This window comes from Pantoea sp. MQR6 (assembly GCF_022761075.1).
In the GTDB taxonomy this organism is placed as follows: domain Bacteria; phylum Pseudomonadota; class Gammaproteobacteria; order Enterobacterales; family Enterobacteriaceae; genus Pantoea; species Pantoea phytostimulans.
In genome coordinates this window covers 57,672-113,080 of record NZ_JAKYXB010000003.1, presented here as the reverse complement: position 1 = coordinate 113,080, position 55,409 = coordinate 57,672, and the positions used below count along the sequence as shown (strand labels likewise).

Genomic DNA, 55,409 nt, shown 5'->3' with positions numbered 1-55,409 from the left:
AGACCAGCACCGCTGTTTTGAACTGTGCGATCTCTTGTGGATTTGGAGCTGTACCCTGCAGGCGACGCGATAAAATGGCATCCAGCGTGGCTTCATCTGCCTCGGCGTAACAAACTACATCTAAAGCATGATCGGAGACTTTGCAGCCATGTGCGGCAAAGTAATCAAGGCGCTTGCTCAACGCACGCAGCAAGTCATCAAAACGCTGCACGTTAACGTCAGCAATGCGCTCCAGCTTCTGAACCCACGGTAAAAATGTCTCGGCTTCAATATTGAACGCTTTATCGGGTCGCCAGCTCGGCAGCACTTTGACATCAAAACTGGCGTCATCGGCGAGTGCGCGATGATGGGACAGATCGTCGAGTGGATCGTCGGTAGTGCCAACCATTTTTACATTCATCTGCTTCATGATGCCGCGTGTTGTGAATTCATCCTGCGCCAGCAAATCATTACAGCGATGCCAAATAGTGTCGGCGGTTTTCTCAGAAAGTAGCGTGCCGGTAATACCGAAGGGGCGACGTAATTCGAGGTGAGTCCAGTGATAGAGTGGATTACCAATGGTGTGCGGCACGGTACGCGCCCAAGCATTGAATTTTTCATGATCGCTGGCTTCACCAGTACAAAATGACTCTGGCACACCGTTGGCTCGCATCGCTCGCCATTTGTAGTGGTCCCCTTTCAGCCAGATATCGTACAGATTAGCGAAGCGATAGTTTTCAGCAATCTGCTGCGGTGGCAAGTGGCAGTGATAATCGAAAATTGGCTGATCTTTCGCATAATCGTGATAAAGCCGACGAGCGAATTCGGTATCCAGCAAAAAATCCTCGGTCATAAAACGCGACATGCTTACTTCCTCTTAGGCTGAACCTTTCATGGCTCAAAGTTATCATACCAATTTTAGCCAACAGCAGAATTCTTTGCGATCACGCTCACATAAACGACAGTAAAAAGCCGAGCTTATGGACGCTTCTGTCGCCGGCAGCAGGCTAAATGGCTGTCTTGACGTGGGTTTAAAGTATCCCACAGGCCTGAAAGGGTTTTTGTGATGGCTCTCAACTTTTAAAGTTGTATAACAAGTTAGGCTCTCGCTCCGTCATTCGTTGTTCAGCGAATGCACTTAAAAGGCAAGGTAAACAAAGGTCGCTAATACGACCTGCGGGCGTGAGCAGAGCTGTATCACGAGTTGTCCCGCTCCAGATAACAACAGCGGCAAGACCGCATACATAACTGGAAGAGGTAGAGAATGCGTAAGATCAAAGGGCTACGCTGGTACATGATCGGCCTCGTTACATTGGGCACGGTACTGGGCTATCTGACAAGAAACACCATCGCAGTGGCAGCACCGACGCTGCAAACTGAATTACATATCACCACTCAACAATACTCCTACATCATCGCCGCTTATTCGGCTTGTTATACCCTGATGCAACCTGTCGCTGGCTATGTATTGGATTTACTCGGCACAAAAATTGGCTACGCGGTATTTGCCGTCATGTGGGCAATTTTCTGCGCCGCCACCGCCATGGCGGGCAGCTGGGGCGGATTAGCTCTGGCACGTGGCGCGGTAGGCGCGGCGGAGGCCGCCATGATTCCTGCGGGACTTAAAGCCAGCAGCGAATGGTTTCCTGCTAAGGAGCGCTCGGTCGCGGTAGGCTATTTCAACGTGGGTTCTTCGATTGGCGCCATGCTGGCACCGCCGTTGGTCGTGTGGGCGATCATGGCGCACAGCTGGCAAATGGCGTTTATTATCACCGGCGTTTTAAGCATGGTTTGGGCGCTCTGCTGGCTGGTATTTTATAAACATCCCAAACAACAAACCAAACTCAGCGCAGAAGAGCGTGATTACATTCTTTCAGGCCAAGAGGCGCAGCATCAAACCGGCAATAATCGCAAAATGTCTGCGATGCAGATTGTGCGTAACCGCCAGTTCTGGGGCATCGCGCTGCCGCGTTTTCTTGCTGAACCGGCATGGGGAACCTTTAATGCCTGGATCCCGCTGTTTATGTTCAAAGCCTACGGTTTCAATTTGAAAGAGATTGCACTCTTTGCCTGGATGCCGATGTTGTTCGCTGATTTTGGCTGCATTCTTGGTGGATATTTGCCACCGCTGTTTCAGCGCTGGTTTGGTGTAAATCTGATCGTGTCACGTAAATTAGTGGTTACGATGGGCGCGGTCCTGATGATTGGCCCAGGAACCATTGGTTTATTCACCAGTCCTTATGCAGCCATTGCGCTGCTGTGTGTCGGCGGTTTTGCACACCAGGCTCTTTCAGGCGCGTTAATCACGCTCTCTTCAGACGTATTTGGCCGTAATGAAGTCGCCACGGCTAACGGATTAACCGGTATGGCAGCCTGGACTGCCAGCACGATGTTTGCCTTGGTGGTGGGTGCGCTGGCAGATACGCTGGGCTTTAGCCCGCTGTTTGCCGCGCTGGCAGTCTTTGATTTGTTGGGTGCAATTGTGATCTGGACGGTGTTGAAAAATAAACCGGTCTCAGAACTTGAGCAGAAAGTGCGCGCACCCGCCGTTGCAACCGCTCGCAGTTAATCCCTCGGGTGGGCTGAGCGGGTTAACGCCAGCCCAACCCACCCATTTCCTCGCCCGACGCTAAGTGGTATAACAACTTACCCATTTGTCATTCTGGACTTTGTCATGGACATCATCGAATCCCGCCGTCTTTATCAACAGCTGGCCAGCGAATTAAAAAGCCGCATTGAAAGCGGGAGTTACTCCATCGGTGATAAATTGCCTGCCGAACGCCTGATAGCAGAAGAGATGGAAGTCAGCCGCACCGTGGTGCGTGAAGCCATTATCATGCTAGAAGTTGAAGGCTATGTTGAGGTACGCAAAGGTTCAGGTATTCACGTTATCGCCAGTCAACAGCAGAATCGGGTAGCGACATCCAGCCAGCTGGAATTTGCCTCTTTTGGCCCTTTTGAACTGTTGCAGGCCCGCCAGCTCATCGAAAGTAATGTTGCGGAATTTGCGGCCACACAGGTGACGCGCCAGGACATTATCGAATTGATGGCGATTCAGGAAAAAGCCCGTCAGGAAGACCATTTCCGCGACTCAGAATGGGACATGCAGTTCCATGTTCGCATTGCGCAATCCACGCAAAACAGCGCGCTCGCCGCGATTGTCGAAAAAATGTGGCTGCATCGCCTGCATAATCCTTATTGGCTCAAACTCCATGAACACATCGATCAGCGCAGCATCATCAGCTGGTGCGACGATCACGATCATATTCTGAAAGCACTAATGCGCAAAGATCCCGCCGCCAGCAAACTGGCGATGTGGCAACATTTGGAAAATACTAAACAAATGTTGTTTAACGCCACCGCTGATGATTTCGAATTTAACGTCGACCGCTACATGTTTGGTGAAAATCCGGTGATCCTGCCAGATGGCTCCAATAACCCGCGTTAAAGCCGCTGAAATCCTGCTCAAATCGGTCAGTTAATCTGCAATAATGTCAGGTCGTGTAAAGCTACTTTTTACATACTGTCTCACAGGGTAAAACTCCGGGTCGTCGGGCAGTTTCTCCTGTCTCGTGTGCATGATTTTTGTTACAGTTATCGCCCTTTTCTTACCCTTTGCGACAGGGCTTTATAAAGTCGCTGATTTAACAATCAATTTCGGAAGGATCCGGAAAATCCTGCTCAGGCTGCGCTCCTAAAATCGATAACTCAACGCCGGTCTGCGCTTAAGTCCCTTGGGGACATGTTTAACAATGACGTTCAGGAATGATTGATGGATATCTTGCAAGCGTTGCTGCATGCCTTGTGGCAACAGGATTACGAAACCCTTTCCGATCCCACGCTGGTCTGGGCAATTTACGGCGTTTTGTTCATGATTTTGTTTTTGGAAAACGGTTTATTGCCTGCCGCTTTTCTGCCCGGTGACAGTCTGCTGATTTTAGTCGGTGTCTTGATCGCCAAAGGGACAATGAGTTTTCCGCTGACCATTCTGGTTTTGACCACCGGCGCGAGCCTTGGCTGTTGGGTAAGTTACATTCAGGGCCGCTGGCTCGGTAATACGCCCACCGTACAAAAATGGTTGTCGCACCTTCCCGCGCAATATCATCAACGTGCGTACAGTTTGTTTCATCGGCACGGCTTATCGGCGCTGCTTATCGGTCGCTTTATCGCTTTCGTTCGGACTTTGTTACCCACCATCGCGGGTCTTTCTGGCCTGAGCAATACGCGCTTTCAATTTTTCAATTGGGTGAGCGCATTTTTGTGGGTGGTGATTCTTACTGTGCTGGGCTTCGCTTTAGGTAAAACGCCAATCTTCCGCCGTTATGAAGATGAACTGATGTTCTTCCTGATGATGCTGCCGCTGGTGCTGCTGGTGATTGGTTTAGTCGGATCTTTAGTCGTTTTATGGCGTAAACGTCAGGCCAATCAAAACGGGAAAGCCGAGTAATGAACATGCTGAAAGGTTTTCCTAAACGCTGGCTGCCTTGGCTAGTCGGCGGTGCTTTCGCGCTGATCGCGTTAAGTTTGGTTCCCACGCTAATGCGCCATGAAACGGTAGTACAGATTCGCGTATCCCACGCTGGCGCACCTTTGCCTGATGGTTTTTATCTGTACCAGCAGCTGACTGCGCAAGGTATTCGCATCAAAAGCATTACGCCTTCGGGTGATGCGCTGGTGATTCATTTCGACAGTGAAGAGCAAAGTCTGGCAGCGCAAAAAGTATTACGTCGCCTGCTGCCGCAAGGTTTCATCGTCGCGCAACACGATCAGGCCGAGCGCCTGTCGCTGGCCTGATCACGCCCTCTTTCTTCCCTTCAAGAATCCAGACTGCACTGCAAGATCGCATTGTGGTCTGGAATTTTCTGTATCTCCCGGTGTTCTTTGAACTTTTTCCCGCTGATGTCTATGCTTAACCGATGGCTAGTGTAAAGACAGCCTGGGTCTCCTCTTGTCCGGTAGGTCGCAGGTTAAGTCACAATGGAAGGTAATCAGCCTGATGAAACATAAATTACTGCTGGGATTCGCACTCTTTTCTCTTTCAGGATCGTTGATGGCTGCGGAGTCGCTGTGTCAGCAAAAAGAGCAGGATATCAAGCTTGAAATCGATGTGGCGCAGAAGCACAACAATCAGCGCCGCGTTAATGGTCTGGAGCGCGCGTTAACGGAAGTTCGCGCAAACTGTACCGACAAAAAACTTGAAGCTGCGCATCTTGAAAGAATCAATACGCAGAAACAGAAAGTCGCCGAACGTGAACGTGAACTCAAGGAAGAGCGCCAGGACGGCGACGACAAGGATAAGATTGTTAAACGTGAAGAAAAATTGGAAGAAGCACGCCATGAACTGAAAAAGTTGCAGGCGGAGCCTTATTAACCGTATTCAATCTACTGATGTTAAAGGAGTATTTCATGTCAAAAGATACAACGTCTGAATATTTGCGTGCCGAACTGAAAAATTTAGCTGACACCCTGGAAGAAGTGCTGAGCAGCAGCACAGAAAAATCGAAAGGTGAACTGGATAAGCTACGCAGTAAAGCGCGCGTCGCTTTAGACAGTTCACGTGAGCGTCTTGGTGAATCAGGCGAGCGTCTGGCAGCCACTACGCGCGAAGCAGCACAGAAAGCCGAAGGCTATGTGCGTGAAAATCCCTGGCATGGTGTGGGTATCGGTGCAGCCATTGGCGTCGCGCTGGGCATCCTCATCTCTCGACGTTAATTATGGCTGAATCACAGCAGAACCACGGCCCGGGCAAAGGGGTCATCAACATTGGCCAGCGCATCGTTACTACGCTGGTTAGCATGGTTGAGACGCGCGTTCGTCTTGCAGTGGTAGAACTTGAAGCAGAGAAAGCAAACCTGATTCAGTTATTAATCATGGTTGGCTTAACGATGCTGTTCACCGCTTTTGGTTTGATGAGCCTGATGGTTCTGATTATCTGGGCGGTTGATGCACAATATCGCTTGATAGCGATTGGTATCACTACTGCGGTGCTGTTTGCACTGGCGCTAATCATCGGAATCTGGACCTTGCGCAAATCACGTCAATCTACGCTGTTGCACCATACGCGCAAAGAGCTGGAAACTGACCGGGTATTGCTTGAGGAGGATCGCTGATGAGTCGTCGCGAGCGTGAGAAACGCATCCATGAACTGCTTAATCAGGTGCAGCAACAGCGTTTGGACCTGAGCGCAGGGCGCCGTGACTGGCTTTACGGTACGGCGCATTATGATCGTGGTTGGCAAACTTTCCTCGGCCTGCGACGTTATTTGGCAGTGGGCAGCAGCGCTTTGGCAATCTGGTCTGTGCGCAGTCCGAATAAAATTTTGCGTTGGGCCAAACGGGGCTTCGGTTTATGGAGCACCTGGCGCATGCTTAAAACGGCTCTTCCACAGCGTTAACCTATGTTAAAGCTGGCCCTTTTTAGGGCTGGCTTCACTTCATCAGAATTTCTGAAAAACATCGACAGTATATCTCGCTTACAACCTTTTCTCTGCGCGACTATCATCTCCCTCCATCAGCCCAATGAACTGCAAACGTGCTTTCAGCGGGAATAATCGATGCAGGCACGTATGCCCTGCCACTTTTTAGCGTTGGAGTAGATGATGAAAAAATTCGAAGATACAGGTTTATTGCTGGCTCGCATCCTGATGACCATTCTGTTCATTACCGCAGGTTGGGGCAAAATCGTGGGTTACAGCGGTACACAACAATATATGGAAGCGATGGGCGTCCCGGGCTTTATGCTGCCGCTGGTGATTTTGCTTGAATTTGGTGGTGGCCTGGCGATTCTGTTTGGTTTCCTGACTCGCTTTACTGCGCTGTTCACTGCTGGCTTCACCATTCTGACTGCATTTATGTTCCACAGTAATTTTGCAGAAGGTGTTAACCAGTTGATGTTCATGAAAAACCTGTCAATTGCCGGTGGTTTCTTGGTATTAGGTTTAGTCGGTCCAGGCGCTTACAGCATTGACCGTCTCCTTAACAAAAAGCCGCAGCCTGCATTAGCGCGCTAATATTACCAACGGCGAAATGCCACATATACTTAGCAGGGCGGGGACTTTTCCTCGCCCTGTTTGCATGGGAGGCGATATGGGCCAATTAATTGAAGGTGTCTGGCATGACACCTGGTACGACACCAAGTCAACCGGCGGACGATTCAAACGTTCAGAATCCGCGTGGCGTAACTGGGTTACAGCAGACGGCAGCGCCGGCCCCAGCGGTAAAGCGGGCTTTGCAGCCGAGCGCAACCGTTATCACTTATATGTTTCACTGGCCTGCCCATGGGCGCATCGCACTTTGTTAATGCGTAGCTTAAAAGGGCTGGAAAATATGATTGATGTGTCGGTGGTTCATCCGCTGATGCTAGAAAATGGCTGGACCTTTGATGATGGGTTCCCGGACACAACCGGTGACAGCCTTTATCAGAACGAATTTCTTTATCAGCTCTATCTGCATGCCGATCCACACTACACCGGGCGTGTTACTGTGCCAGTGCTGTGGGATAAACAGCAGAATACCATTGTCAGTAACGAGTCTGCCGATATCATCCGCATGTTTAACAGCGCGTTCGACGGCGTTGGTGCGCGCGCTGGCGATTATTATCCGCCTGCATTACGTGAAAAGATTGATGAACTGAATGGCTGGATTTACGACACGGTTAACAACGGTGTTTACAAAGCGGGCTTCTCAACTTCACAGCAAGCTTACGATGAAGCGGTCACGGCTTTGTTCCACTCATTATCGCGTCTTGAACAGATTCTGGGTCAGCATCGTTATTTGACGGGCGATCAGTTAACAGAAGCGGACCTACGCTTGTGGACGACATTGGTGCGTTTCGACCCTGTCTATGTCACCCATTTCAAATGCGATCGCCACCGGATCAGTGATTTTCTTAATCTGAACGGGTTTCTACGCGACATTTATCAAATGCCTGGCATAGCCGAAACGGTCAACCTGCCGCATATTCGCCATCATTATTACTGCAGCCATAAGACCATTAATCCGCATGGCGTGATTTCTGTCGGCCCTGCCTTTGATTGGGATGAGCCGCATGGCCGCGGATAACAGTGCAGTTAAGTAACAAAGCAAAAACCCCGCCGAGGCGGGGTTTTAAGTAAAAAGCCGAAGCTGACCGTCAAGCCGCCTTCTTTTATAAAAAGCGTCGTGGACAGTCATTCATCTGCCGGCTGCACAAAGCAAAAACCCCGCCGAAGCGGGGTTTTAAGTAAAAAGCCGAAGCTGACCGTTAAGCCGCCTTCTTTTATAAAAAGCGTCGTGGGCAGGCATTCATCTGCCGGCTGCACAAAGCAAAAACCCCGCCGAAGCGGGGTTTTTAGTAAAAAGTCGAAGCTGACCGTTAAGCCGGGTTCTGTCGTGGACAGTCATTCATCTAGGCCAGCAATCACTCACTGGCTCAAGCAGCCTACCCGGGTTCAGTACGGGCCGTACCTTGTGAACCCCTATTTGGCCTTGCTCCGGGTGGAGTTTACCGTGCCACGAACTGTTGCCAGTCGCGCGGTGCGCTCTTACCGCACCCTTTCACCCTTACCTGATCCCATTACTGGGCCATCGGCGGTTTGCTCTCTGTTGCACTGGTCGTAGGCTTGCGCCTCCCAGGCGTTACCTGGCACCCTGCCCTATGGAGCCCGGACTTTCCTCCCCTTTGCCCGTCTCCCCACAAGTGAGGACGACGACAAAGCGGCGACTGTCTAGTCAGCTTCGGCGGCGGATGATAGGACATTCGCCCGCGTTTGTCACGCCTCTTGCTGATCTAGCGCGAAGCGATAGAGTGCGTTTTTCTTCACACCGTGGATCTCGGCGGTTAACGCCGCCGCTTTTTTGAGCGGCAACTCTTTTTGCAATAACGCTAAAGTGCGCAGTGCATCTGCCGGCAAGGCTTCCTCATCCGCTTTATGGCCTTCGACGATCAGCACCATTTCGCCTTTACGGCGATTTTCATCCTCTTTCACCCACGCCAGCAGTTCGCCGACTGGTGCACCATAAATCGACTCCCACGTTTTTGTCAGTTCACGCGCCAGCACCACGTAACGATCTGCACCCAGTTCCGTGACCATATCCTGCAAGCTGTCTAACAGGCGATGGGTCGATTCGTAGAAAATCAGCGTGCGCGGCTCCTCTACCACGGCGCGCAACGCATCGCAGCGGCCCTTGGTTTTAGCCGGCAGAAATCCTTCGTAACAGAAACGATCGGACGGTAATCCCGCAGCGCTTAATGCTGCTATCGCCGCGCAGGCGCCAGGCAGCGGCACAATACGAATGCCCGCTTCACGACAACGGCGCACCAGATGGTAACCGGGATCGTTGATCAGTGGCGTACCGGCATCGGAGACCAATGCTATGCTTTGACCTTCCTGCAGCTTCGCCAGCAGCAGTTCGGCTTTCTGCTGCTCGTTGTGGTCGTGAAGTGCGAAGAGCCGCGCATTGATGGCGAAATGTTGTAGCAACAGCCCGGTATGACGTGTATCTTCCGCAGCGACCAGATCGACGCTCGAAAGCACCGTCAGCGCCCGCTGGGTGATGTCACCCAAATTACCAATCGGGGTTGGAACGATGTAGAGCGTGCTGGCAGAAATGTCTGCCCGATCGTGTTGTTTCATTGTTTCATCCGAATTGCCGATTTAATATTGAGCATCTTGAAAAAAACATCACTGGATACAGTATGCTTCCTTCAAAAATCGTTCGTCATAAAGCAGGACGCTTTGTGCCTGTCCTTCTTGCAGCGCTAATTTTAGCCGCGTGTAGTGGTCAAGGTCCGCAAGCCCCAACCGTTAATATTCAAGGCCCCGCTACGGGCGCATCCGCTTACTATCTGCAGCAAGCGCAGCAAAGCAGCGATGATAGCAAGACCGACTGGCAATTACTTGCAATCCGCGCCTTGTTGAAGGAAGGAAAGTATCCGCAAGCTAACCAACAGTTGAATCAACTCCCCTCGCAGCTCTCGGATATCCAACAACAAGAGTTGCTGCTGTTGAAAGCGCAATATCAGATCGCGCAACAAAATAGGAACGATGCGTTACAGCTGCTGGGCCAGGTAAAAACCGGTGCCCTGTCGAAGGATGAGCTGGCGCGCTATTACGGTTTGCAAATTGCCGCCTCACAAGGCCAACCTTCTCTGGCGCTGCTGCGTAACTACATTGCACAAGAGCCCTTGCTCTCCGGGACCGATCATCAAAACAACATTGATGCGATGTGGCAAACGCTGACGCAAATGCCTCAGCAACAGGCAAATAACCTGGTTATCAACGCTGATGAAAACGTCCTGCAAGGCTGGCTCGATTTACTGGCGGTTTGGCGTGCCAATACGCAAGATGCTGAAATGCTGAAAGCCGGTATCAAAGACTGGCAGACGCGCTACCCGCAAAACCCAGCGGCGAAAAATCTTCCGACGCAACTTACTCAGGCGCAGAACTTCACTAAAGCCTCAACCAGCACCATTGCCCTGATGCTGCCGCTGAATGGTCAGGCACAGGTATTTGCCAATGCGATTCAAAAAGGCTTTAACGACGCGAAAAATGGCGTCCTGACTGCTGCACCGCAGCCGGCTCCAGCCCAACCTACATCCACCGATCCTAACGCCGCTGCCCAGCCCAACGCTGATCCGAATGCGGTTGTCAGCCCTTCAGCGCCAGAAGCCACGCCAGCAGACCAGCAGAATAGCGCTGAGACGCAGCCACAAGCGCAGCCCGCTGTTGCCAGCGATCCCGCCAGCAACGCTCAGGTCAAGGTCTATGACACCAGCAGCCAGCCGATTCAGCAGCTGTTACAGCAAGCCCAGCAGGATGGTGCCACCCTTGTGGTCGGCCCCTTGCTTAAAAGTAACGTTGAAGCGGTCGCCAATAGTCAAACACCTTTAAACGTGCTGGCGCTTAACGAACCCGAGCAGATCCAGAACCATCCGAATATTTGTTATTTTGCGCTTTCTCCTGAAGACGAAGCGCGTGATGCCGCGCACCATATCTGGGATCAGGGCAAACGCCAGCCTTTGCTGCTGGTGCCGCGTAACAGCTTTGGCGATCGCGTGACTAAAGCCTTTGCGCAAGAGTGGCAAACGCTGGGCGGTAGCACTGCAATGCAGCAGCGCTTTGGTTCCGTTTCTGAGTTGAAACAGGGCATTAACAGCGGCGCAGGCATTGCCTTAAGCGGCACGCCGATTAACGTGACGCCAGACCAGCCGCAAGGGATTGCCATTGCGGGATTAACCATTCCGGCACCGCAATCGAGCACGCCGGATGTGGCCTCTACCAGCGGTGGCGGCAATGTTGATTCGGTGTATATCGTCTCAACGCAAGAAGAAATGCAACTGATCAAACCGATGATCTCCATGCGCACCGGCAGCCGCAGCAGCGTTTCGCTGTACGCCAGCTCACGCAGCTTCCAGGCGGGTGCAGGCCCAGATTTCCGTCTGGAGATGGATGGTTTGCAGTTTAGTGATATTCCGCTGCTTTCGGGTATTAATCCGGGCTTAATGCAGCAGGCGACAAAATCGTTTAATAATGATTATTCTCTGGTGCGCCTGTATGCCATGGGCATTGATGCCTGGAAGCTGGCGAATCACTTTAACCAGATGCGTCAGGTGCCTGGATTTGCGCTGGATGGCAATACAGGCAAACTCAGCGCCGACACGGATTGTGTGATCAACAGGAAGTTGACATGGAACCAGTACCGCCAGGGCGAAATCAGGTCGGTGAACTAAACCGCCGACAGATTGGTGCCGAGCAAGAACAACGCGCCCGCCAGTACCTTGAGCGGGCCGGGTTAAAATGGGTAGCCAGCAATGTTCACAGTCGCGGTGGTGAACTTGATCTTATAATGCGCGACGGACATTGCTGGGTATTTGTTGAGGTGCGCTATCGGCGCGATGCGCGTTTTGGTGGTGCCCTTGCCAGCGTTACCCGCCAGAAACAACATAAGCTGCTACGTGCTGCTGCTTTTTGGCTGGCGCAACGTGGCGGCAGTTTTGAAACAGTGAATTGCCGTTTCGACATCATTGCTATTACCGGCACGGCGCTTGAATGGTTGCCGAATGCCTTTAATGCAGACGTTTAGAGCCAGGTGGTCGTGTGCAGGAAAGAATTAAAGCGTGTTTTACTGAAAGTATTCAAACCCAAATTGCCGCAGCCGAAGCGCTGCCCGATGCGATTTCTCGTGCGGCAATGACTCTGGTGCAATCGTTGTTAAACGGCAACAAAATCCTGAGTTGTGGTAATGGTGCCTCTGCGGCTAATGCTCAACATTTCGCGGCCAGCATGATCAATCGCTTCGAAACCGAGCGCCCAAGCCTGCCCGCGTTGGCGTTGAGCGCAGATAACGTCATGTTAACGGCCATTGCTAACGATCGTCTTCACGATGAGATCTACGCCAAGCAGGTACGCGCGCTGGGTCAGGCGGGTGATGTGCTTTTGGCCATCTCTACGCGTGGCAATACACGCGACATTGTTAAAGCGGTGGAAGCGGCCGTCACGCGTGATATGACTATCGTTGCGCTTACCGGTTATGATGGCGGTGAGCTTGCTGGATTGTTGGGGCCGCATGATGTGGAAATTCGCATTCCGTCACATCGAAGCGCACGTATTCAGGAGATGCATATGTTGACCCTCAACTGTTTGTGCGATCTTATCGACAACACACTGTTTCCACACCAGGAATGACTGAAGGAGCAATAATAATGAAAGCATTGAACGCTGTAGCCATTCTTTTAACCGCCATGATGTTGCAGGGCTGTGTCGCTGTCGTCGCGGGTAGCGCCGCTGTTGCAACCAAAACCGCTACTGATCCGCGCTCAGTAGGAACCCAGGTTGATGATGGCACGCTGGAATTACGCGTTACTAACGCATTGGCGAAAGATCAACAGATCAAATCTGATGCACGCATTATTGCAACGGCTTACCAGGGCAAAGTCTTGCTGACCGGCCAATCGCCTACGCAGGAAATTGCTAACCGCGCCAAACAGATCACCATGGGCGTAGATGGCGCGACTGAGGTCTATAACGAAATTCGCATTGGCCAGAAAGTCACGCTCGGCACTTCATCTTCTGATACCTGGATTACGACTAAAATCCGTTCGCAGTTGTTAGGCAGCGATCAGGTGAAATCCTCAAACGTGAAAGTCACGACAGAAAACGGTGAAGTGTTCTTATTAGGTCTGGTTACACCACAAGAAGCGCAGGCCGCAGCCGATGTTGCCAGCCGCGTCAGTGGCGTGAAGCACGTTACGACCGCCTTCACGATGCTGAAGTAAATTAAAAAAACAGCAAGGGCGGCCCCTGGCCGCCCTTTTTTATGCCTGAATTTTATAGCAGAGATCTTACACCAACGCTTTAAGCAGGCTTTTTATACCCACTCTTTATACAGGGATATCAATCACCAGCGCCCGCGTCGGCGTGGTCGCTTCTAGCCTGATTTGATGTTCTTCCTGCAAAAACGCCCCATCACCACAGCTCAGTTTTTCCTGATGATCTGCACCCGTTGAAGCAGACAGCGAGCCATGAATTGATTGCAGATAAGCGCGAGGACCATGCAGCGGCAATTGATGCTGCTCGCCTGGAGCCAGTTCAATCTGATGAATCCACACCTGCTGGCGCAGCTGCAAGCTGCCTTCAACACCGTCTGGCGAGGCCAGCAGATGCGTGCTTTGTCCTGCCGGCAGCACTATTTTCTGCATACGTGGACTTTCACGCTCCGGGCAGGCTGCCAGCCACAGCTGCATACGCGTTAACGGGCGGTCTTTGCTGGCATTGATTTCACTGTAGCTGACGCCTTGCTGCGTAGAGAGCAGTAAGGCTTCCCCCTCGCGCACCGTGATGTGATTGCCTTCACTGTCGCGGTATTCCGCTTCGCCCTGCAACACAATGTTAAGCACATCGACTTGCGGATAGGTACGCGGTTGAAAAGCAGCGCCGGGTGCCAGCACTTCCTGATTCAAAACGCGTAACGAGGCATAACCCATCAACTTGGGATCAAAATAGTGTCCAAAAGAGAAACTGTAGCGCGCCTGCAACCAACCGAAATCGGCCAGACCACAAGCGGATGCACTGCGTGTCGTAATCATGTTTACCTCCAGCGTCCTGCGACAAAAGGCGGCCGCAGACTTTATACACTTATGGTAAAAGGCTGGACGCCGGATTGTTAGCCAGTTAATCTGCCCAGCATGTTCAAATTTCCTGAAAGAGAACCGGGATGTCCAAAGAACGTGCGTTAACCCTTGAAGCTTTGCGTGTGATGGATGCGATTGATCGACGTGGAAGTTTCGCTGCAGCGGCTGATGAGCTAGGACGTGTCCCTTCTGCTCTCAGTTACACCATGCAGAAGCTGGAAGAAGAGTTGGATGTGGTGTTGTTTGACCGTTCAGGTCACCGTACCAAATTCACTAATGTCGGACGCATGCTGCTTGAGCGCGGCCGCGTGCTGCTAGAAGCGGCAGACAAACTCACCACCGATGCTGAAGCGTTAGCGCGCGGTTGGGAAACGCACTTAACCATCGTGACAGAAGCGTTGGTGCGGACAGAAGCGCTGTTTCCGCTGGTGACAAAGCTGGCAGATAAAGCCAATACGCAGATCTCATTAGTGACTGAAGTGTTAGCAGGCGCGTGGGAAAGACTGGAGCAAGGCCGGGCAGATATCGTGATTGCACCGGATCTCCATTTCCGGGCATCGACTGAAATCAACACCCGCAAGCTCTACACCATGATGAGTGTCTATGTCGCCAGCGCAGATCACCCGATTCACAACGAGCCAGAACCGCAATCAGAAGTCACGCGAGTGAAATATCGCGGTATTGCGGTGGCGGATACCGCACGTGAGCGCCCGGTTTTAACCGTGCAATTGCTGGATAAACAGCAGCGCCTCACGGTAAGCAGCATGGATGATAAACGGCGCGCCTTGCTGGCAGGGCTGGGCGTTGCGACTATGCCTTATCCGCTGGTAGAGCAAGATATTGCCGAAGGACGCCTGCGCGTAGTGAGCCCGGAATATACCCGTGAAGTGGATATCATCATGGCGTGGCGACGCGACAGCATGGGCGAAGCAAAAGCCTGGTGTTTACGTGAAATCCCACGCTTGCTGGCAAAAAAGAACGGATAGTTTTAGGGATGCGCTCAGCATCCCGCTCTCGCATACCTACAAACGACTTAAACAATCCATCGCTACCGCTTTAAAACTGCCAAAATCAGCGCTGTCACGTAATCGGGTCATCGCACGCTCACGCAAGAAGGTCACGAACAGATCATAAATTGCCATCGCCTCTTCATATTCGCTTTTACTGATCGCCAGCAGGAAAATCACATACGCCGTATCATCGCCCCACGCAATGCCTTGCGGAGCCAATACGGTATAGACAACGGTTTTCTTCGCCAGTAAACCCAGCGAGTGTGGCAGCGCAATGCCTTCACCCAACATGGTACTGACAATCGCTTCACGCTCCTCTACCGACGGGTAAAATTCAGCATCAACAAACCCTTCCGCTTCTAACTGTTTGCAGAGTTGACCGAAGAGCTGCGACTGTGTCATCGGACGATCAACGATCAAGAAGTGCTGGGCATCAAAAAATTTCTCTAACATATAGGGACGCGTGCGATCCACCAGCACCAGTTTGCCTATCTGCTCAAGTTGAAAACCGGTGGGAAAAGGCGACATCACCACCACCGGCTTCTCTTTCTCACTGAGACGAATGGTCGAAATGACAAAATCTTCGTCAATGCGCGTGCGCGCCTCATATTCCCGCTGTGATAAACGTGCCGTCACCTGCAACTGCGGGTATTTACGCATCAGCATCGCTTCGATCATTCGTAGCGTTGAATTGCCGCTATCGCAGACCAGCAGCACTTGCGGATGACGCTGATATCCCACGTCATAATGTCGCTCCAGCCCTACGCCAATATGCAGTACCAGGAAGCCAATTTCATTTTCGCTGATGACGTAAGGCGTATATTTCCCCCAGCTGGTTACGGCCGCCAGCGTCACATCATAGGCCATTGGATAATGCTGCTTGATGTTATCTAACAGCGGGTTAGGAATATGAATTTGGTAGCGCACCCGCGTAATCATGGTTTTGATATGCGTAAGCAGGTCGGCGCGCAGTTGTTCATCGCTTTGCAGGTTGAAGTTGTAATGGTTATTGATGTAGCTGAGCAGATAATCCACCAGCGCGTCGGCATCATCGGCATTGATAGCGCTGGGCGCAACATCCTGAATTCGCCGCGCCGCAATATTCACCCGTAGCCAGTTCTCTTCCGCCGGAGAAATAGGTTTGCTTACCAGCGGGCGCAGTTGATTAATCAGATCATGTGCTGCTTCACGCACTTCATCGCCAATATCTTCCGCGCCAGGATCGTTGAGCGGATAACCTTCACTGATCCGCCGTACCGCTACCGCGCAGTAAAGCCGCAAATAGCGCTCACCTTCATCGCTGAGGCGAATGTTGTGACAGGCAAAACAGCGTTGCAGCATCGGCTGTAGGCTCGCCAAAATGCCGCGGTTCAACGCTTCAATTGTCACTAGCGGACTGTCGGGTTGTTCCTGATCGATTTGCCACAGCAGGTCAGTTAAGCAGGTACGAATCGCGACCTCGCTACCAAACAGCTTCATACCGTAATGCGGCTTGCTTTCAATGGTGAGGTGATAACGCCCCAGCCATTCACGGACTTCAGCCATATCGTTCTGAAGCGTGGCGCGGCTGACAAACCACTCTTCAGCCAGATCCTCTAGCTTGAGTGAATAGGCGGCGGTCAGAAAGCGAGTCAGTAGATAGCGAATCCGGTCTGGTGAAGTTCGCGGCACCCGCAACGGCGAACGGGTTTGCTGCTGCAGATGCTGGAAACGCTGCGCATCGTCCACTTTTAGCTGATAGCCCGCTCCGCGATTCAGGACAAACTGTGCGCCATGCTGCTCCAGTAACGCATTGAGCGCGGTGATGTCGGTGCGCACAGTACGCGTTGAAACGGCAAAGCGCCGCGCCAGTTCATCCTGCGGCAGCGTTTCGTTTTTCAAGGCGTCAAACAGTTGCGCAAGGCGTTGATTGGGAAATCTCACAATATTGTCCCTGTTGCAGCAGTTGGAAAAAAGGCTTCCAAAACGTTAGCTTACGGTTATGAAAAATCCAACGTCCATGTTGCTGTACGCCCTCATATTGTGTGTGAAGGCGCGAGATTGATCGTCAGGCCAACAGTTTCTTGCATATCGCCAGAAGCTGGCGCACATCTTCTACGCGCGTTTCGCCGCTGGCTTTATCAATGATCGCGCTGTAGACGTGTGGGATCACTTTGCTGACGCCTGCGTCTAACGCAATACGCAGGATCTCTTCTACGTTTTCCAGATCGATGCCGCCAGTGGGTTCCAGCCAGAAATCGTGTTTGGCGCAGGCTTCTGCCACCGCACGATACTCATCCACTGCCTCCAATCCGCCCATCGGGAAATATTTCACCGAGCTGCCGCCCATGTCTTTCAGCAGCGCGATAGCTGTTTCAATCGGCACAATGCCATCACTGCTTTGCGCGCTGAGCGGCCCGGTAGAGATTTTGACTTTACCTGGCGTTCCGGTCGGTGAAATCAAGCCATTTACCACAGTTTGTGATTGCCCCAACAGGGCGCGGCTGGTGCCCACACCGGTGAAAACCTGGTTGACGTGCTGCGGTTGCAGCACTGCGGAAATCTCGCTCACCATCATGGATTGATGAGGATCGCCCGCCCCTAATCCCACTGACAGCGCGTTATCAATCAGCGCCGCGTACTCGCGCATATCGGCTATCGCCGCCTCATTGCTGGCGTAGTTTTTCGACAGCACACCGACCAAAACATGCCCTTCTGCCGCTTGCCAAATGTCGCGCGCATTCTCTTTCGATCCTGCCAGCACGTTGAGGCACAAACGATCCTGATAAAAATTGGGTGTCAGCGTCATGCTTTTTTTGCCTCATTTAACAGTGCCTGAATAGACGTGAAAATAACCTGTAACTGCTCGGCACTGACGCTGCGAACATCAGCTTCGATGATGCCTTCGTTGGCTTTATAGCCGCGGAAGTAAATGGCAATGTCGCCGGTTTTCAGCGCCTGAACCAGATCGCCGGTGCGCTGGTTGATCACTGACTCATCAAATTTGATTTCAGCGCGCGCAATATCTCGTCCAGCGGCGTCCCACACCACACGCGCTGTGACGCCGCTGAGGGTGTTGAGATTTTCAATGAAGGGCGTCATTTTTTCTACCATCTGCGCACCGCTGGTTTTCTCGTGTGTCAGATAGTTTTCAATCGCCTGCGTCAGGCCAAGAATGCCCTCTTTGCCGACTTTCATTGCGCGGCCAATGCCGTTGCTCTGGCGTTTTACCCATTCCACATAATGCTTTTTGCCAATCACCAGCCCGCTGGTAGGGCCTTCAATGGCTTTTGCACCGCTATAGATCACCAGATCTGCACCGAACTGGTAATAGCACTGCAAATCCTCTTCAGCGGCGGCATCAACGATTAACGGTACACCATGCTTACGCGCTACCACAGCGGCCTGCTCAACGCTGAGATGGCTTTTTTGCACGCAGTGATGGGATTTAACATAGAGGATCGCTGCCGTTTGCGGCGTGATGGCTGCTGCCAGCTGTTCAGGCGAGCACTCATTGCTGTAGCCCGCTTCCACTAGCTTACCGCCACCCAACGCCACCATACTGCCCACCGGCGCGCCATAATTCACGTTATGCCCTTTGGGTACGACGATGTCGTGCGGCACGTTAAGCGGCGCGGCATGCAGATTATCCAACAGCCAGTCGTTGTCTTTGACAATAACCGCTGCCACGCTCTGCGCAATACCGGCTGAAGCACAAGACACCACCACAGCATCTTCAACCTGCAGCAAACCGGCAATATAGGCTCCGGTCTTGTCCACCAGATCTTTCATTTCGAAGTAGTGATCGAGGCCATACTTAACCGTATCAATGACGTCGGCTGATGGCGTAGAAACGCCGAGGATCGTCATGCGCCCCGAGGCGTTGATGACCTGCTTAAGGCCATATTTTTCATATAGTAGAGACATTGGCTTTCCCTTCTTCAGTCAGGATCCACTCTCCAGCCACAACAGCGGCTAGCGGAATCAGATGTTTCTCGCCCTCAACCCGTTCGCCTTCTGAATCGACGAACGGGTGAGCTTCCTCTTTGACGGTAAAAATGGTCAGGTCGGCGTCAAAACCGACCTCAAGGCGTCCTTTGTGCGTCAGGCGTAAGCCATCCGCAGCTTTCCAGGTTACGCAGTCGATCACTTGCGGCAGCGTCATGCCAACGCTGAAAAATTTCGACATCACGTGCGCCAGGTTATGCACGGGGCCGTTCAGGCGATTGCGACAGTAAATGTCAGAGCTGATGCTGTCGGGTAAAATGCCCTGCGCAATGGCCACCCGCGCCACGTCAAAGCTGAAGCTGGCGCTGCCGTGCCCCACATCCAGCCGCACACCACGAGCCAGAGCATTTTTCACGGCTGCCTTGAGTTCACCCTGCGGCGTTAAAATGCGATTGGGCTTGCCGTTGTAACAATGGGTGATGATGTCGCCAGAAGTGAGCAGATCGGCAATCTCGTCGAGATCGGGCGGGTTATTGCCGATGTGTACCATTAGCGGCAGATCGCCAACCGCTTTTTGAATCGCCTTGGCTTTGATCAACGGTTGAATGCCGTTTTCACCCACCACGCTGCTGCTCATCCGGGCTTTCAAACCAACAATAAAATCGGGCAGGCGCGCCACGGCTTGCTCAACCGCGGGGCCATCAATCTGCGTCATGTCCGCGAGTTCGTTCTGGGTGACGATACCGGTACGCGCAATATTAATCAGGGCATAAACCTGAGTTTGTGCCGCACGCGTCAACTGGTAGAAGTCGTCAATGTGTTGTGCGCCGGTGCTGCCCGCATCAATCACCGTGGTCACGCCGTGGTTAACGCCAATGGCATCGGCTTCATCATGGTATATCGGTGATTTGGGATAACAGTGAACGTGGGAATCGATCCACCCTGCGCTGAGGTAATAGCGTCCCGCCAGATTGCGTTCGCTTTTCGCTTTGCCCTGCACATCACCAATGGCGGCGATTTTTCCGTCCAGCACGGCGATATCGACCCGCTGCTCATCGCTTAATCGCGCGTCACGAATAATCAAGTCGAACATGGTTACTCCTTAACGGCGGCCCGCTGACGAGCCGCCTGATGCATCAAAGCGCAATCGGGAAAATGGCACCCAAAATCATCGCGCCGAGAATCGCGCCACCGGTAATCGGTTTGTTCCAGAGATAGAACAGCAACGCGCCCAGCAGCGAACCCAATCCAATAGGAATCGACGCCGCCATGGCAGAAAGAATGATTAAAGGGCCGAGAAAGCGGCCAGAAGCGTTACCGGCACCCATCATCACGTCCGCACCGTAAGTAGAGTCGCTTTGATTGATGGTGAATTTACGCGCCAGAATGATCAGGTAGCCGATCGCCAGGCCAATCACCAAACCGGTTACCAGCGAAGCTGCAAAATTCGCCACTGGAAACACAATGCCCGCGCCCAGCAACAGCGCCGGAACGCCGAGGCCAACGCCGGTTTGAATCGCACCACCGATGTCGAGAATGCCCACCAGCGAACCTTCAATAATGCGAGCGAACAAGAAGCTGGCACCAAACGCCGCCACCGCGCCGTAGACGCCGGTTTCCATGCCGGCACGCAGCATCGAGACAAACGCCACTTCGTTGAACGCACCGATCCCGTAAAGGTAATACATGTGCGTACCGGCGAAGACGCCAGAAGAGAGCAGACCGACAAAAATCGGGAAGGACCAATCGGCGTACCAGAAGCTTTTATTTTCGTTCATCTTATTTGCCACTCATGGAGTTGTGAATGGAATCGAGCCAGCCCGGAATGCCTAACTGGAAAGATTGCAGCAGCTTCATGTCGAAGCCACGGAAGAAGCCGCTGAGCACGAACAGCAGAACGATGACAAACATCATGACTTTGGTAACTTTGTTCCAGCCGCTCTCTTCTACCCCTTTACCAATCAGAATACCCAGCACCAACCCCGGTACAGCATTGCCCATGATCAGCTGCGCCAGGCCGCCAAAAATCGTGGCCCAAAAGCCCGATTTCTTGCCCGCATCGATGGCTGCCAGCCAGAAGATCACCGGCATCACGGTGTTCACCAGCAGATTGGCTGCAGGTACTAATACTTTTACCGCCGTGACCTGCAATGCCGCGGGCACCGCCGATGCGGTTGAGTTAAGAAAGGCCACCACGATCATGCCGATAATGCCGCAGGCGATAGCCATTTTTTTCGGATCGTGCAGCGTTTCTGCCACGTTGCGATTCTTCACCATCAACGCTGCCGCGCCCCAGTTTGGAATGATGCGATGATCAACATCTTGCGTGAAGGAACCCGCCGCAACGGAAGAAGCCCAGGCGTTAAAGAAAAAACCGAGACCAAAGGAGAAGTGGGAAGCGGGATCGCCCTCACACGAGTTCAACTCGCCTAAGGTACGAAAAGCGCCCATGCCCTGCGTAGTGGGCGCATGGAACATACGTGCCGCACCCGCGCCAACGCCTACCCCCACTAATCCACCAATGATCAACGACTTAAACAAAATGATTAAAAACATATTTTTTTACCTTTGTTGTCGTCACTTACCCAAATACTCTGCGTTACTTAAAGGCGGCCAGCCTGAACCTCCACGCGTTGACTCAGTAAAGGAGTGGGACGCGAAGCTAACACCTCTGCAACCTGGAATTTGACGGGTAAATTTAGGGAGCCGCCGTGAACGCAACCTGTTCGGTATCGATCACGGTAACGCTGACGGTAATCTCCAGTTCAACGCTGTAGCTCCGCCGTTGGCGCGCCAAAAAGAAAAACAGGAATTTTTCGTTTTTAACGCTTTCCTGCGCACGTAAAACCCGCACATCTTCGGGCTCAATGCGCAACAGAATCTTTTGCGTCGCGCGCAGAACCTGGTTCTGCACGTGACTCAGCGCATCGGCGAATGCTTTCGCTTTGGTCTCGCCTTTACCCTGCACCGTCACCTGAGTAACGTATTGTTCTTTCATGGTTAGCTGCCGTATTTCTTGTTCCACGCCTGCACTAAGCGCTCGCCTAACTCTTCTTTGTCCATGAAGCCAAAACCTAAAACGGTTGCACCTTCATTAATGGCGGTAACGCCTTCGTCAATCGAACGCATGCCGTGCTTCGCTTTGTAGCCATATTTGTTCTGTGCGGTGATGGCACCTGCGCCGCCGCTGCCACAGAAGGAGATGCCAAAATCAGCGTTTTCCGCTTTCATGACGTCGCCTAACTTCATATCTGCCGCAACACCAGGAACAACCACCGCCCGGCCACCGGCTTTCTCAATGCCTGCCGCCACTTTCTGACCTTTACCTAAACGATCGCCAATCACTACAGTTACCATGTTGTGTTCCTCGGGTTATGTCTGCCTGGGCCGGATGTTTCTGCCCGTAACGTTTTCTTCGAGCCTTCACCGTCTTTGGTGAAGCCAGGTGAATTAATGGGTGCGTGCCACTTCGATATGAACGGACAGTAGCCACGCCTCTTCGCGCGGCAAATTGCCAAACAGATCCACCACCTGCTGCGACAGTTGCATGGTTTCTGGAGAGATATCCTCAAACAAGTCAGCTTCAACCTCTGGCAGCGGCTCGCCGGTTAACGAGCGCGATGCCATCGCACGTACGTGAGAAACCAGCATTTGCTGCTGAACCGCATTGGGTTGAATACCGTGTTGCGCATAGATCACAGCGATCTGCTGCAGCACTTTGTCTGCCAGCTGCTGGACTTCCTCCGGGGGTGCGTCTTGCACCTGGACGCCGTTTTTACTCACCTTGCTACTCCTGTTGAAACCGGATAATTCGCGTTGAAAATAAATTACGTGGAAGCAGGCAAGCTTTGGAGACGCATCTTTTCCAGATGGAAGTGGAAATCGACGTGAGCACAGTGCGCCAGATCGCAGGGTGCGTGTTTAGTGTGATAAAGGTCGCGTTATGCGTGATGTGCAGAAAGGAAGCGATGATTATGCGTAAGTCATGCAGGTGAATTCGATTGGCAACCTGTTGAAGCGTGAGGAAATAAGCAAAAGTTATGACAAAAAAAAGCCGGTCAGATGACCGGCACAGGAATTAGCGAAACTTCTTATGGTTAGCCGTGCGAATATCGTCCAGCTTTTTTGCTTCCGTTTTGGCGCCATCAATATTGTTTGATTTTGCCAGCTCGTTCACCACGTCGATCTGAGCAATTAGCGAATCCAGACCCGCGTGGAAATCTTTGATCTGTGCACTGTCAGCCGGTTGGCCTTCCAGTTTTTCTGGCGTTGATTTCTTCGCATCCTGCGCCGCCGAACGCATTTCACTTAACGCTTTTTGCATCTCCTGCGCATCGTCAGTTTTCTTGACGATTTTAAGATTGGCATTCAGCGTGTCCATATCGTGTTCCAACTCAGCCGCGTAGAGGCTGGCGCTGGAGAAGAGCAGAGAGAGAGACAACATTGCAATCACATGCTTACGCATCGTTTTTTCCTTTTTATTGTGGTCAAAAAAAAGCAGCCAATTGGCTGCTTTCAGGAATCGATGTCTTTATTGCCCGGCAATTTTCATCTCAGGCAGTAATACCGAGCCGCACTGAATATTGCTGCGGGTTTCGATATCGTTACCGACAGTGACCATGTTGCGCCACATATCCTTGAGATTACCGGCGATGGTGATTTCGCTTACCGGATACTGAATCTCACCATTTTCCACCCAGAACCCTGCGGCACCGCGTGAGTAATCGCCGGTAATGGCGCTAACGCCTTGCCCCATCAGCTCGGTTACCACTAAGCCAGTACCCATTTGCTTCAGTAAATCGTCAAAGCTATGGCCCTGTCCGGCGATGCGCCAGTTATGAATGCCGCCCGCGTGACCGGTGCTGGTTAAACCTAACTTACGTGCGGAATAGCTGGTCATCAGCCAGGTTTGCAGCACACCCTCTTTGATGATGTCACGCGCCTGGGTGCGCACGCCTTCGCTGTCGAACGGCGTAGAAGCCAGCCCTTTCAGCAGATGCGGCTGCTCATGAATGGTGAGCCATTCAGGCAGGATTTGCTGACCCAGTGAATCCAACAGGAAAGTGGATTTACGGTAAACGCTGCTGCCGCTGATAGCGCCAACCAAATGACCGAACAAGCCGGTCGCGACTTCAGGGGCGAAGATCACCGGCGCTTTCATGGTAGAAAGTTTACGCGGTGCCAGACGCGACAGCGTACGCCGTGCGCACTCTGCACCGACCCATTCGGGGCTTTTCAGATCCTCGAAAGCGCGACCAATGGTGTAAGCGTAATCACGCTCCATGTTGCCATCCTGCTCAGCAATCACACAGCTGGAGAGCGAATGGCGGCTTGAGCAATAGCTTTGCAGCATGCCGTGGCTGTTGCCAAAAACTTTGATCCCGACGTGGCTGTTAAAGCTGCCACCTTCGGTATTGGTGATGCGCTTGTCCGCTTGTAAAGAGGCTTGTTCCGCCTGCGCGGCCAGCTCAATAGCGCGATCGGCATCGATCTCCCACGGATGGTAAAGATCGAGATCCGGTGCGTCATAGGCCAGTAGATCGGCATCAGCCGGACCGGCAAAGGGATCGGGGGACGTGTAACGCGCAATATCAATCGCTGCCTGCACAGTACGCTTGATAGCGTCTGGGCTGAGGTCAGTCGATGAAGCGCTACCTTTACGATTTTGATGATAAACGGTGATGCCAAGCGCGCCGTCGCTGTTGAATTCGACATTTTCCACTTCACCGTAGCGCGTGCTGACACCGATGCCGGTCGTTTTACTTACCGCCACTTCTGCGCTGTCAGTACTTGCTTTAGCCAGTTCGAGCGCCTGTGCAATCGCCTGTTCCAACACTTTACGCTGTTCTGCAACTTGAGTAGATACGTTCATCGACCTGCCGTCTAATCTTATGATTGAATATTTTGAGTCTATCAGAGTCAGAGAACAATTTCGCAGTCACCCGATAAACTGGTAGGATTAGCCTCTTTTTTTTGGGAGCCCAGAAATGACCAAACAGCCCGATGAGTGGCTCGACGATGTGCCAGATAATCAGGAAGAAGAAGATGAAGAGATTATTTGGGTCAGTAAGAGCGAAATTAAACGCGATGCTGAAGAGCTAAAACGCCTGGGTGCCGAACTGGTCGATCTGGGCAAAAATGCCCTCGATAAGATTCCGTTGGATGAGCGTTTGCGTGCCGAGATCGAACTGGCGGGGCGAATTAAGAAAGAAGGTCGCCGCCGTCAATTGCAGTTAATCGGTAAGATCATGCGCAGCATGGACGTAGAACCGATCCGCCAGGCGCTGGATAAGCTGAAGAACCGCCACAACCAGCAGGTTGCGCTGTTCCATAAGCTGGAAGCGCTGCGTGACCGTATGATCGAACAAGGCGATGACGCAATGACAGATGTGATTGCGCTCTATCCCCATGCTGATCGTCAGCAGCTGCGCAGCATGATCCGTAATGCGCAGAAAGAGAAAGCCGCTAACAAGCCGCCTAAATCCGCACGACTGATTTTCCAGTACTTGCGTGAGTTAGCTGAAGGTTAAAAAAATGGCGGGTTAATAAACCCGCCATTTTTCTTTTTATTGAGCTACGACGCTATTTTTGTAACCTATCCAGCAGTTTCTGATGTATCCCACCAAATCCGCCGTTACTCATCACCAGAATCGAATCACCGGGTTGTGCAGCTTTTGCCACCATTTCCACCAGCGTATCAATATCTGCCGTGCAGTGTGCCGGTTGCATGCAGGCTTCTGCGACATCTGAGACTTGCCACGGAATGTGATGCGGCTGGAACAAGAAGACTTCATCGGCGCGTGCCAGCGAAGGGGCTAACTCGTTTTTATTCACGCCCATTTTCATGGTATTGGAACGCGGCTCCAGCACCGCCAGAATGCGTGCCGTACCACCGACTTTGCTGCGCAGCGCGGCAAGCGTTGCCAGAATAGCCGTCGGGTGGTGAGCAAAATCGTCGTACACTTTGATGCCATTAACATCACCGCGCAGCTCAAGGCGACGGCGGGCATTGATAAAGCTGTCCAGCGCCTGGCCCGCATCTTCTGGCCTTACACCGACATGACGGGCGGCAGCGATCGCCATTAAACCATTATGCATATTGTGTTCGCCAACCAGCGCCCAGTTCACCTCACCCACTTTTGCGCCATCGAGATAGATTTCCCAGTGTGACGCATCAGGTTTCAGCTTTTTCGCCTGCCAATGACCATTATCGCCAACGCTCTCTTGCTCGCTCCAGCAACCCATCGCCATCACCTGCTTCAGGTTATTATCGTGTTCTGGCAGCAGGATCTTGCCCTGGCCCGGCACGATGCGGATCAGATGATGAAACTGCTTCTGGATCGCTTTCAGATCGTCAAAGATATCGGCGTGATCGAATTCGAGGTTATTCAGAATCAAGGTGCGTGGGCAGTAATGAACAAACTTGGAACGCTTGTCGAAAAACGCGCAATCGTACTCATCCGCTTCAATCACGAAGAATGGACTTTTTCCTAATTTTGCCGACACATCGAAGTTGCCCGGTACGCCACCGATAATGAAGCCCGGTTCGAGACCGCAAGACTCAAGAATCCACGCTGCCATGCCGGCTGTGGTGGTTTTCCCATGGGTTCCGGCGACAGCCAGCACCCAACGATCGCGCAAGACAAAATCATGCAACCATTGCGGGCCGGAGAGGTAAGGAATGTTACGTTCCAGTACCGCTTCCACACAAGGATTGCCGCGCGTCATCGCATTGCCGATGATCACCAGGTCCGGTGCCGGATCGAGCTGGGAGACATCGTAACCTTCTGTTAATTCAATGCCTTGCTGCTCAAGCAGCGTGCTCATTGGTGGATAAACGTTGGCGTCTGATCCCGTCACCTGATGACCCAACGAACGCCCCAGCATCGCCAATCCGCCCATAAAAGTGCCACAAATCCCAAGGATGTGAATGCGCATATCAAAGTCCATTACCTAAAAGTTCGGCGCACAGTGTAACGCCGGTCGCAGACGGAAGAAACGGATTAGGACTATGGTTTTTAAAGTTCAATCGGCTAAACTGCGTACGCATACGTTGGTGGTTTGTTACGCATGCTGCCACTCCATCGAAGATTCAGGGAATGTGTTATGAAAACGTTAGGCGAATTTATCGTCGAGAAGCAACACGACTTTCCGCACGCCACAGGCGAACTGACCGCATTGATTTCAGCGATCAAGCTTGGGGCCAAAATCATCCACCGCGACATTAACAAAGCCGGCTTAGTGGATATTCTAGGCGCAAGTGGTGTTGAAAATGTTCAGGGTGAACAGCAGATGAAACTGGATCTGTTCGCCAACGAAAAACTGAAAGCAGCATTGAAAGCACGTGGCATTGTTGCTGGTATCGCGTCTGAAGAAGAAGACGAATTCGTTATTTTTGAAGGTGAAGAGAACGGTAAGTATGTGGTGTTGATGGATCCACTGGATGGCTCTTCCAACATCGACGTTAACGTTTCTGTCGGCACCATCTTCTCGATTTATCGCCGCGTGAGCGAGCCCGGCACGCCCGTTGTCGAAGCTGACTTCATGCAGCCAGGAAACAAGCAGGTTGCTGCGGGTTACGTGGTTTACGGCTCATCCACCATGATGGTTTACACCACCGGTTGTGGCGTGCATGCGTTTACTTACGATCCGTCGCTCGGCGTGTTCTGCCTGAGCCACGAACGCATGACCTACCCAGAAAAGGGTTACACCTATTCTATCAACGAAGGGAATTACATTCGTTTCCCACAGGGTGTGAAAAAGTATCTTAAATTCTGTCAGGAAGAAGATATTGAGACCAAGCGCCCTTATACCTCACGCTATATCGGCTCGCTGGTGGCGGATTTCCACCGTAACCTGCTGAAAGGTGGCATCTACCTTTACCCGAGCACGGCCAGTCATACCAAAGGTAAGCTGCGTTTACTGTACGAATGCAACCCAATGGCGTTTCTCGCGGAGCAAGCAGGCGGTAAAGCCAGCGATGGTCAAAACCGTATTCTGGACATTCCTCCTGTCACGCTACACCAGCGTTGCCCGTTCTACTGTGGCAATGAAGCGATGGTCAATGATGTGGAGCGCTTCCTGCGCGAATTCCCAGATTGCCGTCAAGGTTAATCATGAAGGGCGCGATGATCGCGCCCTTTTTTGTATCAGGCTTCCTGCAATCGAAATTGCGCCATCGTTGCCTGTAGATGTTCAGATTGTGCCTCAAGCGATTGCGTTGCCGCCGTTGCCTGCTCCACCAGCGCCGCATTCTGTTGCGCCACTTCATCCATTTGCGTCACCGCCTGATTAACCTGCTCGATACCGCGACTCTGCTCTTCAGATGCCAGCGAAATCTCTTTCATCAATGCTGTCACGCGCATCACTTCGCCCGAAATCTCATCCATGGTTTCGCCCGCTTTGGTCGCCATATCGCTGCCTTCTTTAACGCGCGTCTGCGAATCACTGATCAAGGTACGAATTTCTTTCGCCGCATTAGCACTGCGTTGTGCTAGCGTGCGCACCTCATTGGCAACGACGGCAAAGCCTCGTCCTTGTTCGCCCGCACGTGCGGCTTCTACAGCCGCATTCAGCGCCAGGATATTGGTCTGGAAGGCGATGCCATCAATCACGCTAAGAATGTCACCAATGCGATGGGCACTTTCAGTGATTTCACTCATCTTCTCCATCACATAACTCACCACTTCCGCGCCGCGATCGGCGGTATCAGAAACGCTCTTGGCCAATTGGTTCGCTTGCTGCGCATTGGTGGCGTTGAGGCGCACAGTGGCGGTTAACTGTTCCATACTGGCGGCGGTTTGCTCCAGCGAGGCTGCAGATTCCTCAGTACGCTGCGAGAGATGAACATTGCCTGCCGCCAGCTCCCGGCTGCCAACGTCAATTTGCATGCTGGCTTCACGCACCTGATTTACAGAGGTACGTAACGCTTGCTGCATCTCGGCCAGTGCATTATTCAGTCGCCCTAATTCATTGTTACCCGCCAGCGGCAAGGTGTGCGACAAATCGCCAACCGCCACTTGCTCCAGATGCAAGATGGCGCTGTTCAGCGGCTGCAACAACATGCGGCGCAACAGCTGCCAGGCCAACACCAACAGCAGCAGCGAGAGCGCCACCGCGACGGCGATCAGCACTTTCATCTTGGTTTCGTTATAGGCCGCCTGCTCCAGCTGCGCAGCGGTGACGCCATTGGCGTATTGCCCAAAATCTGCCACCGCTTTGCTGTATTTGTCCGCCAGCGTAGGGAGATCGCCTTCCAGCAGCTGGTAATATTCGTCGTTGTACTGTTTATCCAGCGCGCTCATCATCGGTGTGATGCCCTGCTCCAGATAGGCTTTGTAGCTCGAGACCACCGCATCAGCCAGTTTTTTGCCGTGCTCAGTAACAGTGCCCGCATCAATAAACTGTTTTAGACTTTTTTGCGAATCGATGACATCGGCTTGCGCCTGTTTCGTCACGACTGCGCCCTCGTCCAGCAAACCAATTTCAATTTTTCGCACGGCCAGCGCCGCTAAAGTGCGGGCGCGCATCAGCTCAGCATTGCTCTGGTAAAGATTGTTCAATTCGATGCCCTGAATGCGATTGATTACATCCAGCGATCGGTTCCCTTTGTTGATTGCCACAATTCCCATAAAACTCACCGCCAACAGCAGCAGTGTCATAAACGCCAGCATAGCCAGCAACCCGGTGCGTAGTGATAACTGTTTCATCTCGATAGATTCCATGTGTGTAGTAAAGGCAAAAAAATCCAAAAGCCCTAAAACGGGAAAGGTATCGGCTATTACGTGGCGAAACTTTAACCTTGATAGATGGTCAGCTGCTTGACCATCACGGATACATCAATCAAGCTGAACTCTGCCTCATCATTTAGAAAGAGAATGACAATGAAAAAATGGCTTCCTTTGGCGCTGACTCTCGTTAGCAGCAGCGCGATGGCGCAGAAATCCGCGATTGACGATACGCTGGATCACTGCATGGAAGGCGCATCCACAACCTCAGCAATGACGCAATGCTACGGCGATGCAAATCAAGCCTGGGACAAAGAGTTGAATAATCAGTATGGGAAACTGATGAAAAAATTGAGTGGTGAGCCTAAAGCCAAATTACGTGCTGCACAGCGTAATTGGCTAACTTATCGCGACAGTTGGCTGGACGCCGGTCGCAGCCGTTATCGCGATCAGGGCACCTTGGGCACGGTGTCGCTCAGCGCGCAAAGCGTCAGTGTGGTGCGTAATCAGGCGATGCTGCTGCAATCAATGAATAAAGGGAGTTGCGCCAATCCTGATGATTGTTGATAAATGGACGCGGTAATATCGCGTATGTGCTGACATGGGTTGGCGCACTCATCCATTTTCAGGGAGAAAACATGGCTGCTTATGCCTCGACTTTTATTTTAATCTGCCTTGCCGTCCTCAGTTATTTCGTCCACAACAGCGCCGTGACGATTTCCATTCTGATTTTACTGGTGATCAAAATTACGCCCCTGGCACAATTTTTCCCCTATGTGGAAAAACAGGGCATCACGTTGGGCATTATTATTCTTACCGTTGCTGTGATGGCCCCGCTGGCCAGCGGTTCACTGCCCGCCTCAAGCCTGATTAAATCTTTTGCTAACTGGCAATCACTTGTGGCGATTGTGGTGGGCATTTTTGTTGCCTGGCTCGGTGGACGTGGCGTGAGTTTAATGAGTCTGAACCCTACCATTATTGGCGGATTGCTCATTGGCACAGTGATTGGCGTAGCCTTCTTTCGCGGCGTACCGGTCGGACCACTGATAGCTGCGGGCATTGTCTCGCTGTTTGTCACGCAGAAGTAGCGTTGAGGCGCATTCCGAAACGCCAAAAAGGGGGCATACTTTCAGAGTCAGTTGGCTATAATAGCCGACACTCAACATACGACTACTGAAGGAATGCCCGATGAGTTTGAACCAGGTGCCAGCAGGTAAAGACCTGCCAGAAGATATCTACGTAATCATTGAGATCCCGGCCAATGCCGATCCGATCAAATATGAAGTTGATAAAGAGTCTGGTGCCCTGTTTGTAGACCGCTTTATGTCTACCGCCATGTTCTATCCGTGCAACTACGGCTACATCAACCACACCTTATCTTTGGATGGTGATCCGGTTGACGTGCTGGTACCGACCCAATATCCACTGGTACCAGGCTCCGTAATCCGCTGCCGTCCAGTTGGCGTGCTGAAAATGACCGACGAGTCTGGCGAAGATGCCAAACTGGTTGCGGTTCCGCACACCAAACTCTCTAAAGAGTACGATCACATCAAAGATGTGAACGACCTGCCAGAACTGCTGCGCGCACAGATCACCCACTTCTTTGAACACTACAAAGATTTGGAGAAAGGCAAATGGGTGAAAGTTGACGGCTGGGATAACGCCGAAGCTGCGAAAGCAGAAATCATTGCCTCTTATGAGCGCGCTCAGAAGAAATAATTCTGTTGCCGAGCCATAAAAAAACACCGTCCAACTGGACGGTGTTTTTGTTTAGGCTTCTGGTTCCTCATCGCGCTTTAGCCAGTCGCCGCTGGTGATACGCTGGCGTCCAGCCACCGAGCGTTGATAAACATAAAGCCATGCACTGCCAAACGGCGTCTGCATGAGATGACGTTTGTACTCTCCACCCTTGGTACGTAGCGCATCCAGCTCGCCAAGAGTGGAAGCATCGATGCGGTACACTTCGCAGTGTACCGTTCCATTGCCCTGGATGACGCCGGGATAATGACCAAGACTGTAGAGCTCGAAGCCCTCAATCGGGTAATCACCCAGCCATTGCGCGTTCGTCATCCAATGACTGTTTCCCTGTTTGCGCCTTAAACTGCCGTAAACAATTATTCGCATTGCTAAAACTCAAACTGATAGAGCAAATCGAGAGCCTGGTCCACGCCGGACACGGCTTCCAGATAGAGTTTGGGCATCAGGCGGTAACGCAAGGTTAACGTCGCCAGTGAATCAAAAATGCCAACACCGTATTTTACTTGTAGACCCGGCAGCACATAACCGCTGACCTGCACCTGCTGGCTGTCGCCAACACCTGCGGTATCAAGGGCAAGGTTGCTGACACCGAATGTCTCGCCGATTTTACCCACAACCTGCCCACTTTGTGCAACCCCTAAGCCAACCAATGCTGAAGTCAGTGCATTACTGTCACCATCACTGTTGAGTCCCTGACCGCGTAAAAGGTAAGAAAGCGCTTCCTGCTGGGACATCGCCGGATCAGCAAAGACCTCGACTTTCGGCTCATCCGCCAGACCAGTAACACGCAGGCCCGCCGTGACATCATCCTCTGTGGCTTCCGGGTTACGAATGGCTTCAAGGTTGACGTAAGGTTGATCGGGTGGTCCGGCAAACTGCAACTCACCTTTACGCACAATCAGATCCTGACCATACGCATGGAAACGACCAGAAGGAATATTGATTTGTCCGTTTAATCCCAATCCTGACTTATCCTGCACCAGTTTCAGATCGCCGTTCAGTTTCGCTTTCAAGCCAAAAGCAGAAAGCCGCACATCGTTGCCGACGTTAATAACCAGATTACTGTTGATCGGAATCGAGGCGGTTTTCGGCTGAATAGGTTTGAGGTTTTCATCCAGCATCACTGCATCGGATGAAACGCCGGTCGCACTTTCAGGTACTTCTTGCACCGTGATACGCGCCCAGGGAATATCAACACGTCCATCCAGACTGAAAGCAGCAGGTGTGGCTTCGAATACCAGATCCGGTGAGACATCCATGCGCACCATTGGCGGCACGGTAACGCGTATGCGGCTACCTTGCGCGGCGACTCGGGCGCGCCAGTTATCCAGCTGGCTCCAGTCAGCATTACCATTCAGGTTGATGTTACCCTGCGCGGTTTGGATCAACCCATTGAGCGTTGAACTCATGCCATTGAACACCAGGTTTAGGTTCGCCGCAGTGAGATCAACGGGCATGAAGCTGCCATCAACATCGACATCCTGCAGGCCAAGCTGACCAAACACCTGCGGCTGCTGCACGCTGCCGCCAAGGCGTAAACTGCTGTTGAGCTTGCCTTTGATCTGCTCGCCCTGCATCAGGGCCGGATTGATCATCGCCAACGAAATATTGCGAATGTTGACGTTACCGCCCAGCGTACGGCGATTTTCAGGATCGTTGATTTGGACATTGCCATCGAGCTGACCGTTATTCGCGATGCGAATCAGCCAATCGAGCTGCGCGCGACCGTTGCGCAGTGCGGCATTTAGATTAAGCGTATCGAAGGCAATGGGCAGCGTGTTGCCCTGCACATCCTGCTCAACTTTGACGCCATTACCCTTCAATGCCACTGTGCCGGTTGGCAAGCTACCGTCAGCACTCCAGTTTACGCGCACATCACCGCTGAACACGCCGTTGAGTTTGGTCGCATCGGGCATAAACGGTTTGATCATGGCCAGATCAAAGCGATTAAGCACCACATGCGCTTTTCCGCTCGGGCCCGCTTCAATCGGCTCCGGCACGCACAACTGCGCATTGGGGTTCTGCCAGCAATGCGCGCCAATGGTGGCGGTTTGTTTGGCGTTGAGATAATCGATCGCCATCGCCCGTGTCAGTCGCCATTCGCCTACTGGCGTGTCGAAGTGCGTGTTGTTCAGTGAGCCTTTCCAACGCTGCTGCTGGCGATCAAAGCTGCCGCTCAACGCCAGCTGACCGGAAACCGGTTTACCCTGAACATCGAGTTTGAGCTGATGCTGCTTTTCGTTACCGTCGGCATTCAGCGTCAACAGGTTAATGCTCAAGGCATCCTGTTTAAGCTGTTCAACGCGTAATTGCAGCTTGCCAGCGATTTGATCGCTGGAACGCACGTCACCATTCAGCGTAACGCGGTTGATTTGCAACTGTTGCCAACGCAAACCGGTAGCATTGAGGTCAGCCAATACCTGTGGTGCCTGCAATGTTCCGCGTGCTTTAAGGGTGCCTTTCACCACGCCGCCTAAGCCCGGCAAGGCATTATTGAGCTGTGGCGCATCAATGGTTGCGTCAAGGTTTACCGTATCGCCTAGCGCACCTTTTACGTCTAAATGGTTGCGGCCTAATGCCAGCTTGATACCGGGCACCGTCCATTGATTGTAGCTGTTACCGCTCAGTGAGCCGTCTGCGGTTACTGCGTTTTGCTTCACGTTTCCTTTCAACTGCAACTGCGGCACGCTGACTTGCCAGGTTCCGCCATACAGGCTGCCGCGCGTAGCGATCTTACCATCCAGCTTCGCCGGCCAATCGGGATACTGTTTTGCAGTATCAATTCCTGACAAGGTCAATTCGCTGCGCCAGCTGATCGCTTTGCTCCAATCCACCAGCGCGGTGAGATCGACATTGCCTTGCAGCGCGGCGACACGCAATTTATCCAGACTAAACTGCTGCACGTTGCCTTTGCCGTCGAGCGAGATCGTTGCTGGTGGCACCGCTTCGCCTTTCACTGCGGTACGCAGCGACATCACGTAATCAGTGGCTTTGCCTTTGAATTGATAATCAAGATTGTCAGCCTGATACAACACCGGACCGGTTAACGGCCAACGCAACTGTGGGCTGGTAAGTTTCAGCGAAAGGGGTAAACCCGCTACCGCTGGTTGCGTGGTCGCATCAAGTTGCGCACGCACCGGGCCGGATAAATTCAGCGCTAACGTCAATTCATCACGCATCGCCCCGTTTAGCTTCAATACGATGTTTTCGCCTTTAAGCGGATCCACGTTTGCCGTGCCGTTGAGCGAGAAATCCACCGGCCAGTTATCCGCTAACGTAGCCTGACCGCTGCCGTTGAGCTGCCCCAGATTAGAATCAACCTCCAGCGTGTGCAGCTGCATCTGGCGATCGGTGGTTTTCGCTTTTACCAGCAGGCGTTTAACTGAAATATCGGTGTCGCCAGTAATGCGCAGCTGTTCGCCCAGGATCGCCTGCACATCAATATCCAGCGGCAGCTGAAAATCGGGTAGCTCTGGCAGTAGCGGTTTGGCAAACATCGCCTGCAGCGTTTCACCCAGCGGTTTCTCATCTGGCTGCGGTTGCTGAACTTTGGGCTGAATCACCTGCTCATTAGCCACCTTCGCCGCTTTTGGTAAGGCGATCAGCAGGCTTTGAATATGGGTTGGACTCAACGTTAACGCCCGATCCTGCCACTGCAAGCCGGTGGTGAAATCCATCAGCGAAATCGCTGTATCATCCACTTTGACATTGACGTTGTGCAGGCCAAGATGGCGCAAGGTGATCGGATAAGGCGTGCTGAGATTGGTGCTACCGCCCTCTTCTTCTGGCGGTGGCGCGCTGGATGGCGTCATTTTTTTGCTGTCGACCACCACGCTAATATCTTTGAGCGTGACGTCATTAACGCACACCGACGAGTGCAGCAGGCAATTTAAATCCACCGCTAAATGGATATTGCCAGCATCAACGCTGACGCCGGGCATTTCATAACGCAGACCGTTAATCGACAGATTACGCCAGCCGCCTTCGACCTGTTTGATCGACAAGCCCGGCACCCAGCGTGATGCGCCATTTAGCACCAGATGTAAACCTGGTGTGGTGCCAATCAGAAATGCCACACCACCCACTAACAGCACCAGAAAGATCAGAATACCTATCAGGACCTTTTTCCACAGCTTCATAGTTCAGGCCCCAGTCCTACGTAAAATTGCAAACCATGTTCCTCGCGATCGCCAATCGGTCGGGCAATGTCGAACTTAATCGGCCCTACCGGCGATGACCAGCGCACGCCAACACCTGCGCCAGTTTTGAAATTACTCTGTTTGATGTCGTTAACGGCTTCACCAGAATCGACGAAGACCGCACCCCACCATTTTCCTGTCACGTTGTATTGATACTCCAGCGATCCTGTCGCCATTTTTGATGCGCCCGTTAGCTTGCCGTCATCATCACGCGGAGAGATATCTTTGTATTTGTAACCGCGAATACTGCGATCGCCCCCCGCAAAGAAACGCAGATCGGGCGGCACTTTTTCGAAATCGTTGGTTTCAATCCAGCCAACATTACCGCGTGCGACAAAGCGGTGATTATCGCCCAAGGTACGGATCCAGACGTTTTGTGCCTGAAGGATCAGGAAATCTACGTCTGAGCCCCAGGTTGTGTCAGAGACGTCCACGGAATAGCGCTGTGAATCGCCCCAGGTTGGCATCAGGCCGCCACGCGAACGGGTGCGGTTCACGCTAACGCCCGGATAGAGCAACATTGTGGTGTTAGTGACGCTGCCTTGGGTAAAGTGATCGAGGCTCCAGCGCAAGTTAACCGCTCTTTGCCAACCGGAACTGCTGTCCCAGTTACGCGAAACGGCTAACGTTGATGTATCAGATTGCGTGTCGTTGAGATCGGTACGCTTCAACCCGCCCGAGAAGGTGTAATACTGCTCCAGCGGACTTTTCAGCAGGGGAACTTTATAGCTGAGATCGAGCTGCTGCTCCGGTGCAGACACATAGGCGCTGGCTACCAGGCTATGACCCCGATCGTTTATCCAGGGTTTTCTCCAGGTGCCTTTCAGACGGGGACCGACGTCAGTGGAATAGCCAACACCGGTTTCAATGGTATTTTCGGTACGTGGCGACACCACCGCGCTCAGCGGCAGCACTTTGGTTTTTCGGCCTTCATTAAATTCTGGCGCCACCACCACGGAATTAAACCAACCGGTTGCAGAAAGACGACGGTTGAGTTCGGCTAAATCACGTGAGCTGTAGTAATCGCCCTTTTTGAAGGGCACCAGATTGCGCAGGTATTCGTCACGGATTTGCGATTTTTCGAACGTCACGTCGCCAAAACGATAGCGCGGGCCGCTGTCGTAATCGATATCCCAAAAGGCTTCACGCCGTTCTACAGATATGCCGAGCTGGCTCTGTTTGAAATCACCGTCGAAGTAACCGTTACGAAGAGCAAGGTTGGAAAAACCGCTTTTGAATTTGTCATACTGGCCGTGATTCAGCTGGGTGCCGACTTTCGGGCGGCCTTGTTCAACCCAGGCTTTGTAATCGGCATCGTTTCTGGCATCGCCTTCAACCACAATGGTGCTGCCGCCGATTCTTACCGGCTCTCCCGGCTTCACATGGGCAATCAATACTGGGCGGCCGCCCTGTGCAGGTGCCGGACGTGATTCAAAATCGATATCGGGTTCATAATAACCCAGTGCACGCAGCCCTTCTTTTACCGCTTCCGAAACGCGCGCGCGGAAACGGCCATCATTTGAGACCTCATCGCTGCCAATGGTGGACAAGCGCGCTCTGACATTTTTTTGCAAATCCCCGGTTAACCCTTCTACCTGCAATCGTACTGTCGCAGCCCCAAGGGAAGGCGCGGCAAGCAGCAGGCTGGCCATACAATAAATATGAAATCGTGGCACGGGTACTCCTGTTAATCATGCCGGCCCCTTTTCCGCAGGGCACTCATTAATCTTCTTTGCCTGCTCTTACGGCAAGGCAACACCATCATCATAGCCACACTTTTTTGCTAACGGTGGCGTAAAGGCGACATCTAAGTCAAATCGCCGACTATTGTCGGTAAATGCCGGGATCGATACAACAACCGTGCGGCCGATCGGCTTGTTCAGGTGCCTCACTCAGATTAATCTTACGGTTCTGTTCCCGGTTTCGCCTGACACTTCCCGCTTATGCTGCTATTCGCCCTCTGGCGGCAACATTGTGGCTGCTGCTATAATCAGCCACCACAGGCATATCGCCTGTTTTCATTTCTGCCCCGACAGTGATTTTCTTTGTCGAATTGGCGCAGACATTTTTGGCACGGATAGCCCAGATCGATGGGTAAGTACATGAAGTACGATCTTACCTCGCGCTGCCCAGGCCAAAAATGACAAGTGGATAACCCTTTGGATCTCATATGTTAGATAGCTTGCTTGTCATTCTTTTGCTGATCGTAATCAGTGCTTTTTTCTCCCTCTCGGAAATCTCGCTGGCCGCCGCCCGTAAGATCAAACTGAAACTGCTCGCCGATGAAGGCAACATTAATGCACAACGTGTGTTAAAGATGCAGGAAACGCCCGGAATGTTCTTCACCGTAGTGCAAATTGGTCTGAATGCGGTGGCTATTCTCGGCGGTATCGTCGGTGACGCGGCTTTTTCTCCCGCTTTCAACAGTTTGTTTAGCCGTTTTGTTGCCCCGGATCTTGCCGAGCAGCTCAGCTTTATCTGCTCCTTCACCATTGTCACCAGCCTGTTTATTTTGTTCGCCGACCTGACGCCAAAACGCGTCGGCATGATTGCGCCGGAAGCCGTTGCCTTGCGTATCATCAACCCCATGCGCTTCTGTTTAATGATCCTGCGCCCGCTGGTGTTTTTATTTAACGGTTTGGCTAACGTCTTCTTTCGCATCTTCAAGCTACCGATGGTGCGCAAAGATGACATCACCTCTGATGATATTTATGCGGTAGTTGAAGCCGGTGCGCTGGCGGGCGTGTTGCGTAAGCAAGAACACGAACTGATTGAAAACGTGTTTGAACTGGAATCACGTACCGTTCCTTCTTCAATGACCTCACGCGAAAATATCGTCTGGTTTGATTTGAATGAAGAAGAGAACAGCCTGAAAACCAAAATCGCGGAACATCCACATTCTAAGTTTTTAGTCTGTAGCGGCGACATTGACCACATCGTTGGCTACGTCGACTCCAAAGAACTGCTGCTACGCGTGTTGGGCAACCAAAGCATGACGCTGAACAGCGGGCTGCAAATTCGTTCGGCGTTGATTGTGCCAGACACGCTGACGCTTTCGGAGGCGCTGGAAAGCTTCAAAACCGCTGGTGACGATTTTGCCGTGATCATGAATGAATACGCGTTAGTCGTCGGTATCATCACGTTAAACGACGTTATGACCACGCTGATGGGCGATTTGGTTGGCCAAGGCATGGAAGAGCAAATTGTGGCGCGTGATGAGAATTCATGGCTGGTTGAGGGTGGTACGCCAATTGATGATGTGATGCGTGTGCTGCATATCGACGATTTTCCGCAGTCCGGTAACTACGAAACCATTGGCGGCTTCATGATGTTCATGCTGCGCAAAATCCCGAAACGTACCGATTTCGTGAAATTTGCTGGCTTCAAGTTTGAAGTGGTGGATATCGATAGCTATCGCATCGACCAGCTCTTAGTGACGCGGATAGAGGAACGTCCGCCGGTCTTAAACCTCACAAAAACCACTGAAGAGTAAAAATATTAAGGGCGCCGTTGGCGCCCTTTCTTTTGCATACTGCTTACTGCTATTTTTTTTGATTAGTTGAACTCAAGCTTCAGACGAACAACCTGACGGTTAATTTCTGACATTACGCTCAGATGCTGTTTGTCTTTGACGCGGGGAATCAACACTTTTCCCTTGTCGAACTCGAACGCGCCAACGTCCTTGATATACAACCTTCCTCGGAACAGCGTTTTTACGTATTTCGCTATTTGCAGCGGATTATAGCGCTGGAAGATCTTCATTCTGTCTAACTCCTAAATTTTTATAAACACGCTTCGCCGTTGCCAAAATCGGTACGAGCCCTTGAAGCGCAAATTGCGGATAAACTATAGAACACTGTGCGTTACTCGTGTTCCGAAAATTGAATTTATTTACTGAGTTGACACACCATTACAGAACACTCTGTTACTGCCGTGACACAACCCAGTATAAACCTTCAGTCGTTAAGGAATTGTGGCGTTGATAACAAACCTGACACTTTGCCGCGACAGCTGCATCATCACTGCCTACTATTGCAATAAAATGACTAACTGGTCTGATCACTTAAGGATGTGTTTATGCGGACAACATGGGCGGCGATATTTTTAACCCTGATAATGCCGGTTAGCGCACTTGCTCACGATATCAAACAGGGCGAGCGCGTTCCCGCAGTAGGCATTAACGACAAAGGCGAACTGCTTTGGCATCAAAATGAGTTTAGCTATAAAAGTTGGAACAGTGCACAGCTGATCGGCAAAGTACGCGTGATTCAGCATATTGCCGGCCGTTCATCAGCAAAGGAAAAGAATGCTGCGCTGGTAGAAGCGATCAAAGCCGCGAAATTTCCGCACGATCGTTATCAAACCACCACCATCGTCAATACCGATGACGCAATTCCGGGCACCGGCATGTTTGTGCGCAGCAGCATTCACAGCAACAAACAGCAGTATCCGTGGTCGCAGTTTATTATTGATAGTAAAGGTAATATTCAAAAAGCCTGGCAGCTTGAAGAAAGCAGTTCGGCGATTGTGGTCGTAGATAAGACGGGGCAGGTTCGATTTGTAAAAGATGGAGCGCTCACGCAGCAAGAGTTGCGGCAGGTAATGATATTGCTGAAAACGTTGTTAAAAGAATAAGCAGTGTTAATAAACGGGAGGAAAACCTCCCGTTTTGCCTATCAGAACAGGGACACACGGAAACCCGGGTTGAGGAAAGATTCACGTGGCGCGTAATCCAGTGTTTTACCCTGCCAGTCGTGAACATGCGCACCCGCCGCCATCGCTACTGCGTGACCCGCTGCGGTATCCCAGATATTGGTTGGCCCAAAACGCGGGTAAAGCTGAGCTTTACCTTCTGCGACCAAACAGAATTTCAATGAAGAACCGGTAGCAACTGTTTGGTGCTCGCCCAACTGTTTCAGGTATTGTTTCATCTCATCATCATCGCCATGTGAGCGACTGACCACCACCAGCGGCGGACGTGCATCCTGCGCCTGAATTTGCACATGCTGACCGCCCTCTTCTTTCCAGGCTTTACCTTCTGCGGCAGAATACATCACGCCCAGCGCGGGCGCATATACCACCCCCATCACCGGCTTACCTTGTTCAATCAGTGCAATGTTGACGGTGAACTCGCCGTTGCGTTTGATAAACTCTTTGGTGCCATCCAGCGGATCGACCAGCCAGTAATGCTGCCAATGCTGGCGAACATCCCAACCTTGCGGATCTTCTTCTGATAATACCGGCACATCAGGAGAGAGCTGTTTTAAACCCTGAATAATGACGTTGTGTGCGGCGATGTCTGCCGCCGTCACAGGCGAGTCATCGGATTTGTGAGAAACGTCAAGCGGTGCCGCGCCATTATAAACGTGCATGATGGCATCGCCCGCTTCACGCGCCAGTTGGCAGATTTGCTCTAACATTTTTCACCTCGTTTTATGCGGCTGCTGCGCGTATGACTCAACGCCAGACCGATTACATGTCAACAGTTCCGCTATCTGCGCCGACTTTTCGGCATGCAGCGGAGCATTTCATAGATATATCAATATCATAGTTCATACAGCATCGCTATGCTTGCCACGTGGCGGCAAAATCTGAATTCTGCGAGCCGCCTTCCAAAGCCTGAAAGCGTTACATCCATCACGTTTTAAAATGACCATTGATCAAGCTTTTACATTATTTTGAGAGCTTCGATCTTTTGGGAGCAGGAGCCTACATGTTTAAGCCTGGCATAACGTTACTGGCGCTTGGAATTTCCAGCGCATTATCGGCAGCAACCGTGGATTTGCGCGTACTGGAAACCACCGATTTGCACAGTAATATGATGGACTTCGATTACTACAAAGATACGCCCACCGAGAAGTTTGGCTTGGTACGTACCGCATCGCTGATTCATGCTGCACGTCAGGAAGTTAAAAACAGCGTGCTGGTTGATAATGGCGATATTATTCAGGGCAGCCCGCTTGGCGATTACATGGCCGCGAAAGGGCTTAAAGCGGGCGAGATCCATCCCGTTTATCAAGCGCTCAATACGCTGGACTACAGCGTGGGTAACCTGGGTAATCACGAGTTCAACTACGGTTTGCCCTATTTGAAAAAAGCCCTTGCTGGTGCCCGCTTTCCTTACGTTAACGCCAATGTGATCGATAGTAAGAGCGGCAAGCCACTGTTTACGCCTTATCTGATCAAATCCACTGATGTCGTCGATCGCGATGGAAAACGGCAAACGGTGAAAATAGGTTATATCGGCTTTGTTCCGCCGCAAATCATGGTGTGGGATAAAGCGAATCTTCAAGGCAAAGTGCGGGTAGACGACATTACCGAAACGGCTCGTCGTTACATTCCTGAAATGCGTAAGCAAGGCGCGGAAGTGATTATTGCCATTCCGCATTCTGGCCTGAGCAGCGAGCCTTATCATGCCATGGCGGAAAACTCGGTTTACTATCTCAGCCAGGTCGAAGGCATAGACGCCATTCTGTTTGGGCACGCACATGCCGTATTCCCAGACAAAGATTTCGCCAACATTAAAGGCGCAGATATCGCTAACGGAACCCTGAACGGCATTCCTGCGGTGATGCCGGGCATGTGGGGCGATCATCTTGGTGTGGTCGATCTGGTGCTGAACAATGACGATGGGCGTTGGCAGGTGAGCAGCGGTAAAGCGCAGGCGCGTCCCATTTACGACATCGCGCAGAAAAAATCGCTGGTGGCTGAAGATCCGGCGCTGGTTAGCGTGCTGGCGGATGCGCACCGTGCTACACGAGAGTTTGTTGCCAAGCCGATCGGTAAATCAGCAGATGTGATGTACAGCTATTTGTCGTTGGTGCAGGACGATCCCACCGTGCAGATCGTTAACAATGCACAGCGTGCCTATGTAGAACATTTTATTCAGGGCGATCCTGACTTAGAACGTCTGCCGGTGCTTTCTGCTGCTGCACCGTTTAAAGCGGGTGGACGTAAAAACGATCCGGCAAGCTATGTTGAAGTTGAAAAAGGAGCGCTAACCTTCCGCAATGCCGCAGATTTGTATCTTTATCCCAACACGTTAGTGGTGATGAAGGTCAGCGGCGCGCAGGTAAAAGAGTGGCTGGAGTGCTCAGCTGGCCAGTTCAATCAAATTGATCCCGCCAGCAGCAAGCCACAATCACTGATCAACTGGGATTTCCGCACCTACAATTTTGATGTGATCGATGGCGTGGAATATCAGATTGATGTGACGCAACCTGCGCGATATGACGCGGAGTGCCAGATGATTCATCCTGAGGCTTCGCGTATCAAGCAGCTTAGCTGGCATGGCAAACCGGTTGATCCGAAGGCGACTTTCCTTGTAGCGACCAACAATTACCGTGCGTATGGCGGCAAATTTGCCGGAACCGGCGATAAGTACATCGCTTTTGCTTCACCGGATGAGAACCGTTCAGTGGTGGCGGCTTATATCAGCGCAGAGACCAAGAAGCATGGCGAGGTTAAGCCACAGGCCGATAACAATTGGCATCTGGCACCGATTGCTTCCACTGCGTCCGTCGATATCCGTTTTGAGACTGCGCCGGGAGAAAAAGCCAACGGCTTTATCAAACAGCATGCGCAATATCCGATGCAGCAGAAAGGCAGTGATGAGATTGGCTTTGCGATTTGGCAGGTGAGCTTGCAGCAGCAGAAGAAGTAAAACAGAGAGGGCGGCATGATTGCCGCCCTTGGGTATTACAGGATTTCGAGCAGCTCGACTTCAAACACTAACGTGCTGAAAGGTGGGATGGATGCGCCCGCACCGCGCTCGCCGTAAGCGAGGTTGTGAGGAATAACCAGTTCCCATTTTGAGCCGACCGGCATCAGGGTCAATGCTTCAATCCAGCCTGCAATCACGCCGCTAACCGGGAATTCCGCTGGCTCGCCACGTGCGACTGAGCTGTCAAACACGGTGCCGTCAATCAGTTTACCGGTGTAGTGAACGCGTACGCGATCCTGACGAGATGGGATTGGGCCTTCACCTTGAGTGATTACGCTGAACTGCAGACCTGATTCGGTGCTGCTCACGCCTTCACGCTGTGCGTAGTCAGCCAGGAACGTCTGACCTTGTGCTGCCATTGCTTCTGTACGCTCACGACGTACGCCTTCCGCACGCTCATGCACTTCACGCAGCGCGCGATGTACCACATCTACCGGGACCGCCGGTGAATTCCCTTCCAGCGCGTCGCGCAGGCCCGCGAGCAGTGCTTCTGGTTGCAACCCTTGCAGACCAGATTCCAGCAACTGCTGGCCAACCTGTAAACCAATACCATAACTTGCTTGTGCTTCGACGCTGTCGAAAGAAGGGGTTGTCATCTTCGTTCCTTTCACTCTGGTAAAAAATTCGAGCGGGCAGCATAGCAGCGCAGGCCGCTGGCGTAAAATGCCCTGCATCGCGGATGACTTTTCGCGATGAAAGAGAAACAATACGCAGGTCAAATTTATCAATGCTGGCGGGCACTTCGCGTCCACATTGCCCATACTGTATCTCAGAACGTTCGAATTGCAGGAAAGCAGCAAGCAGAGAATATCCGGGAGCAAGTAGCCTGCGTATTCGATCCACTGCATATGCAAGTTGAAAAGATGAAAGGTATATCACAACAGACAAGGCTTCTCTTGTCTGTGGCACATAATGAAGAGAGAGAACATGGGCCAGATCGCCCCACGACGCCGCAGGACGCACGCACCGCGTATTTTATCCCGGCTGCAAACCTGGCTGCATCAACGCAAGCCACAGCAATCCGCCGGAGAGGAGGAACCACGAATGGCTTCAGACGCGTCATCCCGCTTACCTAACTGGCTGCATCGTATTTGGCACCTGACAGACACGATTCGCTGGATGGACCCACTACCTGCCCCGCATCGCCGTGGCATTGTTATTGCCCTGCTGCTGATGCTGCTGGCGTTTCTCTGGCCGAGCAGTACGCCAAAATATCCGGTGGAACGTCCTGTGACCTCATCCTCTGAGCAAGAGACGCCGATGCAGGCGGATATTTACGAAAACAAGGCAGCACCTTCACAGCAGCAAACTCCACCGAAAAGTGATTCACAAGGTGCGTGGCGCAGCTATACCGTGGCATCAGGCCAGACGCTGGCGCAGCTGTTTCGCGATAATAATTTGCCGGTGAATGATGTCTTTGCCATGGCGCGTGTCGAGGGCAACGATCAGCCGCTGAGCGCTTTACAAAGTGGACAACAAGTGAAGATAAGACAAGATGCGCAAGGCGCAGTGACAGGATTGACGGTTGAGAGTGCAAATGGCCCGGTGCTGTTTACGCGTCAGCCAGATGGCAGCTTTCTTCGCGCGCAATAAACAAAAACGCCGGCACAAGGCCGGCGTTTTGCGTTGCTGGGTAATAAATTACGCAGCCACTACTTTCACGATCAGTTTCGCGAATACATCGCTGTGAACCTGGAAGTCCACTTCGTGCTCACCGGTGGTGCGCAGAACGCCGTTCGGTAAACGAACTTCGCTCTTAGACACTTCAACGCCAGCTGCAGTTACTGCATCTGCAACGTCGCGGGTACCGATGGAACCGAACAGTTTACCTTCGTCGCCTGCTTTAGACGCGATGGTAACGGTGTCCAGTGCGTTGATTTTCTCAGCGCGTGCAGTCGCTGCAGACAGAACGTCAGCTTGTTTCGCTTCCAGTTCTGCGCGGCGTGCTTCGAAGAATTCAACGTTTTTCTTGGTAGCAGGGACAGCTTTACCCTTAGGAACCAGGAAGTTACGAGCGTAGCCCGCTTTAACGTTAACCTGATCACCCAGGTTACCCAGGTTTGCTACTTTATCAAGCAGAATAACTTGCATTACCTTATCCTCTTAAAGTCGTTAATGGACAGTTGCCGATTACTGATGACGATCAGTGTACGGCAGCAGGGACAGGTAACGCGCGCGCTTGATAGCACGAGCCAGCTGACGCTGGTATTTAGCGCGAGTACCAGTGATACGGCTTGGGACAATCTTGCCGCTTTCAGTGATGTAGTTTTTCAGCGTTGCGATATCTTTATAATCGATCTCTTGAACGCCTTCCGCGGTGAAACGGCAGAACTTGCGACGACGGAAATAACGTGCCATTTGGCTAGTCTCCAGAATCTATCAATTCAATCTGCTCGGCATGTAACACCATTTTACTCTGGCCATTTCGCGCCTGATGGCAGCTAATGAAACCTTCGAGAATGAGTTGCGTGCCGACCGTTATATGTTGAGTAATCACCTGATGGGTGCTGCCGCTGATAATCACCGGCATCCGACACCAGGCTTGCCGGTGAAACCCGGCTTCCTCCTGCACTGAGTTGTGCTCAAGCACAAACTGACAATGCGGGATTCCTGACGGACTTATTTTTCGAACCGGTGTCTTGCACACGGTGCCAGACAAACGCAGTCGATTAGCCGTCACGATGGATTACTCTTCAGAATCCCCAGCATCTGAGTCATCAGCGGATTCGTTAGCAAAATCTTCGCGACGATCACGACGCTCATCTTTCGCTTTAACCATCGGTGATGCTTCAGTTACCGCGTTTTTAACGCGCATAACCATGCTACGGATAACGGCGTCGTTGAAGCGGAAGTTCGTTTCCAGCTCGTCGATCACTTCCTGCGGAGCTTCTACGTTCAGCAGAACGTAATGTGCTTTGTGCAGTTTGTTGATCGGGTAAGCCAGCTGACGGCGGCCCCAGTCTTCCAAACGGTGGATCGTGCCTTCTGCACCAGTGATAGCACCAGTGTAACGCTCGATCATGCCTGGAACCTGTTCGCTCTGGTCAGGATGGACCATAAATACGATTTCGTAATGACGCATCGAAATTGCTCCTTACGGATTATTCAGCCTCCTGTCTGGGTCAACCGCGGCCCGTGGAAGCAAGGAACGTTATAGACCGTGCCCCAATTTTCATGGGTCACAGCCTGAGAATGCGGCTGAAAAATTGACGCGTAATCATACTGATGTCCCCCACTAAACTCAAGAGCACATTTCAACAAATCGTACAGATCGTGCCAAATACCGCTACCTTTTGTGCTATCTCTGCTAATACAACGCGTTGTATAAGAATTGTTCAAATTAGCTGAAGAAGAGCATCAAAAGGCCGACTGGCGACATAATGACCAGCCACTAAACTTTATTCAGACGTCGCGGCCTTTTTGTCGGCGTCCTGCCAGAGTGTTTTCCCTGTAGTGAGGAGTCGAGCATGAAAACGTTCGTCATCGCCACCTTACTGGGTCTCTTCCTGTCTCCACCCGCCCTTGCCAGCAGTGCTGACTGTGCGCAGCAGATGAGAAGTAACAGTAGCAAAGCGGCTTCAGGCTATGTTTACGTTAATCGATTGGATACGCCAGGCAATAGCAATGCCAACGTCACCATCAGCGCAGCGGAGCGGTTATCGAATTCGTACTAATGCCCTGTAACGTAACGGGCTGGCAGCGTGCTACCAGCCCAATTTCATTTACAGCCGGTGTTTAAAGAAACTCACTAGCGCGGTCAGGCCTGAGGGCGTGATTTTGTGGCCGATATGTTTTTCGGACAGCGAGGTCAAATTAGCGTCCAGCCCTTGTTCGCGCAGGGCCGTATCAAGCCTTGTGGTTTCAGTAAAAGACACCACTTCATCAGCTTCACCATGCCACAACAGCAACGGCCGATTAGCCAGCTTATCCAACTGTCCGCAAGGATCGTAACCCGCTAGCGGTGCCATGCGTTCGGCAAACTGCGTCTTTTGTTCTGGTGTGCGCGCCACCAGCGGCGGGAACAGCGTATTGCTGAGCTGCATAAAATAGCCCGACCCCATCATACAGGCGACGCTGTGAATCTGCGGATAACGCGCCATTGCACCTAATGCTGTCATTCCTCCCATCGATGCCCCTGCGACCGCAAAGCGATCATGACTAATCAGGTCATTCTCGCGCAGCGCGGCTTCCAGTTGAGGGACTTCATCAATGTTCTGTTTCAGGATGTCCCAGAAGTGGCTCATTCGAGACTCGGCATCACCGTTGTAGCGCGCCCCATGCATATCCGCATCTGGCATTACCGCACGAAAACCAGCCTGAGCCAGCGCTACGGCGAAATAGGCATAGACCTCTTTAGACGACGTAAAGCCGTGGTAAAACAGCACGGTCGGCAGCCTGGCGTGGCGCTGACCTGCGGGTGCTGCGTGTAGGCATTCAATACCGGCCAATGTTTCCGTGGTGAGTTCAATCATGTGCTCTCCTGAGTAAGGGGCAAAATCTGCTTTGACGTGTACATTCTGCCAATAAAAATATTAATCAGCCCACCCTTGATCTAGATCAATGCGTCCTAAACTTTTCTTCTTACCTGCCGTTGATCTTGTACCCTCCTATCATAATCAAAGGTAATTTATGAAGCGTCTCTCTCTCAGCAGCCTGAGCCTTGGAATAAAGCTGTCTGTACTGACGTCTCTTAGTGTAGCGCTGCTGTTATTTGTCCTGACTCTCACGCAAAGTCATAACGCATCTCGTCAGCTGGAAAGTCTGGCAATGGACGATATGCATAACCAGGTACAAGGCATCAGCGAAATGGCGACGATGTTTAACGCCACACTGACCGAAGAGGTCAGCAGCTACACCCAACTTTTCGCCAGTTTCCTGCCTAAAAATTTTAGCCGCGACGACAGTGCTCGTATTCAGGTGGGTAACTTCTCGACCCCGACGCTGAGAGCCGGACTGAAGACGCTTAACCTTGATCAAACGGCAGTGGATGATTTCACCGAGCGCACTGCTGCGGTTTCCACCATCTTTGTGCGTGATGGCGATGACTTCGTGCGTATTTCGACCTCACTGAAAAAGGAAGATGGCAGTCGCGCAATCGGTACTCAGCTGGATCGCACCAGCGCCGCGTGGAAAAGTGTGAATCAGAGTGAGGTTTATCGCGGTCTCGCCACGCTGTTTGGTCATCGCTATATCACGCAGTATCAGCCGGTGAAAGATAGCAGCGGTACGGTCGTTGCCATTCTGTTTGTCGGCGTACAGATTGATAAAGAATACGCCTTAATGCGTGAAAAAATACTGGCGCGTCGACTCGGCGAAAGCGGCCACTTTTACGTGCTAAATGGAACGTCAGGCAAATTGCAGGGCCAATACCTGTTTGATAAGCAGCGTGAAGGCCAGCAGCCCGCTTGGGATAAAGCGCTTCTGCAGCAACTGGTCACTCAACCACAAGGTATCCGTGAAGCAGAAATTGCGGGCGAGAATAAGATGCTTGCCTGGCAGCAGTTGCCTGGTTGGAATTGGGTGATTGTGGGTGAAGTCAACCGCGCCAGCCTGCTGGCTCCTATCACCCATAGCCGCAATCTGTTTATGATCACCGGTCTGGTTCTGGTGGTGATCTTCGCGCTTGGTTTTGCCTGGTACAGCCGACGCGCCATTACTCGCCCATTACAGCAGGTTATCCATCTTGCAGAGCAATACGCTGCGGGCAATCTGCAGGTTCATCTTGATACGTCGCGACGTGATGAAGTGGGTCAGTTGATCACGGCCATTAACGGCATTGGTGACGGTTTAGAAAAAATTGTGGCGCAGGTGCGCGGCGCGGCGCAAGAGATCAGCGATGGTACTGACACTATCGCCGCCAGTAGCCAGGATATCAGCGCCCAGATAAGCCGTCAGGCCAGCAGCGTTGAAGAAACCTCGGCCAGCATGGAACAGTTTGGCGCGACGGTGGAACACACGGCAGACAGTTTACGCCAGGCGATGTCGTTGGTATCGGAAGCCACCAGCATGGTGAATCACGGCAGCAAAACAGTGGTGCGCTCGGTCAACACTATGTCGGCGATTAAAGTTTCGTCACAAAGCATTGCCGACATTACTCACGTGATTGAATCGATCGCTTTCCAGACCAATATTCTGGCGCTCAATGCCGCTGTTGAAGCCGCGCGTGCCGGTGAGCATGGCCGCGGCTTTGCTGTTGTCGCGGCTGAGGTGCGTGCGCTGGCGCAGCGTTCGGCACAGGCCGCCAAAGAAATTGATGGCCTGATTGCGACTTCCATCAGTAACGTTGCTGAAGGCCATACCTTGTCTGAGCAAACACGCGAAGCGATGACTAACATTGTGACGCACATTGAGCAGGTTCAGGCATTGATGGGTGAAATCAACGTTGCCGCGCAGCAGCAGGCAGCGGGCATTGGTCAGGTGAATCTGGCCATGAATCAGATCAGCCAGGCGACGCATCAGAACAGCGATTTAGTGGCGCAGGCAGAAACCACTGCACAGAACCTGAGTCAGAAAGGGCATCATCTGACGCAGTTGGTCAGCGTTTTTAACCTCAAATCGTAATTGCCTGCGGGACGGTGTGACATACACTTAATACATCGTCCCTCAGGAGGATTTGCCATGCGTTACGCTTTCCTGTTGTTTTTTGCCTTACTGCTCAGCGGCTGTTCAGTTTTTAAAGATACGCCGGAAGCGCCGCCTGCGCCGACCAGCCATGCACAAGAAATTTCACGATCGCAAACTCACGGCTTGCCGAAGCTGGGCACGATTAGCGTTAGCGTGCGCGGTTCGCCAGATGACGCTGAGCGTGAAATCGATGCGCGAGCAAATCAAGCGGGTGCGATTTACTATCAGATTGTGATGGTTGATGAAACGGTGATGCCAGGCTTATGGTACGCCACGGCAACATTATACGGCGCTTCAACTGCCGCTCGCGCGCAGTAATAAACGATCGGTCAGCGCGTTTTCTAACGGACGCGATCCGCGCAAATCGAGCCATTGGCGACACCATGCATCAGCAATCGGCGGCTCAGCATATTTCAGCAGTTGCGCCGCCGTTGCCAGTTGTAGCAGCTGATGCGTGAATTCATGCGCCTGCACTTCCTGCGCTTTATGCAGCCGCAGCTTGAGCTGACGCCAGCGCGCATCAAAATGGCGATTGCTGCCTTTTACCGCATCAAATTCCTGGTTCAACATGTCGATGATGCCAGATTGCCGGGTGAGTACCCGCAGCACATCCAGGCACATCACATTCCCGGATCCTTCCCAAATGCTGTTAACCGGCATGTCACGATACAGGCGCGGCAGTTCGCTCGCTTCGCAATAGCCGATGCCGCCTAATACTTCCATCGCGTCGGCGACAAACGGCATGCCCGCTTTGCAGACGCCATATTTCGCTGCTGGCGTGAACAAGCGAGCAAAACTGACTTCATGCGGTTGGGCAGGCTGCGACCAGGCGCGAGCCAGACGTAATAAAAATGCGGTTTGCCCTTCTAACTGCAGCGCTTGCGTCGCCAGCATCTGTCGCATCAAAGGCTGGTCCACCAAATTTTTTCCCTGCACCTGACGCTGATGTGCATGATAGAGCGCCACGGAAAAAGCGCGTCGCATTTGACCGTGGCTGCCAAGAGCACAATCGAAACGCGTCATGCTGCCCATTTTCAGGATCATCCGCACGCCTTCGCCTTCTTCGCCCAATAGCCAGCCAATGGCATCTTTAAACTCAACTTCTGCGCTGGCATTCGAGCGATTACCGAGTTTGTCTTTGAGTCGTTCAATAACGATCGCGTTGCGCTCGCCGTCAGGAAGCAGACGCGGCAGAAAAAAACAGCTTAACCCTTGCTGGGTTTGCGCCAGAATCAGATGCGCATCGCTTTGAGGCACAGAAAAGAACCATTTGTGGCCGACGATACGATAGGCTTCGCCAGGCCCGCGCTGCTCCAAAGGCTCTGCGCGAGTGGTATTGGTCATGACGTCGCTGCCGCCCTGTTTTTCCGTCATGCCCATGCCAATCAACAACCCACGCTTCTGTTCGCCAGGTTGTGCATGCGTGTCGTAACGATCGCTCAACAGGGGATCGAGCCAACCTTCAAACGCGGCGGGAAGCGTCCGTTGTAGCAAAGGAATGGCAGCGTGCGTCATGGTCACCGGACAAAGCGTGCCGGCTTCCACTTGCGCATGGAGAATAAAGCGCGCCGCACGCGCCACGCTGGCGCGTTCAAGCACATTGGGCTGCCAGGTAAGATTATGCAGACGGCTGGCGCAAACGCCCTGCATCAGTAAATGCCAGGCTGGATGGAAGCGCACTTCATCAAGACGCGCGCCACGCGCATCGTAACGCAGCAGTTCGGGTGGCTCAGCGTTGGCTAAACGGCCCAGCTCCAGTGATTCGGCGCTGCCAAGCTGCATACCAACCGAGGCGAGCCAATCGCGATCCCATTCACCGCCTTCACGCAGTAGCGCTTCACATAACGGCGTATCCGACAGAAAGAGATTACTGTTGCTAAGAGGTTGCGGCTGATTGAATACGGTGTGGGTTGTCCAGGTCATAACGGCTCCTCACGGATTTCACTCCCTAATTATGGGAGTGATGCGCAGTTATGCCTGGTACAGAAACTTTTTTGCGGTGGCGATCACGCCATCAGCGATTACAGCGCGCGTTGACGCACCGCTTCAAACAAACAGACGCCGGTTGCGACTGACACGTTCAGCGAGGAAACGCTGCCCGCCATTGGAATGCTGATCAGCTCATCGCAATGCTCTCGCGTGAGGCGACGCATACCTTCACCTTCCGCGCCCATCACCAAGGCCATTGGACCGGTCATTTTGCTCTGATACACAGTGTGATCGGCTTCGCCGGCGGTACCCACTACCCAAATGTTGTATTCCTGCAGCAAGCGCAAAGTACGCGCCAGGTTAGTCACGCGAATTAACGGCACGTTTTCAGCTGCGCCGCTGGCCACTTTTTTCGCTGTTGCGTTGAGTGTCGCGGAGCGATCTTTTGGGACGATGACCGCATGCACACCCGCAGCATCGGCGCTACGCAGGCAAGCACCCAAATTGTGCGGATCGGTGACGCCATCCAGCACCAGTAAAAACGGTTTTTCCAGGCTTTGCAGCAGATCCGGCAGATCGCCTTCCTGATACTGGCGGCCCGGCTTCACGCGCGCGACAATACCCTGATGCACGCCACCTTCAACCTGGCTATCGAGCCATTGACGGTTAGCCAGTTGAATCACGATACCTTGAGCTTCCAGCGCGGTTACCAACGGTTGCAGACGACGATCGTCGCGGCCTTTGAGGATAAAGACTTCCTGGAAACGTTGTGGATCGTTTTCCAGCAGCGCCTGCACGGCATGGATACCAAAAATTATTTCGCTCATCGATCTGCTCAGTATTGGGAGAATGAATGGATTACGAACCGCCCTTGCTCTTCGGAGCAAGGGCGGAGATGCGCATCAGACAGGATTTGCCTTCTTCGCGGCGCGCTTGGCCTTAGTGGCGGCGGCGATTTTACGGGTTTTCTCCGAGACTTTTTTACTTTTTTTCTCGGTGTTTGCAGCAGCAGGCTTTTTCTTTTCGCCAGCGGGCTTTTTCTTCTCACCGCGGAACGCGGAATCTGGCTCGAAGTTAGCCTTCTTACTGATTTCACGACGACGCTTCGGCGGTGCTTTGCCTTCACGTTTATCGCGTTCACGAGCCGTTTTACCTTCGCCGCGTGGCTTGCGAGAGCTGGAAATCAGGGCAAAGTCGATTTTACGCTCATCCATGTGCACCGCTTCAACTCGGACTTCTACGGCATCACCCAGACGATAAGTACGCCCGCCTGATTCGCCAATCAAACGCTGACCAATCGGGTCGAAACGATAATAGTCATTGTCGAGCGTTGATACGTGTACCAGACCATCAATGAACAGATCGTTGAGGCGAACGAAGAAGCCAAAACCGGTGACGCTAGAAATGACGCCATTGAAGACATTGCCGACCTGATCCTGCATGAAGTCACACTTCAGCCAATCAGCAACGTCGCGGGTGGCTTCATCAGCACGGCGTTCAGTTAAGGAGCAGTGCTGGCCCAACTGCAGCATTTGCTGCATCTCGTAGTGATAACCGCCAGTTTCGGTAGTAATGCCTTTCACTTCGCCCTGCTCTTTTGCCAGCAGATATTTGATTGCGCGGTGCAAGAGCAGGTCTGGGTAACGGCGAATCGGTGAAGTAAAGTGCGCGTAAGAGGTCAATGCCAGACCGAAGTGACCACGGTTTTCTGGATCGTAAACGGCCTGCTTCATTGAGCGCAGCAGCATGGTTTGCAGCATTTCCGCATCAGGACGATCGGCAACTTGCGTGAGCAGCGCTGCGTAATCGATGGGTTGCGGCTTAGTCCCGCCCGGCAAGGTCAGCCCCAGCTCGTTTAATACGGTGCGGAAGCTTTTAATACTTTCATCGGTAGGACGATCATGATCGCGGAACAGCGCCGGCTCTTCATTTTTTTCAACAAAGCGTGCCGAGGCAATGTTCGCCAAAATCATGCACTCTTCAATGAGTTTGTGCGCATCATTACGCGAAGTGCGCTCTACACGTTCGATACGACGTTCAGCGTTGAAGATAAACTTGGCTTCTTCCGTTTCAAACGATATACCACCACGCTCTTCGCGCGCCGCTTCCAGCGCCTGATACATATTATGCAGCTCTTCAAGCTCTTTGACTCGCGGCGCATATTGCTCGCGCAGTTCCGCATTGCCCTGCAGAATATTCCACACTTTGGTGTAAGTCAGACGCGCATGCGAATTCATCACCGCTTCGTAATGCTTAAAGCCTGTCAGCTTGCCTTTGGATGAGACGGTCATTTCGCACACCATACACAGGCGATCGACCTGTGGGTTCAGCGAACATAATCCGTTGGAAAGCACTTCCGGCAGCATAGGAACGACTTGAGACGGGAAGTAAACTGAAGTGCCACGCTGATGGGCTTCATCGTCAAGCGGCGTGCCTGGACGTACGTAATAGCTGACATCCGCAATCGCAACCCACAAACGCCACCCACCGCCACGCTTTTTCTCACAGTAAACGGCATCATCAAAGTCTCGCGCATCTTCACCGTCAATAGTGACCAGCGGCAGCTGTCGCAAATCAACACGCCCAACTTTGGCCTCTTCTGGCACCACTTCACTTAGCTTGCTTACCTGTTTCTCTACTTCTGGCGGCCAGGTGTGTGGAATCTCATGGGTACGTAATGCCATATCGACGGCAAGGCTAGTGCCCATATCATCGCCAAGAATTTCAGCGATTTTACCAATGGCTTTCGTGCGGCGTGTTGGACGTTGTACCAGTTCGACCACCACCACCGAACCCATGCGGGCGTTCAGGGTTTCTTCTGGTGGAATGAGAATATCGAAACTCAGGCGGCTGTCGTCAGGCACCACAAATCCGGCTCCCGCATCAGTGAAGTAGCGGCCCACGATTTGATTGTTACGCGGCTCTTGCACACGCACAACGCGCGCCTCACGACGGCCTTTGCGATCCGCGCCCAAAGGCTGAGCGAGAATGACATCGCCGTGCATGCAGAACTTCATCTGTTCTGCAGAGAGGTAGAGATCGTCTTTCTGCCCTTCTGCGCGCAGGAAACCGTAGCCATCACGGTGGCCGATAACTTTGCCGCGCAGCAGATCGAGACGTTCAGGTAAGGCGTAACATTGACGGCGAGTGAACACCAGCTGGCCGTCGCGCTCCATTGCACGTAAGCGGCGACGTAATGCTTCAAGGTGTTCTTCTTCTTGCAAATTCATTTCTTGCGCCAGCTCATCGCGGCTGGCTGGTTTTTCGCGTTTTTCTAACAGCGCCAGGATAAATTCCCGGCTTGGAATTGGGTTTTCGTATTTTTCAGCTTCTCTATCCTGATAAGGATCTTTTGACATAACGGTTCCTCCGATGTCATTTAATTTTCATTGCCACCGGCGGTTCGGACAATATGATTTCATAT

Annotated in this window: 59 protein-coding genes and 1 other RNA gene (2 of these 60 cut by a window edge); 28 read left to right on the top strand and 32 right to left on the bottom strand. The window is 52.3% G+C overall.

Annotated elements, in window-relative coordinates; genetic code table 11:
* Nucleotides 1-844, bottom strand: the 5' portion of a protein-coding gene (gene uxaC / locus MUG06_RS13320) for a glucuronate isomerase (RefSeq protein WP_215845525.1). It extends 572 nt beyond the left edge of the window; only the first 844 of its 1,416 coding nucleotides appear in the window; it begins with the start codon at nt 842-844; its stop codon lies beyond the left edge, outside the window.
* Between the two features lie 399 nt (nt 845-1,243).
* Between uxaC and MUG06_RS13315 the strand changes: the two genes are divergently transcribed.
* The 10 genes from MUG06_RS13315 (at nt 1,244) to MUG06_RS13270 (ending at nt 8,039) form a co-directional block, all read left to right on the top strand.
* A complete protein-coding gene (locus MUG06_RS13315; protein ID WP_243078867.1) occupies nt 1,244-2,548 on the top strand; it encodes an MFS transporter in 1,305 nt (434 codons plus the stop codon).
* A 105-nt stretch (nt 2,549-2,653) separates the two neighbouring features.
* Nucleotides 2,654-3,427: a transcriptional regulator ExuR gene (gene exuR, locus MUG06_RS13310; protein WP_243078866.1), complete on the top strand. Its 774-nt coding sequence runs from the start codon at nt 2,654-2,656 to the stop codon at nt 3,425-3,427.
* 324 nt (nt 3,428-3,751) lie between these two features.
* Nucleotides 3,752-4,426, top strand: a complete 675-nt coding sequence (locus tag MUG06_RS13305; protein ID WP_215845522.1) for a DedA family protein — start codon at nt 3,752-3,754, stop codon at nt 4,424-4,426.
* Nucleotides 4,426-4,773, top strand: coding sequence for an EnvZ/OmpR regulon moderator MzrA (mzrA, locus tag MUG06_RS13300; protein ID WP_215845521.1), 348 nt, complete (start codon nt 4,426-4,428; stop codon nt 4,771-4,773). Before MUG06_RS13305 ends, mzrA begins: the two co-directional genes overlap by 1 nt.
* A 202-nt stretch (nt 4,774-4,975) precedes the next feature.
* Nucleotides 4,976-5,350 carry a DUF1090 domain-containing protein gene (locus tag MUG06_RS13295; RefSeq protein ID WP_215845520.1) on the top strand — a complete coding sequence of 125 codons (375 nt, stop codon included), beginning with the start codon at nt 4,976-4,978 and terminating at the stop codon, nt 5,348-5,350.
* A gap of 35 nt (nt 5,351-5,385) precedes the next feature.
* Nucleotides 5,386-5,691 carry a YqjD family protein gene (locus tag MUG06_RS13290; RefSeq protein ID WP_243078865.1) on the top strand — a complete coding sequence of 102 codons (306 nt, stop codon included), beginning with the start codon at nt 5,386-5,388 and terminating at the stop codon, nt 5,689-5,691.
* A 2-nt stretch (nt 5,692-5,693) separates the two neighbouring features.
* Complete coding sequence (locus MUG06_RS13285) at nt 5,694-6,089, top strand: phage holin family protein (protein WP_243078864.1); 396 nt, start codon at nt 5,694-5,696, stop codon at nt 6,087-6,089.
* Nucleotides 6,089-6,373 (top strand): YqjK-like family protein, encoded by a 285-nt coding sequence (locus MUG06_RS13280; protein WP_215845517.1) that lies wholly within the window; start codon nt 6,089-6,091, stop codon nt 6,371-6,373. The genes MUG06_RS13285 and MUG06_RS13280 overlap by 1 nt, the downstream gene beginning before the upstream one ends.
* A gap of 204 nt (nt 6,374-6,577) precedes the next feature.
* On the top strand, nt 6,578-6,988 hold the full coding sequence (locus tag MUG06_RS13275) for a DoxX family protein (protein WP_215848215.1): 411 nt from the start codon (nt 6,578-6,580) through the stop codon (nt 6,986-6,988).
* 76 nt (nt 6,989-7,064) lie between these two features.
* Nucleotides 7,065-8,039, top strand: a complete 975-nt coding sequence (locus MUG06_RS13270; protein WP_215845516.1) for a glutathione S-transferase family protein — start codon at nt 7,065-7,067, stop codon at nt 8,037-8,039.
* Nucleotides 8,040-8,316: 277 nt separating this feature from the next.
* Here the strand turns inward: MUG06_RS13270 and rnpB are convergent.
* Both rnpB and rsmI read right to left on the bottom strand, forming a co-directional pair.
* An RNA gene (rnpB, locus tag MUG06_RS13265) (RNase P RNA component class A) lies at nt 8,317-8,695 on the bottom strand.
* Between the two features lie 33 nt (nt 8,696-8,728).
* Nucleotides 8,729-9,592: a 16S rRNA (cytidine(1402)-2'-O)-methyltransferase gene (gene rsmI, locus MUG06_RS13260; protein ID WP_215845513.1), complete on the bottom strand. Its 864-nt coding sequence runs from the start codon at nt 9,590-9,592 to the stop codon at nt 8,729-8,731.
* A 62-nt stretch (nt 9,593-9,654) separates the two neighbouring features.
* Here rsmI and MUG06_RS13255 point away from each other — a divergent pair, with 62 nt between their 5' ends.
* Genes MUG06_RS13255 through dolP form a run of 4 tightly spaced genes read left to right on the top strand, consistent with a single transcriptional unit; the run spans nt 9,655 to nt 13,233 of the window.
* A complete protein-coding gene (locus tag MUG06_RS13255; protein ID WP_243078863.1) occupies nt 9,655-11,688 on the top strand; it encodes a penicillin-binding protein activator in 2,034 nt (677 codons plus the stop codon).
* Nucleotides 11,646-12,041 carry a YraN family protein gene (locus tag MUG06_RS13250; protein ID WP_243078862.1) on the top strand — a complete coding sequence of 132 codons (396 nt, stop codon included), beginning with the start codon at nt 11,646-11,648 and terminating at the stop codon, nt 12,039-12,041. Before MUG06_RS13255 ends, MUG06_RS13250 begins: the two co-directional genes overlap by 43 nt.
* 14 nt (nt 12,042-12,055) lie before the next feature.
* The gene (diaA, locus tag MUG06_RS13245; protein ID WP_215845510.1) at nt 12,056-12,643 is read left to right on the top strand and encodes a DnaA initiator-associating protein DiaA; all 588 of its coding nucleotides are present in this window, start codon (nt 12,056-12,058) and stop codon (nt 12,641-12,643) included.
* Nucleotides 12,644-12,660: 17 nt separating this feature from the next.
* On the top strand, nt 12,661-13,233 hold the full coding sequence (gene dolP / locus MUG06_RS13240) for a division/outer membrane stress-associated lipid-binding lipoprotein (RefSeq protein ID WP_215845509.1): 573 nt from the start codon (nt 12,661-12,663) through the stop codon (nt 13,231-13,233).
* Between the two features lie 105 nt (nt 13,234-13,338).
* Here the strand turns inward: dolP and MUG06_RS13235 are convergent, their stop codons facing one another.
* On the bottom strand, nt 13,339-14,043 hold the full coding sequence (locus MUG06_RS13235) for a pirin family protein (protein WP_243078861.1): 705 nt from the start codon (nt 14,041-14,043) through the stop codon (nt 13,339-13,341).
* A gap of 128 nt (nt 14,044-14,171) precedes the next feature.
* On the opposite strand from MUG06_RS13235, the gene MUG06_RS13230 reads away from it, so the two are divergent.
* Entirely contained in the window at nt 14,172-15,074 is a 903-nt protein-coding gene (locus MUG06_RS13230) for a LysR family transcriptional regulator (RefSeq protein WP_243078860.1), read from the top strand.
* 36 nt (nt 15,075-15,110) lie between these two features.
* On the opposite strand, the gene MUG06_RS13225 is transcribed toward MUG06_RS13230, so the two are convergent.
* The 11 genes from MUG06_RS13225 to pmbA all read right to left on the bottom strand — a co-directional run bounded on the left by MUG06_RS13225 (nt 15,111) and on the right by pmbA (nt 24,897).
* Complete coding sequence (locus MUG06_RS13225) at nt 15,111-17,021, bottom strand: PRD domain-containing protein (protein ID WP_243078859.1); 1,911 nt, start codon at nt 17,019-17,021, stop codon at nt 15,111-15,113.
* 124 nt (nt 17,022-17,145) lie between these two features.
* A complete protein-coding gene (locus MUG06_RS13220; RefSeq protein WP_243078858.1) occupies nt 17,146-17,886 on the bottom strand; it encodes a KDGP aldolase family protein in 741 nt (246 codons plus the stop codon).
* Nucleotides 17,883-19,004: a DgaE family pyridoxal phosphate-dependent ammonia lyase gene (locus MUG06_RS13215; RefSeq protein WP_215845507.1), complete on the bottom strand. Its 1,122-nt coding sequence runs from the start codon at nt 19,002-19,004 to the stop codon at nt 17,883-17,885. The genes MUG06_RS13220 and MUG06_RS13215 overlap by 4 nt, the downstream gene beginning before the upstream one ends.
* Entirely contained in the window at nt 18,988-20,118 is a 1,131-nt protein-coding gene (locus tag MUG06_RS13210; RefSeq protein WP_215845506.1) for an amidohydrolase/deacetylase family metallohydrolase, read from the bottom strand. The genes MUG06_RS13215 and MUG06_RS13210 overlap by 17 nt, the downstream gene beginning before the upstream one ends.
* 43 nt (nt 20,119-20,161) lie before the next feature.
* On the bottom strand, nt 20,162-20,803 hold the full coding sequence (locus tag MUG06_RS13205; protein ID WP_215845505.1) for a DUF4310 family protein: 642 nt from the start codon (nt 20,801-20,803) through the stop codon (nt 20,162-20,164).
* A gap of 1 nt (nt 20,804) precedes the next feature.
* Nucleotides 20,805-21,581 carry a DUF4311 domain-containing protein gene (locus tag MUG06_RS13200; protein ID WP_243078857.1) on the bottom strand — a complete coding sequence of 259 codons (777 nt, stop codon included), beginning with the start codon at nt 21,579-21,581 and terminating at the stop codon, nt 20,805-20,807.
* 142 nt (nt 21,582-21,723) lie between these two features.
* Nucleotides 21,724-22,023, bottom strand: coding sequence for a DUF4312 family protein (locus tag MUG06_RS13195; protein ID WP_215845504.1), 300 nt, complete (start codon nt 22,021-22,023; stop codon nt 21,724-21,726).
* Between the two features lie 2 nt (nt 22,024-22,025).
* Nucleotides 22,026-22,382 carry an SFCGS family glycine-rich protein gene (locus MUG06_RS13190; RefSeq protein WP_031376389.1) on the bottom strand — a complete coding sequence of 119 codons (357 nt, stop codon included), beginning with the start codon at nt 22,380-22,382 and terminating at the stop codon, nt 22,026-22,028.
* A gap of 93 nt (nt 22,383-22,475) precedes the next feature.
* On the bottom strand, nt 22,476-22,808 hold the full coding sequence (locus tag MUG06_RS13185; protein WP_243078856.1) for a glycine dehydrogenase: 333 nt from the start codon (nt 22,806-22,808) through the stop codon (nt 22,476-22,478).
* Nucleotides 22,809-23,103: 295 nt separating this feature from the next.
* Nucleotides 23,104-23,490: a cytochrome b562 gene (gene cybC, locus MUG06_RS13180; RefSeq protein WP_215845503.1), complete on the bottom strand. Its 387-nt coding sequence runs from the start codon at nt 23,488-23,490 to the stop codon at nt 23,104-23,106.
* A 66-nt stretch (nt 23,491-23,556) separates the two neighbouring features.
* Nucleotides 23,557-24,897: a metalloprotease PmbA gene (gene pmbA / locus MUG06_RS13175; RefSeq protein ID WP_215845502.1), complete on the bottom strand. Its 1,341-nt coding sequence runs from the start codon at nt 24,895-24,897 to the stop codon at nt 23,557-23,559.
* 115 nt (nt 24,898-25,012) lie between these two features.
* Between pmbA and yjgA the strand changes: the two genes are divergently transcribed.
* Nucleotides 25,013-25,555 carry a ribosome biogenesis factor YjgA gene (yjgA, locus tag MUG06_RS13170; protein WP_215845501.1) on the top strand — a complete coding sequence of 181 codons (543 nt, stop codon included), beginning with the start codon at nt 25,013-25,015 and terminating at the stop codon, nt 25,553-25,555.
* Nucleotides 25,556-25,607: 52 nt separating this feature from the next.
* On the opposite strand, the gene mpl is transcribed toward yjgA, so the two are convergent.
* Nucleotides 25,608-26,963, bottom strand: coding sequence for a UDP-N-acetylmuramate:L-alanyl-gamma-D-glutamyl-meso-diaminopimelate ligase (mpl, locus tag MUG06_RS13165; protein WP_243078855.1), 1,356 nt, complete (start codon nt 26,961-26,963; stop codon nt 25,608-25,610).
* 168 nt (nt 26,964-27,131) lie between these two features.
* Between mpl and fbp the strand changes: the two genes are divergently transcribed.
* Nucleotides 27,132-28,139, top strand: coding sequence for a class 1 fructose-bisphosphatase (fbp, locus tag MUG06_RS13160; RefSeq protein ID WP_215845499.1), 1,008 nt, complete (start codon nt 27,132-27,134; stop codon nt 28,137-28,139).
* 35 nt (nt 28,140-28,174) lie between these two features.
* Here fbp and MUG06_RS13155 read toward each other — a convergent pair whose 3' ends face one another.
* A complete protein-coding gene (locus tag MUG06_RS13155; protein WP_243078854.1) occupies nt 28,175-29,734 on the bottom strand; it encodes a methyl-accepting chemotaxis protein in 1,560 nt (519 codons plus the stop codon).
* Nucleotides 29,735-29,908: 174 nt separating this feature from the next.
* On the opposite strand from MUG06_RS13155, the gene MUG06_RS13150 reads away from it, so the two are divergent.
* From MUG06_RS13150 to ppa, 3 genes are all read left to right on the top strand, one after another.
* Nucleotides 29,909-30,319 (top strand): lysozyme inhibitor LprI family protein, encoded by a 411-nt coding sequence (locus tag MUG06_RS13150; protein WP_215845497.1) that lies wholly within the window; start codon nt 29,909-29,911, stop codon nt 30,317-30,319.
* A 71-nt stretch (nt 30,320-30,390) separates the two neighbouring features.
* The gene (locus MUG06_RS13145) at nt 30,391-30,840 is read left to right on the top strand and encodes a DUF441 domain-containing protein (protein WP_215845496.1); all 450 of its coding nucleotides are present in this window, start codon (nt 30,391-30,393) and stop codon (nt 30,838-30,840) included.
* Nucleotides 30,841-30,940: 100 nt separating this feature from the next.
* Nucleotides 30,941-31,471, top strand: a complete 531-nt coding sequence (gene ppa / locus MUG06_RS13140) for an inorganic diphosphatase (protein ID WP_215845495.1) — start codon at nt 30,941-30,943, stop codon at nt 31,469-31,471.
* A 51-nt stretch (nt 31,472-31,522) separates the two neighbouring features.
* Here the strand turns inward: ppa and MUG06_RS13135 are convergent, their stop codons facing one another.
* From MUG06_RS13135 to MUG06_RS13125, 3 genes are read right to left on the bottom strand one after another with little or no spacing between them, the layout of a single operon-like run.
* Complete coding sequence (locus MUG06_RS13135; protein WP_215845494.1) at nt 31,523-31,876, bottom strand: gamma-glutamylcyclotransferase; 354 nt, start codon at nt 31,874-31,876, stop codon at nt 31,523-31,525.
* Nucleotides 31,877-31,878: 2 nt separating this feature from the next.
* Nucleotides 31,879-35,649: a translocation/assembly module TamB domain-containing protein gene (locus tag MUG06_RS13130; RefSeq protein ID WP_243078853.1), complete on the bottom strand. Its 3,771-nt coding sequence runs from the start codon at nt 35,647-35,649 to the stop codon at nt 31,879-31,881.
* On the bottom strand, nt 35,646-37,361 hold the full coding sequence (locus tag MUG06_RS13125; RefSeq protein WP_243079095.1) for an autotransporter assembly complex family protein: 1,716 nt from the start codon (nt 37,359-37,361) through the stop codon (nt 35,646-35,648). The genes MUG06_RS13130 and MUG06_RS13125 overlap by 4 nt, the downstream gene beginning before the upstream one ends.
* Nucleotides 37,362-37,879: 518 nt before the next feature.
* Here MUG06_RS13125 and MUG06_RS13120 point away from each other — a divergent pair.
* Nucleotides 37,880-39,202: a hemolysin family protein gene (locus MUG06_RS13120; RefSeq protein ID WP_243078852.1), complete on the top strand. Its 1,323-nt coding sequence runs from the start codon at nt 37,880-37,882 to the stop codon at nt 39,200-39,202.
* Nucleotides 39,203-39,264: 62 nt separating this feature from the next.
* On the opposite strand, the gene MUG06_RS13115 is transcribed toward MUG06_RS13120, so the two are convergent.
* On the bottom strand, nt 39,265-39,471 hold the full coding sequence (locus MUG06_RS13115; RefSeq protein WP_215845493.1) for a DUF1107 domain-containing protein: 207 nt from the start codon (nt 39,469-39,471) through the stop codon (nt 39,265-39,267).
* A gap of 315 nt (nt 39,472-39,786) precedes the next feature.
* Between MUG06_RS13115 and MUG06_RS13110 the strand changes: the two genes are divergently transcribed.
* Entirely contained in the window at nt 39,787-40,344 is a 558-nt protein-coding gene (locus tag MUG06_RS13110) for a YtfJ family protein (RefSeq protein WP_243078851.1), read from the top strand.
* Between the two features lie 41 nt (nt 40,345-40,385).
* Here the strand turns inward: MUG06_RS13110 and cysQ are convergent, their stop codons facing one another.
* Nucleotides 40,386-41,129 carry a 3'(2'),5'-bisphosphate nucleotidase CysQ gene (gene cysQ, locus MUG06_RS13105; RefSeq protein WP_215845491.1) on the bottom strand — a complete coding sequence of 248 codons (744 nt, stop codon included), beginning with the start codon at nt 41,127-41,129 and terminating at the stop codon, nt 40,386-40,388.
* A gap of 293 nt (nt 41,130-41,422) precedes the next feature.
* On the opposite strand from cysQ, the gene MUG06_RS13100 reads away from it, so the two are divergent.
* Nucleotides 41,423-43,372 (top strand): bifunctional 2',3'-cyclic-nucleotide 2'-phosphodiesterase/3'-nucleotidase, encoded by a 1,950-nt coding sequence (locus tag MUG06_RS13100; RefSeq protein WP_243078850.1) that lies wholly within the window; start codon nt 41,423-41,425, stop codon nt 43,370-43,372.
* Between the two features lie 35 nt (nt 43,373-43,407).
* On the opposite strand, the gene fklB is transcribed toward MUG06_RS13100, so the two are convergent.
* The gene (gene fklB, locus MUG06_RS13095) at nt 43,408-44,028 is read right to left on the bottom strand and encodes an FKBP-type peptidyl-prolyl cis-trans isomerase (RefSeq protein ID WP_243078849.1); all 621 of its coding nucleotides are present in this window, start codon (nt 44,026-44,028) and stop codon (nt 43,408-43,410) included.
* A gap of 96 nt (nt 44,029-44,124) precedes the next feature.
* Here fklB and MUG06_RS13090 point away from each other — a divergent pair, with 96 nt between their 5' ends.
* A complete protein-coding gene (locus tag MUG06_RS13090) occupies nt 44,125-44,508 on the top strand; it encodes a hypothetical protein (protein ID WP_243078848.1) in 384 nt (127 codons plus the stop codon).
* Nucleotides 44,477-45,025, top strand: coding sequence for a LysM-like peptidoglycan-binding domain-containing protein (locus tag MUG06_RS13085; protein ID WP_243078847.1), 549 nt, complete (start codon nt 44,477-44,479; stop codon nt 45,023-45,025). The genes MUG06_RS13090 and MUG06_RS13085 overlap by 32 nt, the downstream gene beginning before the upstream one ends.
* A gap of 48 nt (nt 45,026-45,073) precedes the next feature.
* Here the strand turns inward: MUG06_RS13085 and rplI are convergent, their stop codons facing one another.
* From rplI to rpsF, 4 genes are read right to left on the bottom strand one after another with little or no spacing between them, the layout of a single operon-like run.
* A complete protein-coding gene (gene rplI / locus MUG06_RS13080) occupies nt 45,074-45,523 on the bottom strand; it encodes a 50S ribosomal protein L9 (protein WP_215845488.1) in 450 nt (149 codons plus the stop codon).
* Between the two features lie 39 nt (nt 45,524-45,562).
* Nucleotides 45,563-45,790, bottom strand: a complete 228-nt coding sequence (gene rpsR, locus MUG06_RS13075; RefSeq protein WP_000135199.1) for a 30S ribosomal protein S18 — start codon at nt 45,788-45,790, stop codon at nt 45,563-45,565.
* A 4-nt stretch (nt 45,791-45,794) separates the two neighbouring features.
* Nucleotides 45,795-46,112: a primosomal replication protein N gene (gene priB, locus MUG06_RS13070; protein WP_215845487.1), complete on the bottom strand. Its 318-nt coding sequence runs from the start codon at nt 46,110-46,112 to the stop codon at nt 45,795-45,797.
* Nucleotides 46,113-46,118: 6 nt separating this feature from the next.
* Complete coding sequence (gene rpsF, locus MUG06_RS13065) at nt 46,119-46,514, bottom strand: 30S ribosomal protein S6 (RefSeq protein ID WP_215845486.1); 396 nt, start codon at nt 46,512-46,514, stop codon at nt 46,119-46,121.
* Nucleotides 46,515-46,899: 385 nt separating this feature from the next.
* Between rpsF and MUG06_RS13060 the strand changes: the two genes are divergently transcribed.
* Nucleotides 46,900-47,106, top strand: coding sequence for a hypothetical protein (locus tag MUG06_RS13060; protein WP_215845485.1), 207 nt, complete (start codon nt 46,900-46,902; stop codon nt 47,104-47,106).
* Between the two features lie 48 nt (nt 47,107-47,154).
* Here MUG06_RS13060 and yjfP read toward each other — a convergent pair whose 3' ends face one another.
* Nucleotides 47,155-47,904, bottom strand: a complete 750-nt coding sequence (yjfP, locus tag MUG06_RS13055) for an esterase (RefSeq protein ID WP_243078846.1) — start codon at nt 47,902-47,904, stop codon at nt 47,155-47,157.
* A 157-nt stretch (nt 47,905-48,061) separates the two neighbouring features.
* On the opposite strand from yjfP, the gene MUG06_RS13050 reads away from it, so the two are divergent.
* Nucleotides 48,062-49,993 carry a methyl-accepting chemotaxis protein gene (locus MUG06_RS13050; protein WP_215845483.1) on the top strand — a complete coding sequence of 644 codons (1,932 nt, stop codon included), beginning with the start codon at nt 48,062-48,064 and terminating at the stop codon, nt 49,991-49,993.
* A 57-nt stretch (nt 49,994-50,050) separates the two neighbouring features.
* Complete coding sequence (bsmA, locus tag MUG06_RS13045; protein ID WP_215845482.1) at nt 50,051-50,374, top strand: biofilm peroxide resistance protein BsmA; 324 nt, start codon at nt 50,051-50,053, stop codon at nt 50,372-50,374.
* Here the strand turns inward: bsmA and MUG06_RS13040 are convergent.
* The 4 genes from MUG06_RS13040 to nsrR form a co-directional block, all read right to left on the bottom strand.
* Entirely contained in the window at nt 50,351-51,979 is a 1,629-nt protein-coding gene (locus tag MUG06_RS13040; RefSeq protein WP_243078845.1) for an isovaleryl-CoA dehydrogenase, read from the bottom strand. The genes bsmA and MUG06_RS13040 overlap by 24 nt on opposite strands.
* Nucleotides 51,980-52,077: 98 nt before the next feature.
* Complete coding sequence (gene rlmB, locus MUG06_RS13035) at nt 52,078-52,812, bottom strand: 23S rRNA (guanosine(2251)-2'-O)-methyltransferase RlmB (RefSeq protein WP_215845480.1); 735 nt, start codon at nt 52,810-52,812, stop codon at nt 52,078-52,080.
* Between the two features lie 75 nt (nt 52,813-52,887).
* Nucleotides 52,888-55,344 carry a ribonuclease R gene (rnr, locus tag MUG06_RS13030; protein ID WP_243078844.1) on the bottom strand — a complete coding sequence of 819 codons (2,457 nt, stop codon included), beginning with the start codon at nt 55,342-55,344 and terminating at the stop codon, nt 52,888-52,890.
* A gap of 16 nt (nt 55,345-55,360) precedes the next feature.
* On the bottom strand, nt 55,361-55,409 hold the final stretch of the coding sequence (nsrR, locus tag MUG06_RS13025; protein WP_215845479.1) for a nitric oxide-sensing transcriptional repressor NsrR. The gene runs 395 nt beyond the window's last position; the window shows 49 of its 444 coding nt (coding positions 396-444); its start codon lies off the right edge, out of view; its stop codon occupies nt 55,361-55,363.

What these genes read in the sequence shown, in the direction of transcription:
- MUG06_RS13190 (WP_031376389.1), bottom strand. Translation starts at nt 22,382, where the DNA reads ATGGTAACTGTAGTGATTGGCGATCGTTTAGGTAAAGGTCAGAAAGTG.
- MUG06_RS13060 (WP_215845485.1), top strand. Translation starts at nt 46,900, where the DNA reads ATGAAAACGTTCGTCATCGCCACCTTACTGGGTCTCTTCCTGTCTCCA.
- MUG06_RS13100 (WP_243078850.1), top strand. Translation starts at nt 41,423, where the DNA reads ATGTTTAAGCCTGGCATAACGTTACTGGCGCTTGGAATTTCCAGCGCA.
- MUG06_RS13195 (WP_215845504.1), bottom strand. Translation starts at nt 22,023, where the DNA reads ATGAAAGAACAATACGTTACTCAGGTGACGGTGCAGGGTAAAGGCGAG.
- MUG06_RS13230 (WP_243078860.1), top strand. Translation starts at nt 14,172, where the DNA reads ATGTCCAAAGAACGTGCGTTAACCCTTGAAGCTTTGCGTGTGATGGAT.
- exuR (WP_243078866.1), top strand. Translation starts at nt 2,654, where the DNA reads ATGGACATCATCGAATCCCGCCGTCTTTATCAACAGCTGGCCAGCGAA.
- rplI (WP_215845488.1), bottom strand. Translation starts at nt 45,523, where the DNA reads ATGCAAGTTATTCTGCTTGATAAAGTAGCAAACCTGGGTAACCTGGGT.
- ppa (WP_215845495.1), top strand. Translation starts at nt 30,941, where the DNA reads ATGAGTTTGAACCAGGTGCCAGCAGGTAAAGACCTGCCAGAAGATATC.
- MUG06_RS13050 (WP_215845483.1), top strand. Translation starts at nt 48,062, where the DNA reads ATGAAGCGTCTCTCTCTCAGCAGCCTGAGCCTTGGAATAAAGCTGTCT.
- dolP (WP_215845509.1), top strand. Translation starts at nt 12,661, where the DNA reads ATGAAAGCATTGAACGCTGTAGCCATTCTTTTAACCGCCATGATGTTG.
- cybC (WP_215845503.1), bottom strand. Translation starts at nt 23,490, where the DNA reads ATGCGTAAGCATGTGATTGCAATGTTGTCTCTCTCTCTGCTCTTCTCC.
- fbp (WP_215845499.1), top strand. Translation starts at nt 27,132, where the DNA reads ATGAAAACGTTAGGCGAATTTATCGTCGAGAAGCAACACGACTTTCCG.
- MUG06_RS13290 (WP_243078865.1), top strand. Translation starts at nt 5,386, where the DNA reads ATGTCAAAAGATACAACGTCTGAATATTTGCGTGCCGAACTGAAAAAT.
- MUG06_RS13155 (WP_243078854.1), bottom strand. Translation starts at nt 29,734, where the DNA reads ATGAAACAGTTATCACTACGCACCGGGTTGCTGGCTATGCTGGCGTTT.
- MUG06_RS13305 (WP_215845522.1), top strand. Translation starts at nt 3,752, where the DNA reads ATGGATATCTTGCAAGCGTTGCTGCATGCCTTGTGGCAACAGGATTAC.
- MUG06_RS13130 (WP_243078853.1), bottom strand. Translation starts at nt 35,649, where the DNA reads ATGAAGCTGTGGAAAAAGGTCCTGATAGGTATTCTGATCTTTCTGGTG.
- MUG06_RS13250 (WP_243078862.1), top strand. Translation starts at nt 11,646, where the DNA reads ATGGAACCAGTACCGCCAGGGCGAAATCAGGTCGGTGAACTAAACCGC.
- MUG06_RS13115 (WP_215845493.1), bottom strand. Translation starts at nt 39,471, where the DNA reads ATGAAGATCTTCCAGCGCTATAATCCGCTGCAAATAGCGAAATACGTA.
- MUG06_RS13125 (WP_243079095.1), bottom strand. Translation starts at nt 37,361, where the DNA reads ATGGCCAGCCTGCTGCTTGCCGCGCCTTCCCTTGGGGCTGCGACAGTA.
- rnr (WP_243078844.1), bottom strand. Translation starts at nt 55,344, where the DNA reads ATGTCAAAAGATCCTTATCAGGATAGAGAAGCTGAAAAATACGAAAAC.
- MUG06_RS13215 (WP_215845507.1), bottom strand. Translation starts at nt 19,004, where the DNA reads ATGTCTCTACTATATGAAAAATATGGCCTTAAGCAGGTCATCAACGCC.
- yjfP (WP_243078846.1), bottom strand. Translation starts at nt 47,904, where the DNA reads ATGATTGAACTCACCACGGAAACATTGGCCGGTATTGAATGCCTACAC.
- MUG06_RS13285 (WP_243078864.1), top strand. Translation starts at nt 5,694, where the DNA reads ATGGCTGAATCACAGCAGAACCACGGCCCGGGCAAAGGGGTCATCAAC.
- MUG06_RS13040 (WP_243078845.1), bottom strand. Translation starts at nt 51,979, where the DNA reads ATGACCTGGACAACCCACACCGTATTCAATCAGCCGCAACCTCTTAGC.
- MUG06_RS13145 (WP_215845496.1), top strand. Translation starts at nt 30,391, where the DNA reads ATGGCTGCTTATGCCTCGACTTTTATTTTAATCTGCCTTGCCGTCCTC.
- MUG06_RS13280 (WP_215845517.1), top strand. Translation starts at nt 6,089, where the DNA reads ATGAGTCGTCGCGAGCGTGAGAAACGCATCCATGAACTGCTTAATCAG.
- rsmI (WP_215845513.1), bottom strand. Translation starts at nt 9,592, where the DNA reads ATGAAACAACACGATCGGGCAGACATTTCTGCCAGCACGCTCTACATC.
- bsmA (WP_215845482.1), top strand. Translation starts at nt 50,051, where the DNA reads ATGCGTTACGCTTTCCTGTTGTTTTTTGCCTTACTGCTCAGCGGCTGT.
- MUG06_RS13255 (WP_243078863.1), top strand. Translation starts at nt 9,655, where the DNA reads ATGCTTCCTTCAAAAATCGTTCGTCATAAAGCAGGACGCTTTGTGCCT.
- MUG06_RS13235 (WP_243078861.1), bottom strand. Translation starts at nt 14,043, where the DNA reads ATGATTACGACACGCAGTGCATCCGCTTGTGGTCTGGCCGATTTCGGT.
- MUG06_RS13135 (WP_215845494.1), bottom strand. Translation starts at nt 31,876, where the DNA reads ATGCGAATAATTGTTTACGGCAGTTTAAGGCGCAAACAGGGAAACAGT.
- rpsR (WP_000135199.1), bottom strand. Translation starts at nt 45,790, where the DNA reads ATGGCACGTTATTTCCGTCGTCGCAAGTTCTGCCGTTTCACCGCGGAA.
- MUG06_RS13085 (WP_243078847.1), top strand. Translation starts at nt 44,477, where the DNA reads ATGGCTTCAGACGCGTCATCCCGCTTACCTAACTGGCTGCATCGTATT.
- MUG06_RS13110 (WP_243078851.1), top strand. Translation starts at nt 39,787, where the DNA reads ATGCGGACAACATGGGCGGCGATATTTTTAACCCTGATAATGCCGGTT.
- cysQ (WP_215845491.1), bottom strand. Translation starts at nt 41,129, where the DNA reads ATGTTAGAGCAAATCTGCCAACTGGCGCGTGAAGCGGGCGATGCCATC.
- MUG06_RS13315 (WP_243078867.1), top strand. Translation starts at nt 1,244, where the DNA reads ATGCGTAAGATCAAAGGGCTACGCTGGTACATGATCGGCCTCGTTACA.
- MUG06_RS13120 (WP_243078852.1), top strand. Translation starts at nt 37,880, where the DNA reads ATGTTAGATAGCTTGCTTGTCATTCTTTTGCTGATCGTAATCAGTGCT.
- MUG06_RS13090 (WP_243078848.1), top strand. Translation starts at nt 44,125, where the DNA reads ATGAAAGAGAAACAATACGCAGGTCAAATTTATCAATGCTGGCGGGCA.
- MUG06_RS13295 (WP_215845520.1), top strand. Translation starts at nt 4,976, where the DNA reads ATGAAACATAAATTACTGCTGGGATTCGCACTCTTTTCTCTTTCAGGA.
- MUG06_RS13220 (WP_243078858.1), bottom strand. Translation starts at nt 17,886, where the DNA reads ATGACGCTGACACCCAATTTTTATCAGGATCGTTTGTGCCTCAACGTG.
- yjgA (WP_215845501.1), top strand. Translation starts at nt 25,013, where the DNA reads ATGACCAAACAGCCCGATGAGTGGCTCGACGATGTGCCAGATAATCAG.
- MUG06_RS13275 (WP_215848215.1), top strand. Translation starts at nt 6,578, where the DNA reads ATGAAAAAATTCGAAGATACAGGTTTATTGCTGGCTCGCATCCTGATG.
- rlmB (WP_215845480.1), bottom strand. Translation starts at nt 52,812, where the DNA reads ATGAGCGAAATAATTTTTGGTATCCATGCCGTGCAGGCGCTGCTGGAA.
- rpsF (WP_215845486.1), bottom strand. Translation starts at nt 46,514, where the DNA reads ATGCGTCATTACGAAATCGTATTTATGGTCCATCCTGACCAGAGCGAA.
- fklB (WP_243078849.1), bottom strand. Translation starts at nt 44,028, where the DNA reads ATGACAACCCCTTCTTTCGACAGCGTCGAAGCACAAGCAAGTTATGGT.
- mpl (WP_243078855.1), bottom strand. Translation starts at nt 26,963, where the DNA reads ATGCGCATTCACATCCTTGGGATTTGTGGCACTTTTATGGGCGGATTG.
- pmbA (WP_215845502.1), bottom strand. Translation starts at nt 24,897, where the DNA reads ATGAACGTATCTACTCAAGTTGCAGAACAGCGTAAAGTGTTGGAACAG.
- mzrA (WP_215845521.1), top strand. Translation starts at nt 4,426, where the DNA reads ATGAACATGCTGAAAGGTTTTCCTAAACGCTGGCTGCCTTGGCTAGTC.
- MUG06_RS13200 (WP_243078857.1), bottom strand. Translation starts at nt 21,581, where the DNA reads ATGTTTTTAATCATTTTGTTTAAGTCGTTGATCATTGGTGGATTAGTG.
- MUG06_RS13210 (WP_215845506.1), bottom strand. Translation starts at nt 20,118, where the DNA reads ATGTTCGACTTGATTATTCGTGACGCGCGATTAAGCGATGAGCAGCGG.
- MUG06_RS13150 (WP_215845497.1), top strand. Translation starts at nt 29,909, where the DNA reads ATGAAAAAATGGCTTCCTTTGGCGCTGACTCTCGTTAGCAGCAGCGCG.
- MUG06_RS13270 (WP_215845516.1), top strand. Translation starts at nt 7,065, where the DNA reads ATGGGCCAATTAATTGAAGGTGTCTGGCATGACACCTGGTACGACACC.
- MUG06_RS13205 (WP_215845505.1), bottom strand. Translation starts at nt 20,803, where the DNA reads ATGAACGAAAATAAAAGCTTCTGGTACGCCGATTGGTCCTTCCCGATT.